This is a genomic window from Corynebacterium sp. ACRQP (assembly GCF_022345915.1).
GTDB lineage: Bacteria > Actinomycetota > Actinomycetes > Mycobacteriales > Mycobacteriaceae > Corynebacterium > Corynebacterium lehmanniae.
In genome coordinates this window covers 1-56,759 of the sequence record NZ_JAKRMZ010000015.1, presented here as the reverse complement: position 1 = coordinate 56,759, position 56,759 = coordinate 1, and the positions used below count along the sequence as shown (strand labels likewise).

52 protein-coding genes, 2 tRNA genes and 1 pseudogene (1 of these 55 running past the window's edge) are annotated in these 56,759 nt (G+C 66.9%); 27 read left to right on the top strand and 28 right to left on the bottom strand.

Annotated elements, in window-relative coordinates; translation table 11 throughout:
• Positions 1-180: the beginning of a sodium:proton antiporter gene (locus MHY23_RS07370; RefSeq protein ID WP_181890123.1), read on the bottom strand. The gene continues 282 nt to the left of window position 1, outside the view; only the first 180 of its 462 coding nucleotides appear in the window; it begins with the start codon at positions 178-180; its stop codon lies beyond the left edge, outside the window.
• Between the two features lie 3 nt (positions 181-183).
• The gene (locus MHY23_RS07365; RefSeq protein ID WP_239307019.1) at positions 184-3,093 is read right to left on the bottom strand and encodes a DUF4040 family protein; all 2,910 of its coding nucleotides are present in this window, start codon (positions 3,091-3,093) and stop codon (positions 184-186) included.
• 148 nt (positions 3,094-3,241) lie between these two features.
• Between MHY23_RS07365 and MHY23_RS07360 the strand changes: the two genes are divergently transcribed.
• Both MHY23_RS07360 and MHY23_RS07355 read left to right on the top strand, forming a co-directional pair.
• On the top strand, positions 3,242-4,627 hold the full coding sequence (locus MHY23_RS07360; protein WP_239307018.1) for a hypothetical protein: 1,386 nt from the start codon (positions 3,242-3,244) through the stop codon (positions 4,625-4,627).
• Between the two features lie 363 nt (positions 4,628-4,990).
• Positions 4,991-8,221 (top strand): alkaline phosphatase, encoded by a 3,231-nt coding sequence (locus MHY23_RS07355; RefSeq protein WP_239307017.1) that lies wholly within the window; start codon positions 4,991-4,993, stop codon positions 8,219-8,221.
• Positions 8,222-8,437: 216 nt separating this feature from the next.
• On the opposite strand, the gene MHY23_RS07350 is transcribed toward MHY23_RS07355, so the two are convergent.
• The 3 genes from MHY23_RS07350 to MHY23_RS07340 form a co-directional block, all read right to left on the bottom strand.
• On the bottom strand, positions 8,438-9,256 hold the full coding sequence (locus tag MHY23_RS07350; protein ID WP_181890119.1) for a hypothetical protein: 819 nt from the start codon (positions 9,254-9,256) through the stop codon (positions 8,438-8,440).
• A gap of 229 nt (positions 9,257-9,485) precedes the next feature.
• Positions 9,486-9,562: transfer RNA gene (locus MHY23_RS07345), tRNA-Pro, on the bottom strand.
• A gap of 84 nt (positions 9,563-9,646) precedes the next feature.
• Positions 9,647-10,588, bottom strand: coding sequence for a metallophosphoesterase (locus tag MHY23_RS07340; protein ID WP_370645831.1), 942 nt, complete (start codon positions 10,586-10,588; stop codon positions 9,647-9,649).
• Between MHY23_RS07340 and MHY23_RS07335 the strand changes: the two genes are divergently transcribed.
• Positions 10,568-11,017, top strand: a complete 450-nt coding sequence (locus MHY23_RS07335) for a GatB/YqeY domain-containing protein (protein WP_239307015.1) — start codon at positions 10,568-10,570, stop codon at positions 11,015-11,017. The genes MHY23_RS07340 and MHY23_RS07335 overlap by 21 nt on opposite strands.
• On the opposite strand, the gene MHY23_RS07330 is transcribed toward MHY23_RS07335, so the two are convergent.
• Complete coding sequence (locus tag MHY23_RS07330) at positions 11,014-13,440, bottom strand: penicillin-binding protein (RefSeq protein WP_239307014.1); 2,427 nt, start codon at positions 13,438-13,440, stop codon at positions 11,014-11,016. The genes MHY23_RS07335 and MHY23_RS07330 overlap by 4 nt on opposite strands.
• Positions 13,441-13,620: 180 nt before the next feature.
• Here MHY23_RS07330 and MHY23_RS07325 point away from each other — a divergent pair, with 180 nt between their 5' ends.
• From MHY23_RS07325 to MHY23_RS07310, 4 genes are read left to right on the top strand one after another with little or no spacing between them, the layout of a single operon-like run.
• Complete coding sequence (locus tag MHY23_RS07325; protein ID WP_239307013.1) at positions 13,621-13,980, top strand: WhiB family transcriptional regulator; 360 nt, start codon at positions 13,621-13,623, stop codon at positions 13,978-13,980.
• Between the two features lie 15 nt (positions 13,981-13,995).
• Positions 13,996-14,151, top strand: coding sequence for a DUF4177 domain-containing protein (locus MHY23_RS07320; protein ID WP_076590059.1), 156 nt, complete (start codon positions 13,996-13,998; stop codon positions 14,149-14,151).
• On the top strand, positions 14,152-14,607 hold the full coding sequence (locus MHY23_RS07315; RefSeq protein WP_181890115.1) for a RidA family protein: 456 nt from the start codon (positions 14,152-14,154) through the stop codon (positions 14,605-14,607).
• A gap of 40 nt (positions 14,608-14,647) precedes the next feature.
• Entirely contained in the window at positions 14,648-15,460 is an 813-nt protein-coding gene (locus MHY23_RS07310) for an MBL fold metallo-hydrolase (protein WP_181890114.1), read from the top strand.
• A gap of 93 nt (positions 15,461-15,553) precedes the next feature.
• Here the strand turns inward: MHY23_RS07310 and glxR are convergent, their stop codons facing one another.
• Complete coding sequence (gene glxR, locus MHY23_RS07305; RefSeq protein WP_034996942.1) at positions 15,554-16,237, bottom strand: CRP-like cAMP-activated global transcriptional regulator GlxR; 684 nt, start codon at positions 16,235-16,237, stop codon at positions 15,554-15,556.
• 264 nt (positions 16,238-16,501) lie between these two features.
• Here glxR and nth point away from each other — a divergent pair, with 264 nt between their 5' ends.
• From nth to MHY23_RS07285, 4 genes are read left to right on the top strand one after another with little or no spacing between them, the layout of a single operon-like run.
• Positions 16,502-17,275 carry an endonuclease III gene (gene nth, locus MHY23_RS07300; protein WP_181890111.1) on the top strand — a complete coding sequence of 258 codons (774 nt, stop codon included), beginning with the start codon at positions 16,502-16,504 and terminating at the stop codon, positions 17,273-17,275.
• Positions 17,272-17,805 carry a TlpA disulfide reductase family protein gene (locus MHY23_RS07295; protein WP_239307012.1) on the top strand — a complete coding sequence of 178 codons (534 nt, stop codon included), beginning with the start codon at positions 17,272-17,274 and terminating at the stop codon, positions 17,803-17,805. The genes nth and MHY23_RS07295 overlap by 4 nt, the downstream gene beginning before the upstream one ends.
• Positions 17,806-18,504, top strand: coding sequence for a CoA pyrophosphatase (locus MHY23_RS07290; protein ID WP_239307011.1), 699 nt, complete (start codon positions 17,806-17,808; stop codon positions 18,502-18,504).
• Between the two features lie 10 nt (positions 18,505-18,514).
• A complete protein-coding gene (locus tag MHY23_RS07285; RefSeq protein WP_181890108.1) occupies positions 18,515-19,699 on the top strand; it encodes a MarP family serine protease in 1,185 nt (394 codons plus the stop codon).
• Here MHY23_RS07285 and MHY23_RS07280 read toward each other — a convergent pair.
• Both MHY23_RS07280 and MHY23_RS07275 read right to left on the bottom strand, forming a co-directional pair.
• The gene (locus MHY23_RS07280; protein WP_239307010.1) at positions 19,689-20,246 is read right to left on the bottom strand and encodes a phage holin family protein; all 558 of its coding nucleotides are present in this window, start codon (positions 20,244-20,246) and stop codon (positions 19,689-19,691) included. The two genes, MHY23_RS07285 and MHY23_RS07280, sit on opposite strands and share 11 nt — an antisense overlap.
• A gap of 123 nt (positions 20,247-20,369) precedes the next feature.
• Complete coding sequence (locus MHY23_RS07275) at positions 20,370-21,185, bottom strand: HAD family phosphatase (RefSeq protein ID WP_239307009.1); 816 nt, start codon at positions 21,183-21,185, stop codon at positions 20,370-20,372.
• A 179-nt stretch (positions 21,186-21,364) separates the two neighbouring features.
• Between MHY23_RS07275 and ssd the strand changes: the two genes are divergently transcribed.
• The 7 genes from ssd to MHY23_RS07240 all read left to right on the top strand — a co-directional run bounded on the left by ssd (position 21,365) and on the right by MHY23_RS07240 (position 25,607).
• Positions 21,365-22,381: a septum site-determining protein Ssd gene (ssd, locus tag MHY23_RS07270; RefSeq protein ID WP_239307008.1), complete on the top strand. Its 1,017-nt coding sequence runs from the start codon at positions 21,365-21,367 to the stop codon at positions 22,379-22,381.
• Entirely contained in the window at positions 22,382-23,503 is a 1,122-nt protein-coding gene (locus MHY23_RS07265) for a TadA family conjugal transfer-associated ATPase (protein WP_239307007.1), read from the top strand.
• Complete coding sequence (locus tag MHY23_RS07260; protein ID WP_239307006.1) at positions 23,500-24,243, top strand: type II secretion system F family protein; 744 nt, start codon at positions 23,500-23,502, stop codon at positions 24,241-24,243. Before MHY23_RS07265 ends, MHY23_RS07260 begins: the two co-directional genes overlap by 4 nt.
• The gene (locus MHY23_RS07255) at positions 24,240-24,788 is read left to right on the top strand and encodes a type II secretion system F family protein (protein ID WP_239307005.1); all 549 of its coding nucleotides are present in this window, start codon (positions 24,240-24,242) and stop codon (positions 24,786-24,788) included. Before MHY23_RS07260 ends, MHY23_RS07255 begins: the two co-directional genes overlap by 4 nt.
• A 77-nt stretch (positions 24,789-24,865) precedes the next feature.
• The gene (locus tag MHY23_RS07250) at positions 24,866-25,024 is read left to right on the top strand and encodes a DUF4244 domain-containing protein (protein WP_228496346.1); all 159 of its coding nucleotides are present in this window, start codon (positions 24,866-24,868) and stop codon (positions 25,022-25,024) included.
• Entirely contained in the window at positions 25,024-25,293 is a 270-nt protein-coding gene (locus tag MHY23_RS07245; RefSeq protein ID WP_239307004.1) for a hypothetical protein, read from the top strand. The genes MHY23_RS07250 and MHY23_RS07245 overlap by 1 nt, the downstream gene beginning before the upstream one ends.
• Positions 25,293-25,607 carry an Rv3654c family TadE-like protein gene (locus MHY23_RS07240; RefSeq protein ID WP_239307003.1) on the top strand — a complete coding sequence of 105 codons (315 nt, stop codon included), beginning with the start codon at positions 25,293-25,295 and terminating at the stop codon, positions 25,605-25,607. Before MHY23_RS07245 ends, MHY23_RS07240 begins: the two co-directional genes overlap by 1 nt.
• A 9-nt stretch (positions 25,608-25,616) precedes the next feature.
• On the opposite strand, the gene MHY23_RS07235 is transcribed toward MHY23_RS07240, so the two are convergent.
• Positions 25,617-27,962 (bottom strand): DEAD/DEAH box helicase, encoded by a 2,346-nt coding sequence (locus tag MHY23_RS07235; RefSeq protein ID WP_239307002.1) that lies wholly within the window; start codon positions 27,960-27,962, stop codon positions 25,617-25,619.
• Positions 27,963-28,142: 180 nt separating this feature from the next.
• Here MHY23_RS07235 and MHY23_RS07230 point away from each other — a divergent pair, with 180 nt between their 5' ends.
• The gene (locus MHY23_RS07230; protein WP_034996968.1) at positions 28,143-28,346 is read left to right on the top strand and encodes a cold-shock protein; all 204 of its coding nucleotides are present in this window, start codon (positions 28,143-28,145) and stop codon (positions 28,344-28,346) included.
• 45 nt (positions 28,347-28,391) lie between these two features.
• Here MHY23_RS07230 and MHY23_RS07225 read toward each other — a convergent pair whose 3' ends face one another.
• Positions 28,392-29,018, bottom strand: a complete 627-nt coding sequence (locus tag MHY23_RS07225) for a DedA family protein (RefSeq protein ID WP_239307001.1) — start codon at positions 29,016-29,018, stop codon at positions 28,392-28,394.
• A 136-nt stretch (positions 29,019-29,154) separates the two neighbouring features.
• On the opposite strand from MHY23_RS07225, the gene topA reads away from it, so the two are divergent.
• A complete protein-coding gene (gene topA, locus MHY23_RS07220) occupies positions 29,155-32,037 on the top strand; it encodes a type I DNA topoisomerase (protein WP_239307000.1) in 2,883 nt (960 codons plus the stop codon).
• Between the two features lie 154 nt (positions 32,038-32,191).
• A complete protein-coding gene (locus MHY23_RS07215; RefSeq protein ID WP_239306999.1) occupies positions 32,192-33,229 on the top strand; it encodes an HNH endonuclease signature motif containing protein in 1,038 nt (345 codons plus the stop codon).
• A gap of 51 nt (positions 33,230-33,280) precedes the next feature.
• On the opposite strand, the pseudogene MHY23_RS07210 reads toward MHY23_RS07215, so the two are convergent.
• A pseudogene (locus MHY23_RS07210) lies at positions 33,281-34,357 on the bottom strand (adenylate/guanylate cyclase domain-containing protein); the annotation flags it as partial.
• Between the two features lie 484 nt (positions 34,358-34,841).
• Here MHY23_RS07210 and MHY23_RS07205 point away from each other — a divergent pair.
• Together MHY23_RS07205 and MHY23_RS07200 are read left to right on the top strand one after the other, a co-directional pair.
• Complete coding sequence (locus MHY23_RS07205) at positions 34,842-36,041, top strand: DNA polymerase III subunit delta' (protein WP_239306997.1); 1,200 nt, start codon at positions 34,842-34,844, stop codon at positions 36,039-36,041.
• Between the two features lie 66 nt (positions 36,042-36,107).
• Positions 36,108-36,180, top strand: a tRNA-Thr gene (locus MHY23_RS07200).
• On the opposite strand, the gene MHY23_RS07195 is transcribed toward MHY23_RS07200, so the two are convergent.
• Positions 36,136-37,806: an AMP-binding protein gene (locus MHY23_RS07195; RefSeq protein ID WP_239307024.1), complete on the bottom strand. Its 1,671-nt coding sequence runs from the start codon at positions 37,804-37,806 to the stop codon at positions 36,136-36,138. The genes MHY23_RS07200 and MHY23_RS07195 overlap by 45 nt on opposite strands.
• 53 nt (positions 37,807-37,859) lie before the next feature.
• Here MHY23_RS07195 and MHY23_RS07190 point away from each other — a divergent pair, with 53 nt between their 5' ends.
• From MHY23_RS07190 to MHY23_RS07180, 3 genes are read left to right on the top strand one after another with little or no spacing between them, the layout of a single operon-like run.
• Positions 37,860-38,684 (top strand): GDSL-type esterase/lipase family protein, encoded by an 825-nt coding sequence (locus MHY23_RS07190; RefSeq protein ID WP_239306996.1) that lies wholly within the window; start codon positions 37,860-37,862, stop codon positions 38,682-38,684.
• 11 nt (positions 38,685-38,695) lie between these two features.
• Positions 38,696-39,793 carry an S-(hydroxymethyl)mycothiol dehydrogenase gene (locus MHY23_RS07185; RefSeq protein WP_239306995.1) on the top strand — a complete coding sequence of 366 codons (1,098 nt, stop codon included), beginning with the start codon at positions 38,696-38,698 and terminating at the stop codon, positions 39,791-39,793.
• The gene (locus MHY23_RS07180; protein ID WP_239306994.1) at positions 39,793-40,413 is read left to right on the top strand and encodes an MBL fold metallo-hydrolase; all 621 of its coding nucleotides are present in this window, start codon (positions 39,793-39,795) and stop codon (positions 40,411-40,413) included. The genes MHY23_RS07185 and MHY23_RS07180 overlap by 1 nt, the downstream gene beginning before the upstream one ends.
• On the opposite strand, the gene MHY23_RS07175 is transcribed toward MHY23_RS07180, so the two are convergent.
• The 15 genes from MHY23_RS07175 to MHY23_RS07105 all read right to left on the bottom strand — a co-directional run bounded on the left by MHY23_RS07175 (position 40,410) and on the right by MHY23_RS07105 (position 55,020).
• Positions 40,410-40,760 carry a DUF2304 domain-containing protein gene (locus MHY23_RS07175; RefSeq protein ID WP_181890089.1) on the bottom strand — a complete coding sequence of 117 codons (351 nt, stop codon included), beginning with the start codon at positions 40,758-40,760 and terminating at the stop codon, positions 40,410-40,412. The genes MHY23_RS07180 and MHY23_RS07175 overlap by 4 nt on opposite strands.
• Positions 40,757-41,446, bottom strand: a complete 690-nt coding sequence (locus tag MHY23_RS07170; protein ID WP_239306993.1) for a glycosyltransferase family 2 protein — start codon at positions 41,444-41,446, stop codon at positions 40,757-40,759. The genes MHY23_RS07175 and MHY23_RS07170 overlap by 4 nt, the downstream gene beginning before the upstream one ends.
• A 13-nt stretch (positions 41,447-41,459) precedes the next feature.
• Positions 41,460-42,257: a glycosyltransferase gene (locus MHY23_RS07165; RefSeq protein WP_239306992.1), complete on the bottom strand. Its 798-nt coding sequence runs from the start codon at positions 42,255-42,257 to the stop codon at positions 41,460-41,462.
• 3 nt (positions 42,258-42,260) lie between these two features.
• Entirely contained in the window at positions 42,261-42,479 is a 219-nt protein-coding gene (locus MHY23_RS07160; RefSeq protein ID WP_181890086.1) for a hypothetical protein, read from the bottom strand.
• A gap of 25 nt (positions 42,480-42,504) precedes the next feature.
• Complete coding sequence (rfbA, locus tag MHY23_RS07155; RefSeq protein WP_239306991.1) at positions 42,505-43,368, bottom strand: glucose-1-phosphate thymidylyltransferase RfbA; 864 nt, start codon at positions 43,366-43,368, stop codon at positions 42,505-42,507.
• A gap of 43 nt (positions 43,369-43,411) precedes the next feature.
• The gene (locus MHY23_RS07150; protein WP_239306990.1) at positions 43,412-44,359 is read right to left on the bottom strand and encodes a hypothetical protein; all 948 of its coding nucleotides are present in this window, start codon (positions 44,357-44,359) and stop codon (positions 43,412-43,414) included.
• 85 nt (positions 44,360-44,444) lie between these two features.
• Complete coding sequence (locus MHY23_RS07145) at positions 44,445-45,764, bottom strand: sugar nucleotide-binding protein (RefSeq protein WP_239306989.1); 1,320 nt, start codon at positions 45,762-45,764, stop codon at positions 44,445-44,447.
• Between the two features lie 9 nt (positions 45,765-45,773).
• On the bottom strand, positions 45,774-45,938 hold the full coding sequence (locus MHY23_RS07140; RefSeq protein WP_239306988.1) for a hypothetical protein: 165 nt from the start codon (positions 45,936-45,938) through the stop codon (positions 45,774-45,776).
• A gap of 23 nt (positions 45,939-45,961) precedes the next feature.
• The gene (locus MHY23_RS07135) at positions 45,962-46,714 is read right to left on the bottom strand and encodes a hypothetical protein (RefSeq protein WP_239306987.1); all 753 of its coding nucleotides are present in this window, start codon (positions 46,712-46,714) and stop codon (positions 45,962-45,964) included.
• 33 nt (positions 46,715-46,747) lie between these two features.
• Entirely contained in the window at positions 46,748-47,731 is a 984-nt protein-coding gene (gene rfbB / locus MHY23_RS07130) for a dTDP-glucose 4,6-dehydratase (protein ID WP_239306986.1), read from the bottom strand.
• 6 nt (positions 47,732-47,737) lie between these two features.
• Positions 47,738-48,916 carry a hypothetical protein gene (locus MHY23_RS07125; protein ID WP_239306985.1) on the bottom strand — a complete coding sequence of 393 codons (1,179 nt, stop codon included), beginning with the start codon at positions 48,914-48,916 and terminating at the stop codon, positions 47,738-47,740.
• Positions 48,913-50,160, bottom strand: a complete 1,248-nt coding sequence (locus MHY23_RS07120; RefSeq protein ID WP_239306984.1) for a M1 family metallopeptidase — start codon at positions 50,158-50,160, stop codon at positions 48,913-48,915. The genes MHY23_RS07125 and MHY23_RS07120 overlap by 4 nt, the downstream gene beginning before the upstream one ends.
• Positions 50,161-50,173: 13 nt before the next feature.
• On the bottom strand, positions 50,174-52,141 hold the full coding sequence (locus MHY23_RS07115; RefSeq protein ID WP_239306983.1) for a prolyl oligopeptidase family serine peptidase: 1,968 nt from the start codon (positions 52,139-52,141) through the stop codon (positions 50,174-50,176).
• A 1-nt stretch (position 52,142) separates the two neighbouring features.
• Entirely contained in the window at positions 52,143-53,261 is a 1,119-nt protein-coding gene (locus MHY23_RS07110) for an alpha/beta hydrolase family protein (RefSeq protein WP_239306982.1), read from the bottom strand.
• Positions 53,262-53,595: 334 nt separating this feature from the next.
• Complete coding sequence (locus tag MHY23_RS07105) at positions 53,596-55,020, bottom strand: alpha/beta hydrolase family protein (RefSeq protein ID WP_239306981.1); 1,425 nt, start codon at positions 55,018-55,020, stop codon at positions 53,596-53,598.
• 80 nt (positions 55,021-55,100) lie between these two features.
• On the opposite strand from MHY23_RS07105, the gene lpdA reads away from it, so the two are divergent.
• On the top strand, positions 55,101-56,513 hold the full coding sequence (lpdA, locus tag MHY23_RS07100; protein WP_181890076.1) for a dihydrolipoyl dehydrogenase: 1,413 nt from the start codon (positions 55,101-55,103) through the stop codon (positions 56,511-56,513).
• Positions 56,514-56,759: the final 246 nt, after the last annotated feature.

Sequence of the window (56,759 nt, the reverse complement as noted above, 5' to 3'; positions counted from 1 at the left end):
GAACGGCACACGCGACGGGAAGGCTTCCCCGCGCCATGCGCCGACGCCTGTGGCGAGCAGGGTGAGGTTGGTGGCGTGGCCGAACAGGGACATGCCGAAGATCACCCGCACGAGGCCGCGCTGGAGAACCAGGTACACGGATCCCGCGACCAAGACTGCGATGGTAAGTGCCATGACCATGGGTTAGTGCTCCTTCGTGATAACCGGTTGCGGGTCGTGCGCCGGGTTGATCGGCTCCGGGTGCGCGTCCACGGGGTTTTCGGGCGCCAGCGGGGCCGGGATACTCGGCAGCGGGTTGTCTTCTTCGTCGCGCGAGTAGTCCAGGTCCGACAGGTCCATGCCGGGGCGCAGGTAGCCGCCGAGCGCGTTGATCGCGGCGGTGACCATGCCGAGCACGGCTAGGTAGATGCCGAAGTCGAAGATCAGCGAGGTGGTCATGTGCTCGCCAGCGATCTCGCCGTGGATGGCGTACATGAACCCGCCCTCGATGAAGCCGAGGAAGCCGGAGGAAATGGCGATGATGATGCCCCAGCCGGTCAGGCGGATCGGGGTGAAGTTCTTCACCACGTCCGCGTCGGCGCCGCGGGACAGGTAGTTGAGGGCGAACGCCGTGGCCATGACCAGCGCGGCGACGAAGCCACCGCCGGGGGCGGTGTGGCCGCGGAAGAAGATCAGCACGGACAGCACCACCAGCACCGGCGCGACCAGGGCCGCGGCCTTGCGCAGCGGGATGGAGTTGAGCTGGGACTGGCCGAACGGGCGCGGGCGGGTGCCGGCCTCGAACATGTGGCGCGGCATGGAGCTGACCACCGCGGCGATGACCACGGCGGCCATGCCGAGCACGGACAGCTCGCCCAGGGTATCGAAGCCACGGAATTCCACGATGATCACGGCGACGATGTTGTCGGCGCCGGTGGCCTCGCCGCCTTGGGTGAGGTACCACTCGGCGAGCTCCGAGCGGCCGCGGCGTCCGGTCAGGCCGTAGACGCCGAAGAAGGTGACCACGCCTGCGAGCAGGGCGAAGATGGAGGCAAATGCCTTGCGACGGGCCTTCGTCTCCGGGAACATCCGCGGCTGGTAGCGAAGCACCACCAGGATGACCACCACGGTCAGCGACTCGACCAGGAACTGCGTCATGGCCACGTCCGGGGCGCCCAGCAGGAACATCTGCAGGGTCATGCCCACGCCGACGGTGCCGAGCAGCACAGCGGAGGCGAGACGGGAGCGGGTGAACACCATGCCCAGCACGGACATCGCGATGATGGCGAATGGGATGAGGTCCCACCACACGTCCAGGCCTTCGGCGCGCGGGGCCGGGGTGACGCCATCGATACCATCGGTGAGCACGATCACGCACAGGCCCATCGCGGTGACGGAGGCCAGCAGGGGGAAGAGGTGGCGCGACGGGTTGAAGCCGTCGGCCAGCGAGCCGAGCTGCTTGCCAAAATCGGAAAGGCCGCGGGTGGTCCAGGCCAGCACCTCGGTGCCGTCCGCGGGCAGGAGGTCCTTGTTCTCCAGCGCGGCGAAGACGCGCTTGCGGAAGAACACCACGAACACCACGCCGGCGACCAAAACTGCCAGGGACACAAGGAATGGCGGGGTCACGCCGTGCCAGAGGGCGAGGTGGGTGGCGAAGCTGTCGTCGCCCGTCACAGCGCGTACGCCTGCGGAGACGGGGTTGTCCACCCAGAACAGCACAAACGGCAGGACCGCGGAGGTCAGACCCGGCAGCGCGGCGGGCAGCCAGAGGGCGGTGGGGGCTTCGTGGACGTCGGGGAGGTCCTTTGGTCCGTCGATAAATGCACCGAAGACGATCTTCGCCGAGTACACGAAGGTGAGGAACGCGGCGATGCCTGCCACCGTGAGCAGGAGCGCGCCGTAGGAGGATTCGTGGAAGGCATCCAGGATGGATTCCTTGGACACGAAGCCGAACAGCGGCGGTACCGCGGCCATGGATGCGGCGGCGACGACGGTGGAGGCGAACGTGAACGGCATCTTGTTGTAGATCGGGCCTAGGCGGCGTATGTCGCGCGAGCCGGCCTCGTGGTCCACCACGCCGATGAGCATGAACAGCGAGGACTTAAACAGCGCGTGCGCCAGCGTGTGAGTCAACGCCGCGGCTAGGGCGACCGGGGTGCCGATGCCGATCGCGGCGACGATCCAACCCAGGTGGGACACGGTGGAGTACGCCGTGAGGTGCTTCAAGTCCGTCTTGGTAATGGCGAACAACGCGGACATTAACGCGGTGAACAGGCCGGCGATGACCAGCAGGTAGTTCCACGCGGCGACGTCGGAGAAGATGGTGGAAAAGCGCACCAGCAGGTAGATGCCGGCCTTGACCACGGCCGCGGCGTGCAGGAACGCGGACACCGGTGTGGCGGCGGCCATGGCCTCGGGCAGCCAGAAGTGGAAGGGGAACTGCGCGGCCTTGGTGAACGCGGAAAACGCGATGAGCAGCGCGACCACGACGGTGACGCGGTTGTCTCCCCAAATGTCGGCAGCGAGGATGTCCTGCAGGCGCGTCGTGCCGGTCTGCGCGGAGGCCACGGCCAGGCCAGCCAGTAGCGTCAGGCCGCCGAAGAAGGTGAGGATCAGGGTGCGGTAGGACCCGGCCTCACCGGAGGAGCCGGAGCGTGCGATGAGCAGGAACGACGCGATGGAGACGAGCTCCCAGGCGATGAACAGCAGCACGGCATCGTCCGCAAGCACAAGCAGCAGCACCGACAGGGTAAACGCCGTCATGATGGTGTAGAAGCTGGTGTTGCCGTCGCGCTCGGGCAGGTACGCGGCGGAGTACAAAAAGACCACGCCGCCGATGACCAGCGCCAGCAGCGCGAAGAAGATGCCCAGCCCGTCTGCGCGCAGCGCGAAGTCCACGGAGGTGCCCGTGCCCATCACGTCGTGCGCCCACTCCTTGGACCATTCGAGGTCCGTTCCGCGGGAGACTTCTGTGAACTTGGAGCCGAGCACGGCCGCGGCGGCGAAGAGGATCGCCGCGAGCGGGTACCCGGCCTTCTTGTCCATGACTCGCACGAGGATCGGTGAGAGCACCACCGTCGCTGCGACGAGCCCGATGACAAGGGGAAGTGTCATGGTGAACCCATTTCATTCCATGGTTTTGGCAAGAACCCTTACGACAGTATCAAGGCTGCCGACACGGTTCTAACGGTGCGCAGTTCGGGCGATGGGCTGGCGGTGCGCCTCCCGCAGCAAGTCGGGCGCGAGTGCTAAGAACAATGCCATGAAATCGGGCAACGCGTGGCGGTTGGTGTGTGCGCTTCTGGCGCTGGTTGTCGGGGTGTTTTTGCCCATGAATCCGGCCGACACATGGGCGAACGCGGGGCGCGATGCTGAGGTTTCGGGCGCCCCGCAGGTCGGCCCCGACAACTTGGGGGATGCGCGCCGCGCGGCCGGTGAGGCCGGGCAGCAGGCGAAGGTACTCAAGGAGGGCGCGGGCCAGCTCGCCGCGGGCATCGGCGAGGCGCAGGGGCAAACTCAGCAGCTTATCGACGCCCTCGCCGCCGCCCAGTCCGGATCCCAGCAACTCGCCGACGGCATGGTCGAACTCCAGGCCGGCACCGGCCAGCTCGGTGCCGGGGCGACGCAGTTGGCAGATTCCATCGGCGAGGTAGTCGGCCAGGTGTCCGGGTTTGAGGCGGTGCGCGGCCAGGTGGTCGGCGCGATCGACCGTTCCCTGGAGGAACTCAAGGGCGCAAAGGACCCGGAGGCGGTCAAGGCGCGCGAGTCGCTGAAGGACCTGCGGGCCCAGGCAGAGACCGCCCAGCTGCCGCCGGACGTGGTGGCGAAGATGAACCAGCTTCGCGACGGCTCCCGCGACCTGGCCAACCAACTCGCCGTACCGGGCTACGGCTACCACGACGGTATATATACAGCCACGAACGGCTCCGCCGAGCTGGCCGCGGGCCTGCGTGAGCTGCAGACGCAGACCGGGCAGGCCACCGGCGGCATCGACGAGTTGGTCGCCGGCGTGGAAAAGATCAACCAGATGGCGGGCATGAACGCCGACAAGGTTGGCGCGGTGCGCGCGGCCCTGCCGGTGCCGGCAGTCGCGCCGGGTGCTGCCGGGGCTGAGCCGGTCGGCCCGACCCTTGCGCCGGTGGCGGCGATGCTGCTCGCGGCGATGGCCGTACTCGGCGGCACCGCACTGGCGGCGGCGTGGTTCGCATCCCGCGGGCGCTGGTGGATCCTGAGCGCCGGTTCCGTGGTTTTGGCCGCCGCGGGCACCATCTTGGCCGGGGTGATCGGATCCGGGTTTGGTGTGCAGGAATACGGGGTGGCGTTTATAGGCCTGCTGCTGGGCACGCTCGCCAGCGCGGGCCTGGCTTCCGTGTTAAGTCGAGCGTTCGGCGCTGGGGTTGGTCTTGGCTCAGCCGGCGTGCTTGCGCTTGTGCAGACCGGGCTCGTCGGCTGGGTGTGGCGCACCGCGACCACCGCGCAGGTCGACTCTGTGTGGGTGGCGTTGTCGCAAGCAGCGCCGATGCACTGGGTGTCCACCGCTGTTTCGGCGGGCGGCAACGGCGGCGACTACCGCGGCATCGTCTCGGCGGTGCTGCTGTCCGCCCTGCTTGCGGTGGCGGGCCTGGTTGGGGCACGGGGTCGTCGTTAAGCAAACGCTTAGGTAGACAGCAGTTTCTCCGATCCCTAAAATGTGATGTTATCTGTCACCTCTCTATTGGGACGTGGTGACACCCGCGCTAGCCCGCGCGAAAAAAGACGGCTCCCGGAGCGATCCGGGGGCCGTTTTTTGCATTGAAGGTCCGGTTGCTGGGGGAGTAGTTAAACCCCTCGTGATGAAAAAGCGCCGCTAATTGAACACCGATTTCACTTACCTACAGCACATATAGGGCCCGGGAGCTGCGATGATGCGGACGTAACCTGAAATTAACCTGAATGTAGCCTCCTGTACGCAACCTGAGAGTAGATTGCGCCGTGGTTACAAAAACCATCCCTCTTACCTCAAGGAAGTCTTATGCGTTTCTCCTCCAAGGCAGTGGCAGCTGTCGTCAGCGTCTCCGCGCTGGCACTGGCGAACCTGCCGGTTTCTCTCGCTCAGTCCGCGGAGCAGGCGTTCAACGGCAAGGACACCTGCATCACCATTGATTCCGAAGGCAACGTCGTCGCGCCGCTGCCGGGCGACTGCACCCAGTTTGGCAAGGGTGGCCAGGGCAACTCCGACGCTCAGGCCCGTAACGTCATCTTCATCCTGGGCGACGGCATGGGCCACCAGGAGATCACCGCGGCGCGCAACTACCTCAAGGGCGCGAACGGCCGCTTCGAGGGCCTCGACGAGCTCACCGCGTCCGGCGCGTACACCACCTTCGCCGTGGGCAAGGACGGCAAGCGCCAGTACGTGACCGACTCCGCCGCGTCCGCGACCGGCTGGTCCACGGGCGGAAAGACCTACAACGGCGCGCTGTCCGTGGACATTACGGGCAAGCCGCACGAGAACCTCTTGGAGATGGCCAAGAACGCCGGCATGCGCACCGGCAACGTCTCCACCGCGGAGATCCAGGATGCGACTCCGGGCGCGATGCACTCGCACATTTCCAAGCGCGGCTACTACGCACCGTCCGGCGAGGCGAAGCCGGTCAAGGGTGCTGAAGCTCGTGAAAACGGCGGTCTCGGCTCCATCTCCGAGCAGATCATCGATACCCGCGCCGACGTCACCCTGGGCGGCGGCCGCAAGTACTTCGACGCTGAGGTGCTTGAGGGCGGCGAGAACCGCAACCCGTTCCTGACCGAAAAGAACGACGGCGGCGCCGACTGGGAGGCCGGCAAGTCGGTCCGTGAGAATGCGATTGCCAAGGGCTACCAGGTTGTCGACGACAAGCAGGGCCTCGAGGGCATCACCGTCGCAAACCAGGACCAGCCGGTGCTCGGTCTGTTCCACGACAAAAACATGACCCGCAAGTTTGAGCAGACCGTGCCGGTGAAGTCCGATGGCACCACCGAGCCCGAGGTCTGCAAGGAAGCGGATCGCGGCGACGAGCCGTCCGCAGCTGAAATGACGAAGAAGGCCATCGAGCTTCTCGACGACCCGTCGGCGGACAAGGGCTTCTTCCTGCAGGTCGAATCCGCATCCATCGACAAGGCGGACCACGCGGCCGACGCCTGCGGAATGATCGGCGAGACCGATCAGATCGACGAAGTGATCAAGGAAGCCCTGGACTTTGCCAAGAAGGACAAGGACACCCTGATCGTGGTCACCGCCGACCACGCGCACACCGCCGAGATCATTCCGGACGGCCGCCCGTCTGTGTCCGCCGTGACCCGCCTGCAGTCCCCGAAGGACGGCGGTGCGGTCATGTCCGTCGGTTTCGGCACCCAGCCGTGGCTGGATGAGGAGGGCAACCCGGTCTTTGACAAGAAGGCAAACGGCGACCCGTTCGACACCCCGAACTTCTCCATGATGCACACTGGCACCCAGGTACGCATCGCCGGCTACGGCCCGGGCTCCGAGAACGTCAACGGCCAGATCGACCAGACCGACGCGTTCTACGTCATGGCCAACGCGCTCGGCCTCAACGGCGGCACCGACGGCGGCCAGAAGCCGTGGAAGATCAATAAGGACAACAAGGTCGTATCCCTGGCCAACCGGTCGAAGGCCAAGTCGGGCGACGAGCTGTGCTACCTCGTCGCCGCCGGCGAAGCTCCGAAGGTGGGCGACTGCGCCCAGTTTGGCACCGAGGGCCAGGGCATCGACAACGCCAAGGCGAAGAACGTCGTGGTCCTGATCGGCGACGGCACCGGCGACTCCGAGATCACCGCAGCCCGCAACTACCTGAAGGGCTCCGCCGGCCGCTTCGAGGGCCTGGACAACCTGGACTACACCGGGTACCTGACCACTTTCTCCCTGGATAAGGAAACCGGCCTGCCCAACTACGTGGCAGACTCCGCCGCCACCGGCACCGCGTGGAACTCCGGCGTGAAGACCTACAACGGCGCCATCGGTGTGGACAACGCCGGTAAGCCGGTCGCCACCATGGGTGAGCTGGCCAAGGCCCGCGGGATGAAGATCGGCAACGTCTCCACCGCCGAGATCCAGGACGCTACCCCGGCTGCCTTCGCCGCGCACGCGCTCGACCGCTCCTACTACGCACCGTCCGGCGACAAGAAGGTGGCCAAGGGCGAGCAGCTGCGTGAAAACGGCGGCTTGGGCTCCATCTCGGAGCAGATCGTGGACCTGCGCGCCGACGTCACCCTCGGCGGCGGCAGCAAGTACTTCGACACCGAGGTCGTTCAGGGCGGCAAGTGGAACGCCAGCGGCAATACCTGGACCGCCGGCAAGTCGGTGTTGGACAACGCGAAGGACAACGGCTACCAGGTGGTGACCAACGCGTCCGAGCTTGACGCCATCGCCGAGGCCAACTCCGACAAGCCGGTGCTGGGCCTGTTCTCCGAGGGCAACATGCCGCGCGTGCTCAACCAGTCCATCCCGACGACTGACGGCGGCGACCTGCAGCCGGCGACCTGTGTGGCGAACCCGGAGTTCACCGAGGAGACCCCGCGCCTGGGCGCGATGACCTCCAAGGCGCTCGAGCTGCTGCAGAACGACAACGGATTCCTGCTCCAGGTCGAGTCCGCGTCCCCGGACAAGGCCGACCACCAGGCGGACGCCTGCGGCCTGATCGGTGAGGTCGGTCAGCTCGACGAGGCCGTCCAGGCCGTGCAGAAGTGGGTCGAGGAGACTGGCGAGGAGACCCTCATCGTCGCCACCGCCGACCACGCCCACACCGCGCAGATCACCTACGACAATGCCAACACCGCCGGCCGCGTCACCCAGCTGACCACCGTCGAAGGCTCCACCATGGCCGTGAACTTCGCCACCTCGAAGACCAACGAGGACGAAGAAGCACTCGGCGGCCAGCAGCACACCGGTGCGCAGCTGCGCGTGGCAGCGTCCGGCCCGGGTGCCGCCAACGTCACCGGCCAGATCGACCAGACCGACCTGTTCTTCCTGGTCAACAACGCCCTCGGCATCGAGAGCATCAACCACGGCCTCACCTTCGAGAACAAGATGAAGCCGGTTGAGACAGCCCCGGCCGAGCAGCCTTCCCAGAACTCCGAGGGCTCCTCGCTCTCCAACGTCGGCCTGATCGCCGTTCTGGCAATCTCCGGCATCGTGGGCCTGCTCTCGCTGCTGGCGCTGCTCTTCCCGTTCCCGGTCGATGAGGTTCTTGGCCCGATCGCGAAGCGTTAAATATTTCTAGCCCGTCACGTCCCGTCCCCGGTTCAGCACCGAGGGCGGGGCGTTTCGCGTCTCCGGGCCGTTCTTCTTTGCTCGGTGCCGTCCGCTCGAGGTCTGGTTACGAGGGCGTAGCCAGACCTCAGCGGGAAACCAGACCTCAGTGGGACTCACGACCTGGGGTTTTGTGGTGGCCGCCTGCTTGAGGTCTGGTTGCGTGTCTAGGCGGGGCTACATGCGCGGCATGTTCATGCCAGGCACATGAATGCCCAGCATCGGCAGCGCTGCCGCGATGCCTGCCAGCGCCAGCAGGGCAGCGATCACGCCGCCGACGATGGCGGCGACGTTCGGGGAGTCCTTGCCGTCCTTGTCCTTGTCGGACGAACCCATGTCGCCCGGCTTGTCCTTGTCCATGCCTTCCTTGCCCGGCTTGTCCTTGCCCGGCTTAGTCTTATCCAGGGCGATGGGGCCGGTGGGGTAGTCCATTTCCTTCGCGTCGCCCTTGGCGCAGGAGGTGGCGGCTGAGGCGTTAGCTACGTCGATAAGCTGCTGGTTCATGGAGAGCATGCCGCTGGGGGTGGCGGACCATGCCTCGTAGAGCTCGGTGCCCGCGGTGAACGGGGCCTCGGCCATCGGCGCGGTGGACGGACCGACTGTCCACGCGTCGGTGTCCACGTCCTCGAGGGTGGTGGCGGTGGTCGGCTCGGTCTCGTCGAGGGTCCGCAGCGCCTCGGTGTAGGGCTTGACCAGGTCAGCCGGCAGGATCGTGGAGTAGTCCGGCGCCTCGCCCTTGAGGTCGGACTCGTTGGCGGCCATGACGCCCGGGTAGACCGTCTCCACAGCGGCGACGACATCGCGGGCGCGCTCGTGCTCGCCGATCTGCTTGGACTCGTCGAAGGTGTCCATGATGAACTCCTTCTCCATGTCAGTGAGGGTGACGGCGCAGTTGCCGTCCGCGTCCTTCTCGCCGACGGTGGCGGCGTGGGCCGGGGCGGCGACGGTGCCGAGAGCGATCGCGCAGGCGGCGGCGCTGGTGATGATGCGTTTCATGTAGGCCTCCTTGAGGGGTAGGTGTGTACTCGAAGCGGTACGTGCACCAGCGTGATGGGGGCCATGTTGCGAGAGCGTTAAGGGGCAGGGACCCCGACTCTTCGCGGCTGAATCTGTCAGGCGGATCCCATCGCCCCAGGTCGGAGCAAACGGCTGCCGTGATCTGTCAGGATTCTCGGAGCAAGGGCGCGGCAAATGCGAAAACCCGCCTCGAAAGGCGGGTTGTACGTGGTCGGGATAACAGGATTTGAACCTGCGACCTCTTCGTCCCGAACGAAGCGCGCTACCAAGCTGCGCCATATCCCGGTTGTATCTTCAGGCTCTCGCCCGCGGTACTGGAAACACATTACCCCCGGCCCGGCGTCACGCCAAAACGCCAGGTGGCAAGGCCTATTCTCCGCGCTCCACCACCCGGATCAGGCTCGCGGACGGCGGGCAGAACAGGCGCACCGGCGCGTACTTGGATTGGCCCAGGCCGTTGGAGACTTCCATCCACATCTTGCCGTACTTGTGCAGCCCGGAGGCGCGCTCGCGGTCGATGTCCGCGTTTGTCACAATGGCGCGCTCGCCGGGCAGGCAGATCTGCCCGCCGTGGGTGTGGCCGGCCAGCGCGAGCTGGTAGCCGTCGGCCTCGAACGCGTCCAGCACCCGGCGGTACGGCGCGTGCAGCAGGCCGATAGACAGATCGGCGTCCTCATTCGGCGCCCCGGCGATTTCGGCATACCGGTCCAGCTCGTGGTGCGGGTCGTCCACGCCCGCCAGCGCCAGGCGCACGCCGGAGGCCTTGAACTCCAGACGGGCGTGGGTGGCGTCTTGCCAGCCGCGCTCCACAAACGCGGCGCGCATCCCCTCCCACGGCAGGTCCTCATACGACGGCTCGCGCTTCGCCCCGGTCAGGTACTTCAGGGGGTTCACCGGCCGCGGCGCCCAGTAGTCGTTGGTGCCGAACACGAATGCGCCCGGGCGGTTTAACAGCGGGCCCAGCGCGTCCAGCACCCACGGCACCCCGCCGACATCCGACAAGTTGTCGCCGGTGTTGACCACCAGGTCGGGCTCGAGCGCGTCCAGGCTGGAGACGAATTCCACCTTCTGTTTCTGTCCCGGGATCATGTGCAGGTCGGACACGTGCAGCACCCTAAACTCGTCGCGACCTTTCAACACCCCCGGCTCGAGCAGGGGCAGGGTGTACTCGCGCAGCTGGAAATTGTTGCGTTGGGTGTACCCCCACGTCAGCGTGGCGGCGCCCGTCGATAGGCAAAGTGCTCCGATTCCCGTCAACTTCTTCACCCGCACCACTGTAATCTCGCAAGCATGAGTGCACTGAAAGACCAGATCCGCGCAGACCTCAAGGAAGCCATGAAGGCGAAGGAAAAGGAGCGCACCGGCACGATCCGCATGCTGCTGGCCGCGATCCAGACCGCCGAGACCGAAGGATCCAAGCACGAGGTGGACGACGCGGAGATTCAGAAGATCATCGCCCGCGAGATCAAGAAGCGCCGCGAGTCCGCGGACATCTACAAAACCAACGGCCGCGACGACCTCGCCGAGGCCGAGCTCACCGAGGCCTCGATCCTCGAGGTGTACCAGCCGAAGCAGCTGGATGACGACGAGCTTGCCAAGCTTATCGACGAAGCTATCGCCGAGACCGGCGCCGAGTCCATGGCCCAGATGGGGCAGGTCATGAAGGCCGCCACGGCGAAGGCCGAGGGCCGCGCCGACGGCAAACGCCTCTCCGAGGCCGTCAAGGCGCGCCTGAGCTAGTTGCCATTTCCGGCCCCGCCGCCGAAGACGTCGGCGATGGCGTCGCGGGCGTCGTTGAGCGATTGCTCGAGGCCCTCGATGCCCGGCGGGGGAGCGGGGCTTGGTTGTGGCGGCGCGGACGGCGAGGGGGCCGCCGCTGAGCTCGGGGGCGCGGAGGGGCTGGCGCTGGCGGCGCCGGTGCCGTCGGAGACGTTGAGCGTCACCGTCGAGTTCGGGCCGTCCTGGACCGCGGAGACCACCGTGCCGGCCGGCGCGCCGGCGCCGTTGACCGTGTTCAGTGTGACCGCGTAGCCCTGCGCCTCAAGCTGAGACTTCGCGGCGGAGGAGTACTGGCCGACCACCGCGTCCAGCGCCCCGCGCTTCGTTCCACGCATGTGCACCGGGCTCGCAGGCGGCAGCCCGCCCGCGGCCGCACCCGGCACCCCGGCCGCCGCCTGGAACCAGGTGTCGGCTGCTTCGTTGCCGCCGAACAGTGTGCCGTACTGGCACTGGCGCACCGGCTGGGTGCACAGCGGGGTGGACTGGGTGCCGTCGTTGTAGATGTACGGCGCGGCCGCCATGGTCTGGGTGAAGCCCAAAAACGCGGTGGAGTGGTGGGACTCCGTCGTGCCCGTCTTCGCGGCCGTCGGGGCGGACCAGCCGTTGTTGCGGGCGGAAGCGGACGCGGTGCCGTCGACAATGTCCTTTGACATGCCCTGGGACAGCGCGCCGGCGATGTCCGGTTCGACCGCCTGCTCGCAGGCGGGGCGGTCGATGAAGACCTGCTTGCCGTTTTCGTCCAGCACTTCCTTGATCGGGTTCGGCTCGCACCAGCGCCCGCCAGAGGCCAAGGTGGCACCCACGTTGGACAGCTCCAGCGCGTTCACGGCGAGGGGGCCCAGGGTGAACGCGCCCATGTTCTCTTCCTTCGCCGCCTGGGCGACGGAGCGGCCGTCGCCGAACGAGTTCTCGTCCGCGTACGAGCGCAGCCCCAGGCGCACCGCCAAATCGACGACGGGTGCCACGCCGGTTTTCTGGATCAACTCCACGAAGGTGGTGTTCGGCGACTGCGCCAGCGCGTCCTGCAGCGTCATGCGCGGGGCGTAGGTGCCGGCGTTTTCGACGCAGTACGCGCCCGGCGGGCAGTTGGCCGCGCCGCCGTCGCCCATGCCGTAGAGTACCGAGCGCGCCGGCGTCTCCAGCATCGTGTTCAAGCCGTAGCCCTGCTCCAGCGCCGCGGCGGCGGTGAAGATCTTGAACACCGAACCCGCACCGGCGCCAACCAGGGAGGCCGGCTGCGGCAGGATGGTCTGGCTCTGGTCCAGGTCCAGGCCGTAGAAACGCGAGGACGCCATGGCCAACACGTCGCGGGAATCCGCGCCGGGGCGGACGATGTCCATCACCTCGGCCACACCCGGGGTGTACGGGCTGACGTTGTTGCGCACCGCGTTGTTGGCCGCCTCCTGCACCGCCGGGTCCAGAGTGGTGGTGATGGTGTAGGAGCCGTTGAGGATGGTCTCCGTGTCCAGCCCCTTGTCCTCGAGGTAGCGGAGGGCGTAGTCGCACATGAAGCCCTTGTCGCCGGCGGCGATGCAGCCCTGCGGCAGCGTCTTCGGCTGCTCCAGGAGGCCCAGCGGGGTGCCGGCCAGGCGGTCCGCTTCCGCCTGGTCCAGGTAGCCCTGGGCTGCCATGTTATTCAGAACCACGTTGCGGCGCTGGGTGGCGCCTTCCGGGTTGGTGTACGGGTTGAGCGCTTCCACGGACTGCAGGATGCCCACCAGTAGCGCCGCTTGCGCCGGGTCGAGCTCGCGGGCGGGGACGTCGAAGTAGGTCAGCGCCGCCGCCTCAATGCCGAAGGCGTGGTTGCCAAAGGAGACGAGGTTGAGGTACCTGGTCAGCACCTCGTCTTTCTCCAGCGTCTTGTCTAGGTCGGAGGCCATGCGCATCTCGCGCAGCTTGCGCGGGATGGACTGTTCGGTGGCGGCGTTGGCCTCGTCCTCGTTCTCCGCGTCGATGAGCCAGAGGTAGTTCTTCACGTACTGCTGGTTGATCGTGGACGCGCCCTGCTCCACCCCGCCGGCGAGCACGTTGGTCACCATCGCGCGGGCGAAGCCCTGCATGTCCACGCCCTCGTGCTGGTAGAAGCGGCGGTCCTCCGTGGCCACCAGGGCGTCCTTGACGTGCTGGGAGATCCCGTCGCTGGCCACCTCGTAGCGGCGCTGTTTGAAGATCCAGGCCATGGGGGTGCCGTTGGCGTCGTTAATTGTGGTGACGCCGGGGACTTCGCCGTGAGTGAGGTCGGAGAGGTTCGACTGCATCGTCTCGTCGGTGCGGGCGACGGCGGCGCCGCCGAGGCCTGCGAGAGGGGCGAGGCACAGGGCAATGGCCAGCGCCGTCGCGACGAGCGCGGCAAGCAGGCTTCCTAGGGATTTCAGTGCGGACACGCCATTACCTTAAATGACTCGGCCCGCGCGCGGGAATATAAAAGACCCCCCAAAAATGTGACCCATTCGACAGAATTCTTTTTTGTGTGATTACATTTACATAGGACCGCAGATATACGGTCGGATGTATAAAACTGCGCCGGGGAGACGGCGCAGGTGAACGAGTAGAGGAGCACGGCTATGACCACGGCTTTGGGTAACACCGCGCAGCGAAACGCACAACGGACCACGTCCCGCAAGTGCGACGCATCCGGACATCTCGTTTTTGACCGAGGGGATTGGGTCACCCACGCGCAGTGCCGCGGCAAGGATCCGGACGCCCTGTTCGTCCGGGGTGCGGAGCAGCGCAAGGCCGCCGCGATCTGCCGCGCGTGCCCGGTGCTCACCGAGTGCCGCGCCGACGCACTGGACAACAAGGTCGAGTTCGGCGTCTGGGGCGGGCTCACGGAGCGTCAGCGCCGCGCGGTGCTGCGCAAGAACCCGCACGTGACGGACTGGGCGGAGTACCTCTCTGCCGGCGGCGAAGTTGTCGGCCTGTAGGTAGTCTTGGGCGCCATGACGAAATGGGAGTACGCAACGGTTCCGTTGCTCACGCACGCCACCAAGCAGATTCTGGACACCTGGGGCGAGGACGGCTGGGAGCTCGTCTCCGTTGTACCGGGCCCGACCCAGGACAACGTTGTCGCTTACATGAAGCGGGAGGTCGAATAGATGTGGACTGATCGTCTCAAGGAGCTCGGTATCGAGCTGCCCGCCGTCGCTGCACCCGTTGCTGCCTACGTGCCCGCCGTCGAGGCCGGAAACCAGGTGTGGACGTCCGGCCAGCTGCCGTTTATCGACGGCAAACTGCCCGCCACCGGCAAAGTCGGCGCGGAGGTTACCGAGGAGGCCGCTTACGGCTACGCTCGCCAGGCCGCGCTCAACGCGATCGCCGCGGTGGATGACTTGGTCGGCATCGACAACGTCGCCCGCGTGCTCAAGATCGTCGGCTTCGTCGCCTCCGACCCGGCGTTTACCGGCCAGCCCGCCGTGATCAACGGCGCCTCCGAGCTCATGCAGGAGGTCTTCGGCGAGGCCGGCGCGCACGCCCGCTCTGCAGTGGGCGTGGCGTCGCTGCCGATGGACACGCCGGTCGAGGTCGAACTCGTCGTCGAGCTGAAGAGCTAGAACTCCAATACACGGCTGTTAAGCGGGTACGCTGGGGCATATGCAACATCCCGCTTACAGCCAACTGCGCCCTGTGACCGCCAACGCCGCGGTGGTCCTGGCGCCGAACCCCAGCTACGCGGCGCTCGAGGGGACCAACTCCTGGGTGATCAGGGGTGAGGGGGATCAGCGGAGCATTGTCGTTGATCCGGGCCCGGAGGATGAGGGCCACCTCAACGTCCTCCGCTCCAAGGCGGGGGAGGTGGCGCTCATTTTGCTCACGCACCGCCACCACGACCACGCTGACGGCGCGGAGCGTTTCCGCCAGCTCACCGGTGCTCCTGTTCGCTCGCTGGATCCGCAGTACAGCTCGGGGGCGGACCCGCTTGTCGACGGCGAAGTGGTCGCCGTCGACGGCATCACCCCACGCCTGAAGGTCGTGGCCACCCCCGGCCACACCAGCGATTCCGTGTGCTTCTTTGTCTACCCGGGCGACCCGGAGACCACCGAGCTGGAGGGCATCATCACCGGCGACACCATTGCCGGCCGACACACCACCATGATCTCCGAGACCGACGGTGACCTGGGCAAGTACCTGGATTCCCTGGAGCTTCTGGAGGAGCAGGGCAAGGACATCCCGCTGCTGCCGGGCCACGGCCCAGAGGGCGCGGACCTGTCGGCCTATGCCCGCAAGTACATCGACCGCCGCAACCAGCGCCTGGAGCAGATCCGCGAGGCGCTGAAGACTCACGGCGAGAACGCCGACATCAACACCCTGGTCGACGCGATCTACGACGATGTGGACCCGGTGCTGCGCGGCGCCGCCGAGCAGTCCACCCGCGTGGCCCTGCGCTACCTGAAGGCCGCGCCCTAGGGGTTTTGTACGAATCGACAAAACGCCAACGCTCCGGCTTCTCCCACCTGGGGAAATGCCGGAGCGTTGTCGATTTGTGCAAACGGGGGCGCGCTAGCGGGCGCGGCGGGCGAGGTGCTCGGTGTCGACGATGAGCACGCTCTTGCCCTCGAGGCGGATCCAGCCGCGGTGGGCGAAGGTGGCCAGCGCCTTGTTCACCGTCTCGCGGGAGGCGCCGACGAGCTGGGCGATCTCTTCCTGCGTCAGGTCGTGGTTGACGCGCAGGGCGCCGCCTTCGTGGGTGCCGAAGCGGTTGGCCAGCTGCAGCAGCGTCTTGGCCACGCGGCCGGGCACGTCGGTGAAGATGAGGTCCGCAAGCGACGCGTTTGTGCGGCGCAGGCGGCGGGCCAGTACGCGGAGGAGCTGCTGGGAGATCTCCGGGTGGGTGTCGATCCAGGTGCGCAGCATGGTGGAGTCCATGGTGGCGCAGGTGACTTCGGTGACGCACACTGCGGAGGAGGTGCGTGGACCCGGGTCGAAGATAGACAGCTCGCCGAACATGTCCGACGGGCCCATCACGGACAGCAGGTTCTCGCGGCCGTCCGGGGCGTGGCGGGCGAGCTTAATTTTGCCGTCGACGATGATGTAGAGGCGGTCGCCGGGTTCGCCTTCGTCGAAGATGGTGGTGCCTTTGGGGAAGGTCACCGTGTCCATCTCGTTGATTAGCGCGGCTACTGCTTCCGGGTCCACGCCCTGGAAAATGCCGGCGCGGGCGAGTGTGTCCTGTACGCCTTCCATGAATCCTCCTCGGTTGGGACGGCCAGGGGGCAGTGGTTGCAGTCACTTTCGCGTAACTTTTTGGCAGCCGTCACAGTGCGTTTTGCACTTTACCACCCATGCGCGGTCTTGGTCAGGTGGTTGGCCAAGTTGGTGTTAATCCACCACGCGCGCCTCGAGCCGCTCCATCGCCAGCGGGAACGCTCCGAGCACTACCGGGATCAGCAGCACGAGAATCACATTCATAGGTGTCATTTTACGCCACGCATAACTAGCATGTCGGTCATGTCCTCCACCACGCCGAAAAAACACCGCCGCCCCGGATCCCATCCGGCGGCGAAGGGGGCGGAGACGGACATCGGCCGCACGAGGAGGGCCCGCCGGATCAACCGCACGCTGGCGGAGACGTTCCCGGACGCGCACGCTGAGCTGGACTTTTCCAACCCGCTGGAGCTGCTAGTGGCGACGGTGCTTTCGGCGCAGACCACGGACGTGCGCGTCAACATGGTCACCCCGGCGTTGTTTGCCAAGTACCCCACCGCCCACGCGTACGCGGAAGCCGATCAAACCGAGGTGGAGGAGCTTATCCGTTCCACCGGTTTCTACCGCTCGAAGGCGAAAAACCTCATCGGTTTAGGCCAGAAGCTGGTGGCGGATTTCGGCGGGGAAGTGCCCACCAAACTCGAGGATCTGGTGACGCTTCCGGGCGTGGGCCGCAAGACGGCGCACGTGGTGCGCGGCAACGCGTTCGGCATGCCGGGGCTGACGGTGGACACGCACTTTCAGCGGCTGGTCAAGCGCCTCATGCTCACCGAGGAAACGGATCCGGTGAAGATCGAGCACGCCATCGCCGGGCTCATCGAGCGCCGCGAGTGGACCATGTTCTCCCACCGCATCATCTTCCACGGCCGCCGTATCTGCCACGCCCGCAAACCGGCGTGCGGCGTGTGCCCGATCGCGTTCGACTGCCCGAGCTTCGGCGCCGGCCCCACCGATCCGGAGGCGGCCTCGGACCTGGTCACGGGCCCGGAGCGCGACCACATCCTGGGGCTTGCATGAAGCGCGCGATCTGGGTGAGTGTTGCGGTCATCGTCGCGGTGACCCTGCTCGTGGTGGCGGGCGCGCGCAGTTTGCTTGTCGACGATCAACCAACGGGGGACCCTGTGGCCGTCGAGAAGCAGGTGCCTCAACGGCCGGACTGCCCGGCTGGGCTGGACCTGCCGTGCCTGGGCGGGGACGTGGCCGGCGAGGCCAAGGAGATCACCGTGGTCAACGTGTGGGCCTGGTGGTGCCAGCCGTGCCGCGCGGAGCTGCCGGCAGTGGAGGAGTTCGCGCGCACGCACCCGGAATACACGGTGGTGGGCGTGCACGCGGACCAAAACGCGGGCAATGGCGCGGCACTGCTGGAGGATATCGGGGTGGGCCTGCCCAGCTACCAGGACGACTCGGGCGCCTTCGCCGCCGAGCAGGGGCTGCCGCCGGTGGTGCCGGTGACGGTGGTGCTGCGCGGCGGCGATCAGGTGGCGGTGTTTGCCAGGGAATTCACCTCGGCTGAAGAGCTCGCCGCAGCTGTCGAGGGGGCGTTGTAGATGGATGCCCCGCTGCGCCCGGACCGTGCGCCGCTGTGGCTCAAACCCCTGCTAGAGGCCATCGCGGATGGCGGGGCAGAGATCCCACGCAGGCTCCTGTCGCCCCGCGTGCTGCAACAAGACGGCGCGGATCAAGCCGCGGTGCTAATCCTGTTCGCCGGCGACCCGCGCGCCACCGAGCTGCCAGAAGACGCACGGGTGCTGATTACCCACCGCACCCCGCGCATGCGCAGCCACTCCGGGCAGATGGCCTTTCCCGGCGGCCACATTGACCCCGATGACGGCGGCCCGGTGAACGCCGCGCTGCGCGAGGCGTGGGAGGAAACCGGCCTGGACCCGGACCGGGTGATCCCGCTGGCCATGCTGGCCGCGGCGACCACCGGCGGAAGCAACCGGCGCGTGCGCCCCGTGGTGGCGTTCACCCCGGAGCCGGGGGAGGTCTACCCGGCCAGCAAGGAGGAGACGGACGCGGTGTTTTTCGTGCCGGTGCGCGAGCTGGTGGATCCGCGAAACCGGGCGATGCTGGGCATCAAGGAATGGTCGGGGCCGGCGTTTTGGGCAGGCGAGTTTCTGGTGTGGGGCTTTACCGGGGTGCTGCTCGCCGTGGTGCTGAAGCTGGGCGGCTGGGTGCGGCCCTGGGACGAAAAGCCCGGCGACTTGCGGGCTGCGCTGGCGCGTTCTGCCAACCGTGAGCGGTAACATCACCGGAATGCACCTGGTTATCGACGTCCTGCTCGCGCTCGCCGTCGTCGCCGCCTTCATTAGCGGCTGGCGCCAGGGGGCGCTCTCGGCGGTGCTGTCCGCCGTCGGCGTGGTGGCGGGCCTGGTCATCGGGCTTGCGTTGGCGCCGTTCGCGCTGGACCTGGCGGAATCGCAGACGGTGCGCATCGTGCTGCTCATCGCCCTGGTCGTGCTGTTTGTGGGGCTGGGCAACCTGGTCGGCGTCACCGTCGGCGGGAACCTGCGCGGGCGCGTGCGCTCCCGGGGCCGCCGCGTGCTGGATTCCGTGCTCGGCGCGACGTTCCAGTCGGTGGCGGTGGCCGCGGTGCTGTGGTTCATCTCCATCCCGCTGGCGGCCTCGGTGCCGGGCGAGATCGGCGACGGCATCCGCTCCTCCCGCGTCTTCGGCGCCATCGACGCCGCCGCCCCCGAGGCGGCCTCCAAACTGCCGGTGAGGTTCGCCGCGCTTCTCGACGAATCCGGGCTGCCGCCGTTGGTTTCCCCCTTCTCGCCGGGCGGGGCGCAGGTAGCGGCGCCGGATGGGTCGGCGGTGGAGCCGGAGGTCGTAGAGAAGCTGCGCCCCAGCGTGGTGCACGTGATGGGCGACGCGGAAACCTGCCGGCGGCGCCTCATGGGCACCGGCTTTGTCATCGAGGACGGCTACGTGCTCACCAACGCGCACGTGGTGGCCGGCACCGAGCGGGTGGCCCTGGACACCGTGGTGGGGGTCAAACCCGCGCAGGTGGTGCTGTTCGACCCGGACACCGACATCGCGGTGCTGCGCGCCGATGAACTGGGGCTGCCGGAGCTGCGCTGGGCCGAAGACGAGCTGGCGGTCAGCGACAGCGCCGTGGTGATGGGCTACCCCAAGTCCGGCCCGTTCGAGGCGGCGCCGGTGCGCATCCGCGGCAAGCTGGAAATCGCGGGCCCGGACATCTACACCACCGGGCGCGTGGAGCGCGAGGCGTACACCATCCGCGGCAACATCCGCCAGGGCAACTCCGGCGGGCCGCTGCTCACCCCGGGAGGCGAAGTCGCGGGAATGATCTTCGGGGCGTCCCTGGACACCTCAGAAACGGGATACGCGCTGACTGCACACCAGGTGCAGCAGCGCGTAGGGGATGTGCGGAGCTTAACGCGCCCCGCGGATACGCAAGCGTGCGTTAGCGGTTAACGGCGGTGGAGCCGGTGCGCGGCAGCGAGGAGCCCGTGCCGGAGGAGGTGTAGAGGCCAGCCTCGTCCTTGGCCAGGTTCTTCTGCGCCTGGCCCGGCTTGAGGTTCTTCAGCTCGTTGACGGACTCGATGGTCTTCTCCGGCGCCTTGATCTTCTTGATCTTCTTGAAGCCGATGAAGGCGAGCAGGCCAGCCAGCGCCAGCATGACCAGGAAGACAATCAGGAACGCCCAGCCGCGGTGCATCCAGGACGCGAGCATCTCCGCGATGGCGAAGAAGAGGAAGAAGGAGGAGTACAGCGCGATCACGCCGGCCACGGCGAACAGGCCGCCGCCCATGGCGCCCTTCTTCACCTCGCCGACGACCTCGGCCTTGGCCAGCTCGATCTCGCCGCGGACCAGGGTGGAGACCTGCTGGGACGCGTTGGAGATCAGGGTGCCGATGGAGTCGTTGCCCGGCTGGGTGGCGTAGGTGTCGCGCAGCGGGATGGAGTCCACCTTGGCGTTCACGGCGGTGGAGCCGCTGGTGTAGAGGCCTTCGTTGCTCACTTGTAGTTCACCTTCCTGGGTGGCTTTTATACGGCACCCGGGAAGGTGCCTGGAAATTCTTCACACGATGTTAGCGATGTATGGAGGTATTTGCCCGAATCGGGGTAGAAAAGTCACGCGGTTTTACGCCGAGCGCTTGTCGTCCTTGCCGCCGCCCATGGCGCGGGCGATGAGGACACCGGCGACTGCCAGGGCGGTCACGCCAGCGATCACGCCCGCGCCGATGCCCACTTCGCGCGCGTTAGGCATCTGGAACAGCGGCTCCGGGTTTTTGAAGGTGCGGGCCTGCCAGCCGTTGGCCAGCGCGTGCTTCTTCAGCGCCCGGTCCGGGTTCACGGCCACCGGGTTGCCCACCAGCTCCAGCATGGGGATGTCGGTGGCCGAGTCGGAGTAGGCGTAGCTGTGGTCCAGGTCGAAGTCGTGCTCGGCGGCGAACTGTCGCACCGCCTCGGCCTTCGCGTCGCCTTTGAGGTAGCGGGTGATTTCGCCGGTGAGCTTGCCGTTTTCCACGGCCATCTCGGTGGCGACTACGGTGTCCACCCCGAGTTCCTCGGCGATCGGCTCCACCAGGATTTTCGCGGAGGCGGAGATGATGATGACGTGGTGGCCGGCGGCGACGTGGTCGTCGATAAGCTCGCGCGCCTCGGCGTAAATGGCGGGGGCGACCACCTCGCGCAGGGTGTCGCGGGTGATGCGCTGGATGTCCTCCACATCCCAGCCGGCGACCATCTGCGCCAGCGCGTCTCGGGTGGAGTCCATCTTCTCGCTGGACTGCCCAACCAGCATGTACTGGGCTTTGGTGAGGTAGAGCTCCCAGGCTTCCTGGCGGGTGATCATCCCGTTGTTTAGGAATTCTTTGCCGAAGGCGAACGCGGACGACGTCGCAATGATCGTCTTGTCCAGGTCGAAGAAGGCCGCCACCGGCTTGCTAGCAGACATACTCCTGCAGTGTAGACCCCAATCCCTACGGCTGCGTAGCTAATACCTGAGAAACCAATGTGACGTGTGGTGCGACTTATCCACAGGGAAATTGTTGAAGCGTCCGCAAGTGGGGCGGGTTATCCACAGAAAAAATTTTGCCCATTGTTTCTGGGTTGTCGCAGTTGCACGCTACCGCCATGACACACACGAACACAGGCCCCATCGTCGTCGCGGTCGCGGACCCGGCGCTGCACTCCGAAGCCATCCACATCGCCGCCGCCACAGGCCGCAAGGTCGTCGACGCCGCCGACGACACCCAGCTCGCCCGCCACGTACCCAAGGCGCATGCCTTGCTTATCGACGACCTCCGGGCCCCCTCGCTCAGCACCCAACCACGGGGACCGAACGTGTTCACCGTGGTAGCGGACACCGCCCCGGCCGCGACGCGCGAGGACGTCTTCGCCCTGCCCGCGCAGGCCGCGGACGTGCTGCGCAGCATCGGCGCGCTCGCGCTGGCCCCGGACGTGGCAGCGGCGAGCGGGAAGGTCGTCGCCGTGCTCGGCGCGTGCGGCGGGGCGGGCGCGTCGGTGCTTTCCGCAGCGCTGTGCCGGGCGGCGGGTAACGCCACGCTGGTGGACGCCCACCAGCTCTCCGGCGGCCTGGACCTGCTGCTGGGCCTGGAGGCCACGCCCGGCGCGCGCTGGGGCGAAATCGACTTCGCCGCCGGCGGGGCGGTCTCGCGCGCGGAGTTGCGCGGCGCGCTGCCCACCGGCGAGGACGGCACCGCGCTGCTGACGTTCCCGCGCACATCCGTGGCGGACCCGTTCCGGCTGACGTTGGAGGAGCTCAACGCGGTGGTGCACGCCGCCGGCACGGAGGGGCTGACGGTGGTGGACGCCCCGCTTGCGCTGCTGCCGGACCGGTGCGACCTCGCCGTGGTGGTGCTGCGTCCGGAGCTTCGCGCCGCCGCTGCCGCCGCCCGGATCGTCGCCGAGTGCAACGCCGCCGGGGTGGCCAGCGCGCTGGTGCTGCGGCAAAGCGAGTGGGCGTCGCTGGAGCCCGCGCAGGTGGAGGACACCGCGAAAGCGCCCGTGATCGTGCAGGTGCAGCAGGTCCGGGGGCTGACCAAGCAGCTGGACCAGGCCGGCCTGCCGGCGAAGCTGCCGCGCACACTGAACCGCGCCGCCGAGGCTGTGCTGGGGGAGGTGGCCTAAATGGACGACGTGCTCGCCCGCGTGAAGCGCCGCCTGGCCGACGAGCCAGCCCAGCCCGACCCGGCGCGCGTCGCCGCGATCATCCGCGAGGAAGCGGTGGTGATCAGCGACATCGGGGTGCTAGACATCATGCGCAAGCTTCGCGACGACACCACGGGCGCCGGGCCGTTGGAGGCAATCCTGGCGGACCCGGCCGTGACCGACATCTGCGTCAACGCCCCGGACGAGGTGTACGTGGACACCGGCCAGGGGTTGGAGCGCTCGGAGCTGACGTTCGATTCGGAAGCTTCCGTGAGGCGGCTCGCCACCCGCCTGGCCGTCAGCTGCGGGCGCAGGTTGGACGACGCGCAGCCGTTCTGCGACGGACACGTCACCCGCGACGACGGCACCCTACTGCGCTTCCACGCCGTACTCGCCCCGACCGCCCAGGCAGGCACCTGCATCTCCCTGCGCGTGCTGCGCACCGCCTCGGCCACGCTCGACGATCTTGTGGCGCGCGGCGCGCTTGACGAGGAGAGGGCGGCGCTGGTGCGGGGGATCGTCGCCAAGCGAAAGGCGTTTGTGGTCGTCGGAGGCACCGGCTCCGGCAAGACCACGTTGCTGTCCGCGCTGCTCGCGGAGGTGGACCCGGCCGAGCGCATCGTGGCCATCGAGGACACCCTCGAGCTGACCCCGGACCACCCGCACGTGGTGAACCTGACCAGCCGCGGCGCCAACGCCGAGGGTGCCGGCGCGATCACCATCGCGGACCTGGTGCGCCAATCGCTGCGCATGCGCCCGGACCGCATCGTCGTCGGCGAGATCCGCGGCGGGGAAGTGGTCGACCTGCTCGCCGCGCTCAACACCGGCCACGACGGCGGCGCCGGCACCCTGCACGCCAACTCCATCGAGGAGGTGCCCGCCCGCTTCGAGGCGCTCGCCGCACTCGGCGGGATGGACCGCGCCGGGCTGCACGCCCAGCTCGCCGCTGCCATCGACGTGGTGCTGGTGGTCAAACGACGCACCGACGGCACCCGCTACCTGCAGCAGATCGGCGTGCTCGAGGGCGAGCCGGTGCGCGCGAGAGTGGTCTGGGACGCCGAGCGCGGCGAGCTGGACGGCTACGAGGAGCTCGCCCGATGATCACCGTGATTCTGCTCGCCTGCGCTGTCGCCGTCGCCGCGCCGTCGCCCGCGTACCGGGTGGTCGAGCGCACCCTAAGCCCCGCGCCCAGGCTTATCCCGGCCACCGTGGCGGTTGCGGGCATCGGCGCGGTGGTGTTCGGCCGCGTCAGCCTCGTGGTCGCCGCGGCCATGGCCGGCGCGACGCTGGTGCACGTGCTGCGCGCCCGCCGCGACGACAGGGCCGCCCGGCGGCGCAGCGCGGCGGCCGCGACGTACCTCGGGGCAGTGTCCACCAACCTGCAGGCAGGCGCCGCCATGCCGGACGCGCTGGCGCGTGCCGCCGAGCAGGCGCCAGCCCCGCTGCACACGGAAGCCGCCCGCCTGACGCAGCTCGCCCGCTCCGGCGCGCCGCTGGAGACACACGTGCCGGAGCTTGAACGCCTCGGCACGCTCTGGGCGCTGTCGGCCTCGCGCGGGGTGCCGCTGGCGAAGCTGGTCGCCGCACTCCGCGACGACATCGACCACACCAACCGACACCGCGACGCCACCCGCGCCGCCTTGGCCGGCCCGCAAACCACCGCCGCAGTCCTCGCGCTGCTGCCGGTAGCGGGTGTGCTCATGGGCACCGCGATGGGCGCGAACCCGCTGGCGTTTCTCACCGGCGGCGGGCTCGGCGGGGCGCTTTTGGTGGTGGGCACCGCGTTGGTGTGTGCGGGTGTCGCGGTCTCGCGCCGCATCATCGAGGGGGCCAGCGCATGATCGGCCTTGTTCCAGCACTCCTCGTCGCCGCGGCGCTGTTTGTCGCTCCGGCTGGCCCGGGCGGCCGCGTCACCGCAGCCACCCCGAAGGCGCCCCGCGACGGCCCCGAGAAGGCCGACCCGGAGCGCTGCGCCAGCGACATCGAACTGTTCGCTGCATGCGTCTCAGCGGGCCTGCCCGCCGCCACCGCGGCGGCTGCGGTCGCCGACACCCACGGGACACGCAGCCCGTGGCACACCGTGGCCTCGCTGACGGCGCTGGGGGTCGAACCCCAGCGCGCCTGGGCCGAGATCCGCCACCTGCCGGGCGGCGAGGATCTCGCCGGGCTTGTTGCCCTATCCGCCACCTCCGGAACCTCGCTGGCCGCGGGCTGCGGGCGCATCGCCGCCCAGCTGCGCGCGGGCGCGGGGGACCGGGCCAAAGCCAAAGCGGAACGCGCGGGCGTGCTCATCGCCATCCCGCTCACCGCGTTTTTCCTGCCGGCGTTTTTCGTCCTCGGGCTCGCGCCCGCGGTGATCAGCCTCGGCACCTCACTGATCAACTAGAAGGAGTTTTTCCCATGCGCTACCTCAATTCCGCACTCACTGCTACCTACCTGTACGCTGCCTCCAGGGCCCAGAAAATGCGCTCTGACCAGGGGATGTCCACCATCGAATACGCCTTTGGAAGTCTGGCGGCCGCGGCGCTTGCCGGTGTGCTCTACCTCGTGGTCAACGGCGACGCCGTCACCAACGCCATCGAAAGCGTCATCACCGACGCGCTGAGCAACACGCCGGGCTGATGAGCACCATCGAAACCGCGCTGTCGCTGTCGGCCCTCGTGGTGGTCACAGCCGCGATCGTGGGCGGGATCGCCACCGTCGCCGCCTACATCACGGCCGTGGACATCGCGGGTGCCGCCGCCCGCGCCCACGCGTTGGGGGTGGAGTACGCCGCGCCCCGCGGCGAGGTCTCCGTCACCGAAAACGCGGGCCTGGCCACCGCGGCCGCCTCGGTCCCGGCGCCGATCGGCACCATGCGCGCAACAGCCGTGTTCCCCGTGGAGTTCTGATGCGTCTGCTTTCCGACGAAGGCTCCGCCACCATCACCGCCACCGGCATCATCACGTCAGTAGTTTCGCTGGCACTGGCGGTGGTGGCGCTCGGGGTGCACACCTCCGACACGCACCGGGCCCGGGTCGCCGCGGACCTAGCCGCCGTGGCCGGCGCGACCGCGATGTACCAGGGCGCCGACGCCTGTGCCACAGCGGACCGCACCGCGGAGCTCAACGGCGCGCGCGTGGTCTCCTGCGAGATCACAGCGGGCGACGTCGTGGTGGCAGCCACCCGCCGCCGGGCGGAGGCCGCCGCCCGCGCCGGGCCCTAAGCGCTAGCCCTAACACGGTGCTTCACTAGCCGTCATGGTCACTAGCGCGCCGAGCAGCTTCAGCGCGGCGCGCTTGTCCAGCGGTTGGTTGCCGTTGCCGCACTTCGGCGACTGCACGCACGACGGGCAGCCGTCCTCGCAGCCGCAGGAATGCACGGTCTCCCAGGTCGCCTCGATCCACTCGTGGAAGCGGGCGAAGCCCTCGTCGGCGAAGCCCGCGCCGCCCGGGTGGCCGTCGTAGACGAACACCGTCGGCAGCATCGTGTCCGGGTGCAGTGCGGTGGACACCCCGCCGATGTCCCAGCGGTCGCACGTGGCCAGAAGCGGCAGCAGCCCGATCGCGGCGTGCTCGGCGGCGTGCAGGGCACCGGGGATCTCGCCGGCGGTGATCCCCAGCTCGTCCAGCACCAGCGGGTCGATCGTGTACGCCACCGCGCGGGTGACCAGTCGCTGCTCGGGCAGGTCGAGGGGGATGTGTTCGCTGACGGTGCCGTCGGAAAGCCGCACCACATACCCGGTGACGCGGTCGATGACCTCCACGTCCACGCTGGCCACCCACAGCCCCGGCGAGGGGTTGACCAGCTGGTGGGCCTCGCCCAGGATCGTGATGTCCGTCGTCGAGCGCGCCTGCGTCGAGTAATCGGGCCGCTCCGGCGCCACCAACGCGACGTAGTCGTCCAGATCCAGCGCCTGGACCACGAAGTACTCGCCTTGGTGGATGTAGACCGCCCCGTCGTGCACCTGGCTCATCGCGCGCGCCGCGTCCACGGTGCCGAGCAGCCGACCGTCGGTGACGTCCACGATCATCACCTGCTCGCCCACACCGCCGCGCAGCGACACCGAGGCGTGCGCCGACTCCGGCGTGATCTCGCCGTCTAACTGCGGCACCGCGAACCACCCGGCCGGCCGGCGGCGCAGAAGGCCCGCGGCGGTCAGGTCGTCCACCACGTCGCGCGCGCCGAAGGCCTCGACGTCCGCCTCGCTCAACGGCCGTTCCACCGCGGCGCAGTACACGTGCCCGCGCAAAATGAACGGGTTAGTCGGGTCGAACACCGAATTCTCCACCGGTGTACCCAGAAGCGCTTCCGGGTGGTGGACCAGGTAGGTGTCCATCGGCTCGTCGCGCGCCACCAGCACCGCCACCGAGCTCTGCCCGCGACGGCCCGCGCGCCCCGCCTGCTGGCGAAACGACGCCACCGTGCCCGGAAACCCCGCCATCACCACCGCGTCCAGTCCGCCGACGTCGATGCCCAGCTCCAGCGCGTTCGTGGACGCCACCCCCAGCAGCTCACCGTTGTCCAGGCGGCGCTCCAGCTCGCGGCGGTCCTCCGCCAAATACCCCGCCCGGTACGGCGCGACGCGCTCGGCCATATCCGCGCGGCCCGCCGTCGACAGGTGCTCCTGGGTGCGCATCGCCACCGTCTCCGCGGCGCGCCGGGACCGCACGAACGTCAGCGTCCGCGCGCCCTGCAGCAACAGCTCCGCGGACACTGAAGCGGCCTCCGCGGTGGCGGGGTAGCGCACCGGCGCGCCGCCCTCGCCCTCGGCGCCCTCGATGAAGCCGGGCTCCCACAGCACGATGGTGCGCTCGCCGGAAGGGGCGGCGTCCTCGGTCACGGCCACAGCCTCGCGCCCGCTCAGCCGGCGGGCCTGCCCCGCCGGGTCCGCCGCGGTGGCCGACGCGTAGATCAGCGTCGGGGAAGACCCGTACGCGGCGGCGATGCGCAGCAGCCGCCGCAGCACTAAAGCCACGTTCGCGCCGAACACGCCCCGGTAGGTGTGGCACTCGTCCACCACCACGTACTTCAAGTGCCGCAAGACCCGCGCCCACCGCGCGTGCGAGCCCAACACAGAGGCGTGCAGCATGTCCGGGTTGGTGAACACGTAGCGCGTGTGCTCCCGAATGCCCGCGCGCGACTCTGTCGGCGTGTCCCCGTCGTAAGGCGCCGGGTGGATGCCCTCCAAGCCCGCGCCCTTAACCATCCGCAGCGTGGCCTGCAGCTGGTCCGAGCCCAGCGCTTTCGTCGGCGTCAGATACACCGCGCACGCCGTCGGATCCTGCGCCAGCGCGGTCAGCACCGGCAGCTGGTAGCCCAACGACTTGCCGGAGGACGTCCCCGTCGCCACCACCACGTCCTCGCCGCGCCACGCGTGCTCTGCGCACAGGGCTTGGTGGAGGTAGGGGGAAGCGAGGCCTTCGTCGATAAGCAATTGCTTCAACCGCGGCTCCACCCACCCAGGCCACTCGCTATAGCGGGCCTGACGTGCGGGGACATGCTCGACATGCGTAATCGTCGCCGCGGGGTGGCGGCGTTTCAGCGCGCCGAGCAGCTCGGTACCGAACGGGGAAACCATAATCACAGGGAAGTATGCCAGTTCCCAGTGCTAAGGCTCGCACTTCATGGCACACTGGGTGGCGGTCACAGATTTTGTGTGCGCCCGAAGCGGTGCTCGCGAGGATTGTGCACGCGGGCACCAGGACCCGTTAGGCCCTGGTGGACGACATCTCTACGCAAATTTTTGAAAGGTTTCACCATGGCAACCGGTACCGTGAAGTGGTTCAACGCCGAAAAGGGCTTCGGCTTCATCGCCCCGGACGACGGCTCCTCCGACGTCTTCGTTCACTACTCCGAAATCCAGGGCTCCGGCTTCCGCACCCTGGAAGAAAACCAGCAGGTCGAATTCGAGGTCGGCGAGGGCGCCAAGGGCCCGCAGGCGCAGCAGGTGCGCGCGCTCTAAGCACACTTTGCTTATCGACGGGGCTTCCGCTCGGAGCCCCGTTTTTTATACGTTGCTCACGCCCTGGCGCACATCACGCCACTCGGCGAACTTGTTCTGGCCCTTTTGAATGAGGTAGCCGACAGACGAGCCGAGCACCACGCCCAACAGCATCGCCAGCAGCGGGTAGTCCTGCAGGATGCGCCCGCCCAAGTAACCGACGCCGACGCTCAAGAACGCCCACAAGATCACGCCGACGGTGTCGAAGAAGACGAACTTGAACCAGTTGTAGCGCACCGACGCCAGCACAATCGTGGCCACCCAGCGCGCCCAGGGGATGAAACGCGCGACGATAATCGTTGCGCCGGCGCCGCGGTTCATGTTCCGGCGCACCCAGCGGATCGCCTGGCCCGCCTTCGACTCCGGGTCCAAGGCCTCCACCCGGTGAATGAGCTTGCCGCCGAGCGCGAAGCAGATGTTGTCGCCGATGATCCCGCCGATGGACGCCGCAACGATCACGCCCCACACACTCGGCACCCCGCGCGATGCCGAAAACGCGCCCGCCAAGTTCAGCACCGTCTCCGACGGCACCACGGGCGCCAGCGCATCCGCGACAATAAGAACAGTCACCAGCGGGTAAAACACCGGCATCGCCATGAGCGTGTGCAGGAAATCGATGAGGGAATCGACCACGAAGACGCATCCTTTCCGCCCCCGGGGTTCACGGCTCCGGGGCACCCGAGCAGTGTAGTCCTATTACCCGGGTGCACAATCGTGTGCTAGTTGTCTGTTAGGCAATAACTCTGTGCAAAGCGAGGTGTCAGTCAACGTGGCTGAAGGCGGCAAGACCCTAGTCATTGTGGAGTCCGCGACGAAGGCGAAGAAGATCCAGAAGTATCTGGGCGACGACTTTATTGTGGAAGCCTCCGTCGGCCACATCCGCGACCTGCCCGGCCGAGCCGCCGACATCCCCGCCAAGTACAAGAAGGAACCGTGGGCCAAACTCGGCGTCAACCCCGAGGACGGCTTCACGCCGATCTACGTCGTCGACGCGGACAAGAAAAAGAAGGTCACCGACCTCAAATCCAAGCTCAAGCAGGCCGACAAGCTCCTGCTCGCGACTGACCCGGACCGCGAAGGCGAAGCGATTGCCTGGCACCTTCTGGAAACGCTGAAGCCGAAAGTGCCGGTGGAGCGCATGGTGTTCAACGAGATCACCGAATCCGCCATCCGCGACGCCGCCGAAAACACCCGCGAGCTGGACATGGCGCTCGTCGACGCCCAGGAGACACGCCGCATCCTCGACCGCCTCTACGGCTACGAAGTCTCGCCGGTGTTGTGGAAGAAGGTCATGCCGCGCCTGTCCGCCGGCCGCGTCCAGTCCGTGGCCACCCGCGTCATCGTCGAGCGCGAGCGCGAACGCATGGCCTTCATCTCTGCCGAATATTGGGATCTGGTGGCGGAGCTGCACAAGGACGAGACGTTCGACGCGAAGCTCGTCGCGCTCGACGGCAAGCGCATCGCCCAGGGCCGCGATTTCGATGACCGGGGGCGGCTGAAGGGCGAGGCGGTGGTCGTCGATAAGCAAAAGGCGCACTCGCTTGCCGACGCGCTGGGCACCGCTCCCATGCACGTCACCGCAGTGGAAGAGAAGCCGTACTCGCGCAAACCCTACGCGCCGTTCATGACCTCCACGCTGCAGCAGGAAGCCGGGCGCAAGCTGCACTTCACCTCCGCGCGCACCATGCGCATCGCGCAACGTTTGTACGAAAACGGCCACATCACCTACATGCGTACAGACTCCACCTCGCTGTCCAAGCAGGGCCTCGACGCCGCACGCTCCGCCGCCCGCGAGCTGTACGGCGCCAATTACGTCACCGACGCGCCGCGCACCTACGACCGCAAGGTGAAAAACTCGCAGGAAGCCCACGAAGCCATCCGCCCCGCAGGCGAACGCTTCGCCACCCCCGGGCAGCTGGCGGGCTCGCTGGACGCCGAGGAGTTCAAACTCTACGAGTTGATCTGGGCGCGCACCGTCGCCTCCCAGATGCAAGACGCTCGCGGCACCTCGATGAAGGTCACCCTGCAAGGCGATGCCGCCGGCGAGGTGTGCGAGTTCGCCGCCACCGGCCGCACCGTCACCTTCCCCGGCTGGCTGCGCGCATACTCCGACCGCCAAGCCAACGAAACCCGCCTGCCGCAGCTGACCAAGGGCGACGAGCTGGCCACCAATAAGGTCACGGCAGACGGCCACTCCACCAACCCGCCGGCGCGCTACACCGAAGCCTCGCTGGTGAAGAAGATGGAAGACCTCGGCATCGGGCGTCCGTCCACCTACGCGTCGATCATCAAGACCATCCAGGACCGCGGCTACGTCGTCGCCCGCGGCAACGCCCTGGTGCCGTCGTGGGTCGCGTTCTCCGTGGTGGGCCTTTTGGAGAACAACTTCGACGCGCTCGTGGACTACGACTTCACCTCGTCCATGGAAGACGAGCTCGACGAAATCGCCCACGGCAACCAGGACCGCACCAAGTGGCTGTCCGGCTTCTACTTCGGCGACGCCGACGCGCGCGAATCCATGGCGCAGGCACTCGCGCGCCGCGGCGGGCTGAAGCACATGATCGAGGACAACCTCGAGTCCATCGACGCGCGCGCCGCGAACTCGTTGAAGCTTTTCGACGATGCCGAAGGCCGCCCCGTCATCGTCCGCGTCGGACGCTACGGGCCCTACATCGAGCGCGTGATCGGCGAGAAGGACGGCGAGCCCGAGTACCAGCGCGCCAACCTGCCCGAATCCGCCACCCCGGACGAGATCACCCTGGAGATGGCGGAGAAGCTCTTCGCCACCCCGCAGTCCGGCCGCGAACTCGGCGTCAACCCCGCCAACGGCCGCACGGTGGTGGCGAAGGAGGGCCGTTTCGGCCCGTACGTCACGGAGCTCGTGCGTGACGACGAGCGCGCCACCGCCGAAGCCCGCGCTGAGGAAGTCATCGCCGCGGAGCGCGCCGAGGAGGATAAGCAGCGCGCCGAGGAAGGCAAGCGGGCGAAGAACTGGGAGACCAAGACCGCGGCGGCGCAGAAGGAAAAGCGCATGGCGCAGCTTGTCGACGAGCAGCTCAAGCCCGCCACCGCGTCCCTGTTCTCCTCAATGGAGCCGTCGAGCGTCACCTTCGACGAGGCGATGCAGCTGCTGTCCCTGCCACGTGAAGTCGGCGAGGACCCGGCGGACGGCGAGATGATCACCGCCCAGAACGGCCGCTACGGCCCGTACCTGAAGAAGGGCTCCGATTCGCGCTCGTTGGCTTCGGAGGACCAGATCTTCTCCATCACCCTGGAGGAGGCCCGCCGCATCTACGCCGAGCCGAAGCGCCGCGGCCGCGCCGCCGCGAAGCCGCCGCTGAAGATGCTCGGTGACAACGACGTCTCCGGCAAGCCCATGACCATCAAGGACGGCCGCTTCGGCCCGTACGTCACCGACGGCGAGACGAACGCGTCCCTGCAGCGCGGCGACACCCCGGAAACCATGACGGACCAGCGCGCCAACGAGCTGCTGTCCGCCCGCCGCGCCCGCGAGGCTGAGGGCGGAGGCAAGAAGGCCACGAAGAAGAAGGCCACCAAAAAGGCCAGCAAGAAGGCCGCCAAAAAAGCTGCGAAGAAGGTTGCTCGCCCGAAGCAGACCACCAAGCGCGTCGTGAAGGCCCGCAAGCGCTAAAACTTCGCAGCGTATGACGCGGTGGCGTGCGTGCGCCACCGCGTTTTGCGTTCCTGTGGACAACTGTGTTGCGGCGTCAACAATCGGCGGGGGTTATCCACAGATTTATTTTTGGGCCTTGTCGGGGTTGCGGTGCCGCCATAGCTTCTGGGCCATGAACTTCACTGACTTTGTTTCCGCAGGCGTGGCCGTGCTCGCCGACTTCGACCGCGACGTAGCCATGGCCGCCGGCCTGTCCACCGGCCGGGTGCGCGACCTGGCGCGGGTGCACCACACCTACTTCGGGCCGACCCAGTTCACCCGCAAACAACGTGACGCCCTCGCCGCCGCCGAGGGTTTACCTATCGACCAGCTCGTGCACATCGAGAAGAAACTGCTCGCTGTCGAGGGAGCTGCGGAGCGCTGGCGCATCCGCCTCGACCTGGTGCGCCACCGCGGCTCATATAGGGCCTTAACCAAGCGCATCAAACGGTTAATCAAACAACCCGTCAAACCAGCCCCACCCTCGTGCAGGTTTTCCCGCTCCAAGGCGGGCATGCGCACCATGATCCTCACCTACAACGAGCGCGACCTGGCCGATCTTGAGCACCTGCTGCGCAAACTCATCGACGCAGACGACCCGGCCGCCGCCCAAATGGCCCACACACTCATCAGCATCCTGCGCGACGGCAAAGGCGTGCCGAAGGCGAACTTCCGGCCGATCATTCTGGTGCCGATCGCCGACTGGGCCCGCATCCAATCAGGCCACGCAGACGAAGTCACCCTGATCTGCACCGACGGCACCACCATGACCGGGGCCGAGTACATGGAGCACGAATTCGGCGACATACTCGAAGTCGCCGCGTTCCACCCCCAGGAAGGACCAGTCAACCTCTACTACGGTCAGCGCTGCGCCAACGCGAAGCAGAAGGTCATGTCGAAGCTACTCTGCCCGCGATGTGCGTTTCCCGACTGCAAACACTCCGCAGAGACCACCCAAACCCACCACATCAACGCGTGGCGCTACGGGGGAATGACCAACATGGACAACCTCGCCGAACTCTGCCCCTTCCACAACGGGGTCAACGCCGACAACCGCAACGGCCCGTTCGGCTACATCGACAACCCGAACGCCCGCATCCACTGGGTCGCGCCCAACGGCACACGCGTCCCCATGACCACCCCAGGCGCCATGGAGCTGCTCTTCGACTAACCACACACCGAAAACCCGCCCCACCGGGCGGGCACATCGGCATGCCCGAAACTAGGCGCGGTCGGCCATGGTGGAGCGCACCGGGCGTGCCAGTTGCGTCATCTTGCCGCGGCCGCGCAGCTCCACGGACTTCATCAGCGTCCAGCGCTGCTGCTCCACCTCGTTCGCCGCGCGCAGGGTTCCGGCGTTGGTCAGCACCAGGCCCGGGGTGTCCTTCGCCATGTCGGTCAGGCGCGCCGCGGCGTTGACGGCGTCGCCGATCACGGTGTACTCGAAGCGGTCCGAGCCGCCGATGTGGCCCGCCACTACATGCCCGGACGCCACACCGATGCCGGCGCGAAGCTCTTGGCCGGCCAAATCCCGCTGGAGTTCGCGGGCGGCTTGGAGGGCGTGCGAAGCGGCGTCGTGAAGCGAAACGGGTGCCCCGAACACCGCCAAGGCCGCATCGCCCTGGAACTTGTTAATCACGCCCTTGTTGCGGTGCACCACCTCGACAACGACGTCGAAGAAGTCGTTCAGCGCAGCGACAACCTCCTCCGGTGTGTGGTCCACGGCGTAGGTGGTGGAGCCGACGACGTCGATGAACAGCACCGCCACCTTGCGCTCCTCGCCGCCGAGCTCCGGGATCTCCTCCAGCGCCTTCTGCGCCACCTCCGCGCCGACGTACTGGCCGAAGATGTCGCGCACGCGCTGGCGGTCGCGCAGCCCCTTCATCATCTCGTTGAACCCGGCCTGCAACACGCCGATCTCGGAGCCGTCGTAAATGTCCACCTGCGTGTTCTGCTCGCCGCGGCGCACGCGGTTGATCGCGCCCTGCAGCTCCTTGATCGGGTCGGCCACACTCATGATCACCAGCGCGGTGCCCACGAAACCGGTGACCATGCCGGCGGTGATCAGCGCGACGATCGCGGAGGTGAGTTCGCCGACGTTGCCGGAGAAGTAGCCGTAGCGCTGCGCCACCGTCAGCAGCAAAACGCCCACCATCGGCACGGCGGAGGTGGTGAACCACGTCAGGTAGAGCTGCCACTTGATCGGCGGCTGCAGCGTGGAGTCCTCGAAGCGGCGCGCCAGCGCGGACGCGGCGATGGGGCGCACGAGGCGCTCGGCCTGCAGGTAGGTCAGCACGGCGGTGACGAAGGTGGTCAGCGCGGCGGTGGCGAGGACGACGGTGGCCAGGCGGACGTCGACACGCCAAGCCCCCACAGTGACGATCGCGGTGCCGATACCCCACACGGCCACCACAATGATGGTTTGCAGCACCGGCAGCCGCATGACCAGGTGGCGCACCATGTTCGGGTCGTGCCCGTCGGGGTGGCGCTGCCATTCCAGCACGGGCCGGAACAGGTACAGCGTGACCACCACACCCAGCACCACGGCGACGGCCGCGTAGATCACGCCGATGGCGCCGAGTTGTCCGCCGAGGCCGAGTTCGCGCACTTCCGGCATGGGGATGAGGTAGCGCACGAACAGCATGCAGCCGATCGCGGCGATGACGTTGGTTCCCAGCACGGTCGCGGCGTACAGGGGCCATGACGTGCCCCAGAGCCACCGCAGCTCGCGCCAGAATCGTTTCATGGTGTATCACCTTAGCGCGCGGGTACTGTGATCATCCGTGACTACCCGTAGCGTCAGTGAGCGGCTTGCCGGAACTCCGGCGGTGCGCGAGACAATCATGTCTGCAGCAAAGGCTGCAAGGCTTGGCGACGGCTACGCCATGACCCACGCCTGGCTTTTCACCGGCCCTCCGGGGGCGGGCCGCTCGCAGGCCGCGTTGGCGTTCGCGGCAGCGTTGATGTGCACGGACCCGGTGGAGATCGGGTGCGGGCGTTGCGAGGCGTGCCGGTTAGCGCTGGCGGGCTCGCACACGGATTTGCTGCACGTGGTGCCGCAGCGGGTGAACATCCCGGTGGATTACGTGCGCCGCACGATCGTGCCGCAAGCGGCCCGCCTGCCGACGGTCGCCGCCTGGCGCGTCATCGTCATCGAAAACGCCGACCGGTTGAACACGGACGCCGCCGACGCGCTGCTGAAGACCGTGGAGGAGCCGCCGGAGCACACCGTGATCATCATGTGCGCCCCGTCGGCGGACCCGCAGGACTTCTCGCAGACGCTGCGGTCGCGCTGCCGCCACCTGTACGTGCCGGCGCCAACGGAGGACGAGGTTGTGCGCATCCTGGTCGAGGAGGAGGGCGCGACCGAGCACGACGCGCGGCTTGCCGCGGCGGCGACGATGCGGCACGTGGGCCGGGCGCGGCTGCTGGTGCGCTCGGACCAGGTGCAAAAGCGCCGCTCCATGGCGATCAACCTGGCGGAGCTGGTGTTCCACGGCGCGCAGGCGTTCCAGGCCGTCGGCGCGCTGGTCACGGCGGCGGAGAAAGAGGCCGTGGAGGCCCACAAGGCCGAGGACGAAGCCGAGCGCGCGAAGCTGGAAAACGCGCTCGGCATGGGCGCGAAGGGCAAAGGTGCGGGCAAGGCGTTGGGGGGCGTTGCGTCGTCGATAAAAGCGCTCGAAGAGGAGCAGAAGAAGCGCGGCACCCGCCGCAAGCGCGACATGTTCGACCTGGTCCTGGTGGATTTGGCGGGGGTGTACCGCGACGCCATGATCGTCCAGTCCGGCGCGGTCCTGGACCTGATCCACCCGGACTACGAGGGTCTGGCGTGCGAGATCGCGGAGCGCACCACGCCCGAGGGCTTGGTGGAATGCCAGGAGGCGATCGCGCAGTGCCGCGAGCGGCTGGCGCAGCAGGTGCAGCCGGCGGTGGCGTTTAACGGCATGCTGGGCCGGATCCGGCTCGCCTGCAAAGTGTCCTGAGCTGCCGGTTTCTTAGTTTTCCCCGGCTGCACTACACTTTCGCGATGGTGCATCTTTGTATGCCCGGCCACCTTAGCTCAGTCGGTAGAGCATCTCACTCGTAATGAGAAGGTCGCGAGTTCGATTCTCGCAGGTGGCTCAATTTTTTTTGCCCTAAACCGGGCAAAAACCGCGGCACAACCTTGCCGACGGCGTTGCGCGGCAGCTCGTCGACGAAGTGCACGTCGCGGGGGATGGAGTGGTCGGCCAGGTGGGCGCGCACCCAGTCGCGCACCGCGTCGGCGGTGATGTCGGCGCTGCGAACCACCCACACGGCGATGCGCTTGAACATCTGCTCGTCGTCGACGCCGTGCGCGTACACCTCGCCGACACCCGGCATGTCCTCGAGCACTTCCACCACGGACTGCGGGTGGACGTTTTCGCCGCCGACGATGATCATGTCGTCGTTGCGGGACTGCACGTGCAGGTACCCGTCGTCGTCGAGGTAGCCCAGGTCGCCCATCTCCACCAACCCGTCGATCTCCACCATCTCGGTCGCGGGGTTGGTGTAGCCGCGCAGCGCGGTTTCGTTGTACAGGAAGATGCGTCCGGTTTCGCCGGGCCGGACTTCTTTCCCTTGGTCGTCGTAAAGCTTGAGCACCGTGCCGGGCGGGACTTTGCCCACGGTGGTGGGGTCGGCCTGCATCTGCTCGGGCGAGGCTGCCGCGGCGAGGGCGAGTTCGGTGGAGCCGTAGATGTTGGCCAGGATCGGGCCGAAGCGCTCGGTGGTGCGGCGCAGCAGCGACGGGGTGACGGCGTTGCCGGCGGAGGCGAGGTAGCGCAGAGAGGACGTGTCGTAGTGTTCCTGAAGGTCCAGCATCTGTTTGAAGAAGATGGGCGAGGAGATCAGCCCGTCGCAGCGGTAGCGCTGGATGTCGCGGAAGCAGGCCTCCGGGTCGAAGATGCGGCGGGTGACGATGGTCGAGCGCGTCGCCAGCGCGACCTGCAGCGCGGACCAGCCCCAGGTGTGGAAGATCGACGCGGTCAGTTGCACGGTGTCGCCCGCGCGCCACGGGATGGCTTCGAGGTAGCCGGCGACCACGAACGGCATGCGCGGTTCGGGCCGCACGATGCCTTTGGGGATGCCGGTGGTGCCGGAGCTCATCAGGACGAGGTTGCCGTGTTTCGGCCAGCGGGGCAGTTGCCTATCGACGTCCATCCGGACCACCTGCCCAACCGAAAGCCCCTCGCCGCCGTCTTCGTGGGCGCGGACGATCGTGATGCCGTCAGTGTTGGCGGGGAGGCGGTCGGCGAATTCGTCGTCGATGAATAGGACGTTGATGTCGTTTTCGGCGAAGATGCCGGCGAGCTGCTCCGGCGAGGAGCCGATGTTGAGCAGGAAGATATGCGCACCTGCGTAGCCTTTGGCGGCCAGCGGCAGGATGATGCCGCGGCCGTTGCGTGCCATCACGCCGATGCGAAGCTCGTCCAGGCCGCGTTCGTCTTGCAGCGCGAGGAGCCATTTGGCCAGCGAGCGTGAGTCGTCGCGGAGTTGGCGGTAGGTGAGGACACCGGTGTCGTCGATAAGTGCGATGCGGTCCGGTGCGGCGGCGGCACCTTGTTCGACCTCGCGGGCGGTGGTGAACCAGTAGCGCGCGAGGTTGGGTGCGAGCGCGAGGGCCGCGCGGGGGCCGCCTTCGGCGCTGACGAAGCCAGCGCGTGTAACGGCGGGCACGAAGCGGGCGAAAGACTTGAGTAAGAACAGCGGACGGTGGGTGGGTCGCATGTGGATAATGTAGCCTACTGTTACGCAAGTTCCCCCTGTGAAAGGATTTCGCCGTGTCATTTTCCCGCCGCATCGCCGCCGCCTTCGTTGCGGCGGCCACGCTTCTCGCCCCGCTCGCCCCGGCGGCGCAAGCGCAGGACCGCAACATGGTCATCTTCGGCGACTCTGTCATTTCCGACCCGAACATGGGCCAGTGGGCCGCAGGCAAGCTGGGGCTCGACCCGCGCGGGCGCTCCGACAACGGCACCTGGTGCCCGACCTCGCCGACGAACTGGGGCAAGCGTTCCGCCGCCAAGCTCGGCCTGGCCGCCCGCGACTACTCCTGCACCGGCGTGGTCACGATTTCGAAGGGCCCGGGCCTGTTCCAGCAGGTGGACCGCGCGATCGCGGACCGCGGGCTGTCCCCGGCGACCGCGCGCGTGATCATCTCCGTCGGCTTCAACGACACGTACAACAACACCTCGCGCCCGGACGCCGACATCCGCCGCGACTTCACCCGCTACATGGTCCCGCAGATCAACCGCATCCGCGCCGCCGCGCCGAACGCGCGCATCCAGATCGTGGGCTACCCGAAGATCACCTCCGGCGACCGCGTGTGCCTGTTCCACATCGCCCCGAACGTCTCCGATTGGACCCGCTTTAAAGACGTGCAGCGCTGGGAGAACCTCGCGCAGTGGATGCAGGTGGATACCGCCCGCGCCGCCGGCGTGGAGTTTTTGGACCTGAAACCCTCCACGTGGAACAACAACATGTGCGCGCCCGACAACACGCGCATGTGGGCCGGCCTGGTGGACTTCTACGGTGGCCCGGGCAACCTGCCCATCCACGTTAACCAGCGCGGACACGAGCACGTGGCAAACGTCATCGCCCGCTCGTAGTGTTGGGGGACATGACACAGACTGTTCAAGGCGTAATCGCCCGCGAAAAGGGCGCCCCGGTCGAGGTCGTGGACATTGTGATCCCCGAACCCGGCCCCAACGACGTCGTGGTCAAGGTCCAGGCCACCGGCGTGTGCCACACGGACCTGGCCTACCGCGACGGCGACATCGAGGACGCGTTCCCGTTCCTGCTCGGCCATGAGACGGCCGGCGTCGTGGAAACGATCGGCGAGGACGTCACCCACGTCCAAGAAGGCGACTTCGTGGTGCTGAACTGGCGCGCGGTGTGCGGCGAGTGCCGCGCCTGCCGCAAGGGCGACACGAAGAACTGCTTCAACACCCACAACGCCTCGCAGAGCATGACGCTTGACGACGGCACTCCGCTCACCCCCGCCCTCGGCATCGGCTCGTTTGCAGAGAAGACTCTCGTGCACGAAAAGCAGTGCACGAAGGTCGACCCGGAGGCCGACCCGGCAGCGGCGGGCTTACTCGGCTGCGGCATCATGGCCGGCCTCGGCGCCGCCGTGAACACCGGTGACGTGCAGCGCGGCGAGTCCGTGGTCGTCTTCGGCCTCGGCGGTGTGGGACTTGCGGCTGTGGCCGGTGCGGCGTTGGCGGGGGCGACGACGGTGGTGGCTGTAGACGTCGATAAGCGAAAGTGCGACGTTGCCACCGAGAAGTTCGGCGCCACCCACGCCATCTGCGCCAAGGACATGAGCGAGGACGAGGTGATCGAGGCCGTGCGCGAGCTCACCGGCGGCTTCGGCGCCGACGTCGCCATCGACGCGGTGGGTATCCAGCCCACCTGGCGCCAGGCGTTCTACTCCCGCGATCTCGCCGGCCGCATGGTCATGGTCGGCGTGCCCAACCAGACGGACCACGTGGACATCCCCGCGATCGACCTGTACGCCCGCGGCGGCTCCATCAAGCCGGCCTGGTACGGCGACTGCCTGCCGGAGCGCGACTTCCCCACGTACGTGGAGCTGTACAAGCAGGGCCGCTTCCCGCTGGGCGAGTTCGTCTCCGAGCGCATCGGCGTAGGCGACATCGAGGAATCCTTCGCCAAGATGAAGCGCGGCGACGTGCTGCGAAGCGTGGTGGAGTTCTAATGCGCATCGACAACGTCGTCACCTCCGGCCTGTTCAAGCTCGACGGCGGCGAGTGGGAGGTGGACAACAACGTCTGGATCGTCGGCGACGACTCCGAGGTCTACATCATCGACGCCGCCCACAACGCCGAAGCCATCGCCGAGGCAGTGGGCAATCGCCGCGTGAAGGGCATCCTGGCCACCCACGGCCACTCCGACCACATCGACGCCGCGCCCGAGCTGTCGCGGCTTGTGGACGCCCCGGTGTACCTGCACCCCACCGACGGCTTTTTGTGGCAGCGCCAGAACCCGGGCGCGCACTACCGCCAGCTTCTCGACGGCGCCACGTTCACCGTCGCCGGCACCGACCTGCGCGTCATGTCCACCCCGGGCCACTCGCCGGGCTCTGTGGTGATCTACGCCGAGGAGGCCGGCGAACTGTTCTCCGGCGACACCCTGTTCCAGGGCGGGCCGGGCGCGACCGGACGGTCGTTCTCCTCGTTCGACACCATCATCCGCTCCCTGCAGAAATCCGTTTTGGACCTGCCGGCGGAGACGGTGGTGCGCACCGGCCACGGCGACCACACCACCATCGGCGCGGAAGCCCCGCACCTGGAGGAGTGGATCCGCCGCGGCTTCTAGCGCTCCGCGTCCGCGTCCTGCTCCGGCGCCTGCGCGTTCTGCAGCGCGACGGCGCGGGCCAGGCGGGCGTAGCGCAACTCCTGCTCGCGGAAACGCGTCCACGTGGAGACGGTGACGAAGAAGAACGCCACCACCAGCACGTACAGCATCAGGTCGGTGCCGCGGGCCACGCCCAGCCAGTTCGCCACGACGGTCACATCGTCGGGGCGGGCAATCGCCCACACGGCCGCCACCATCATGAGGGCGAAGCCGATTTTTACCCAGGCTTTGGCGTTAGCTTTGCGTCGATTAGCAAAGAAGTACCAGGCCAATGCGACAACCGCGAGCAGCAACAACGCCTGAATCATGGCAACCTCCTTGCAACGAGCCCGTCGGCGAGAATGTTCACGCCGTTGATCAGCGACTGGCCCTTCGACATCGAGTACTCCGTGTAAAGGATGTCCACCGGTTCCTCGTCCACGCGCCAACCGTGCTTGTCAATCATGGAGACGATCTCCGAGGCGTGCGACATCCCGTTCATGCGGATGTTCATCTCCTCGGCCACCTTTCGGTTGAACGCGCGCAGCCCGTTGTGCGCGTCCGTCAGCCCCAGCTTCTTCGTGCGCGGCGAGAGCATCACCACCGTCTTCAGCACCGCGCGTTTGATCCACGGCACCTGCGAATTGTCCTGGCCGGCGAAACGCGTGCCGACGATGATGTCCAGCGGCTCAGTGCGCAGCCGCTCAATCATGCGCACGACGTCTTTTTCCTGGTGCTGGCCGTCCGCGTCGAAGGTGACAAAGTACTGCGCGCCCGGCTGTTTGCGGGCGTACTCCACGCCGGTCTGGATCGCCGCGCCCTGGCCCAGGTTGACCGGGTGATCCACCAAATGGGCGCCGGCGGCGCGAATCTGCTCCGCGGAGTTGTCGACGGAGCCGTCGTTGACGCCCACGATGTTGGGGAACGTCTCGCGCGCGTGCGTGAGCACGTCGAAGATGACCGTGCCCTCGTTGTAGCAAGGCACGATCAGCCAAGTGTCTGAAAATCCGCTCATGTCGGAAGTTAGGTTACCTCCCGCGGTGGAACAAAGCGGCGTACACGCGCCGGAGCAAACCTGTGGGTAGCGCGCGGTACGCGGTGCGCGCCGCCAGGTTGAACGCGGCCCGCGGGCGCGAAATCAGCCCGTAGGAGACCAGGTTGCGCTGCATTTTTGCCTCCGCGGCGAGCATCTCGCGGCCGGTGCGGCGGGCGAACTGCGCGTCGGTGACCTGGAAGTCCGTCAGCGACTCGGGCAGGTTGCGCACCTGCCAGCCGCCGGCGATCAGGCGCGCGTAGAGGTCGTAGTCCTCCATGAAGTGCACGTCCTTGTACCCGCCGACCTCCTTGACCGCTCGCGTGCGCAGCATCACCGAGGGGTTGTTCACCGGCGAGTTCATCTTCGCGTAGGCGTGCGGGTTCTCCGGCAGCGCGCGCACCTTGCCGGTATCTCCCGGGGTGTGCGCGAACTCTTCGACGGCGCTGCCCAGCGCGGCCACCTCCGGGTGCGCCTCCATATACTCCAGCTGCCGGGCGAAACGCTCGGGTTTCGCGGCGTCGTCGGAGTCCAATCGCGCTGTGTATTCGGAATCGATCGTCGCCAGCCCTGCTTGCGACGCTGGGCCCGCGCCCACATTCTCCGGCAGCCAAATCACTCGGGCATCTTGCTTCTCGACGACCTCCCGCACCCCCTCGCCCACCGGCCCATCTGCCACAATGACCAGCTCATCCGCCGGCCGCGTCTGCGCCCGCAGAGAGTCGAGGGCGCGCTCAAGGTCGTGCGCGTCGGTGCCGTGGTAGACGGTCACCAGTGCCGTAATCCTCGCCATTGTCTACGCGGCGCTGTTGTCGAGGTACTGCGACAGCGCCGCTTCAATGACCGACAAGTCGCTGGTTCCTTCTTTGCGCGCCCGCGCCTGCACCCGCTCGGCGAGCGCCGGCGGCAGCATGTCCACCAGGCCGGGGCCCCAGGACACTTCGGCGCTGCGAATGCGCTCGTCCGACCAGCCCCGCTCGAAATCCTCAGCGGTGCGCATTTCTTCAGGGGTCATTGCGCTCACATTCCTTCCCATAGTTTTAGTCCCTTGCTGCGTCGATGAGGTAGCGGCCGTAGCCGGATTTCAACACCTGCTCGCCTAGGGCCTCCAGCTGCGCGGCGTCGATGAAGCCCTCGCGGTAGGCCGCCACCTCCGGCGAACCGATGACGGTGCCGGTGCGCTTCTGCAGCACCTCGACGTAGGCGCTGGCCTCGCTCATGGAGTCGATGGTGCCGGTGTCCAGCCACACGTCCCCGCGGTGCAGGCGGTGTACCTTCAGGTCGCCGCGGCGCAGGTACGCCTCGTTGACGGAGGTGATCTCCAGCTCCCCGCGCGCCGACGGTGCGATGGATTTGGCGATCTCTACGACGTCGTTGTCGTAGAAGTACAGCCCCACCACAGCGAAGTTGGACTTCGGCGCGTCCGGTTTTTCCTCGATGGACAGCGCCGTGCCGGCGGCGTCGAACTCGACCACGCCGTAGCGCTGCGGGTCCGAGACCTCGTAGGCGAAGATCGCCCCGCCGTCGATGTCGCGCACCCGCCCGAGCGCCTCCGAGATGCCGTTGCCGTCGAAGATGTTGTCGCCGAGCACGAGCGCCACCGAGTCGTCGCCGATGAACTCCTCGCCGATCAAAAACGCCTGCGCCAGCCCCTCGGGGCGGGGTTGTTCGGCGTAGTGGAGCATGATGCCGAGACGTGAGCCGTCGCCAAGCAATCGGCCGAAGCTCGGCCGATCCTCCGGCGTGGTGATGATCAAAATCTCGCGAATACCCGCGCTGATCAGGGTGGACAGCGGGTAGTAGATCATCGGCTTGTCGTAGATGGGCATGAGCTGCTTTGAGATGCCCTGGGTGATCGGGTACAGGCGCGTGCCCGAGCCGCCAGCGAGGATGATGCCCTTCATGACAGGGAAGTCTAGTTGGGCATCGGGTGTTGCTGCGGGAAGGTTAACCCAGGCCTGGGATCTGGATACCCAGCTGCGGGGCTGCGATCGCTGCGATGCCGATGACCGCGAGCACAGCTGCGATGACACCGATGACGATGCCGGCGGTGGAGGAGCCCTTCTCGTCCTTGGCCTGACCGGCGTTGTTGTCGGCGTTCTGGTCGGACGACTTGGAGTCCTGCTTCGGCTTGCTCGGTGTCGGCTTAGGCGTCGGCTTCGGCGTAGCAGCACCGGTGGGGTACTTCACAGTGCTGTTACCGCCGCCAAGGCAGGCGTTTGACGCAGCATTCTCAGCGCGGAGGTATGGATTCAGTGCAGTGAAGTGACGGCCGGTCTGGGTCTTATCAAAGGAGTTGTAGAACTTCGCCCCTTGGTTCTCATCTTGAATAACGCCACCGAGTCCAAGGAAAATAAACAGGATTACGGCACCGATGTTTCCGTCTTCGAAGTCTTCGCTGAGTTTTGCGTCAACGTAGTGGTCCGAGTAGTTACTCGGCACAACTTCATCCGGACTTACGCGCATGTCGTTGAAGTACTCGGCGCGAGCGCGAGTATCCAAATACGTTTCTGCTCCGGTGTCATTCAGACCGGCGTAGCTCAAGCGGCTGAGGTATGGCTGAAGATCGATCTCGTCAAATGCGTCCTCAAATGCGCTCTCGACACGGTGGTTAGTCAATTGGTGTTGGTAGGCGGCAACGAAATCGTCGCCTACGCTGCGAATTCCCGGAAACGTATTCTCGAGGGCGAGGTTGAAGTCGCGGTAGAACGTTTCACCGACTTTCGCACTGATCTCCCTGTCGAGATTTTCCAGATAGGCCTTCTCCGCCGCGGTGAAAGTCACCTTGCAACGGTTTTGCTCCAGCGGACCGACCTGCGCGGCCTGGGCGGGAACGACGGGGGACAGGGCGACTGCAGAGGCGGTCGCAAGAGCGACGAAGCGCGACTTCTTCATGGGAATCTCCTGGGAGTGTGTTGGGGACTCCCTAAGTTTAAGCCGTGAGCTGCGTCCCGTCCGGGTTTAATTCGGGGCGGTCTAGCTACCGCAGGGCCACGTAGAGCGCCAGCGCGGCGCGCCAGTTCGTCGGCGCGAAACCCGCGGCCTTGATCTTGTCCAGCGCGAGGGTGGATTCTCGCGGGCGCGGCGCTTCCACGCCGAATTCGGCGCCGTACTGCTCGGTGGTCACGGGGTGGACGTCCGCGGGGTCGCCGCCGACGGCCACAAACACGGCCATGGCGATCTCGTCGCGCGTGACTGTGTCGCCGTCGGAGGTGATGTTGTACACGCCGTACTCCGCACCCGTGTCGAGCAGGTGCGCGATGCCTTTCGCCAGGTCTTCGGCCCAGGTGGGGCGCCCGCGCTGGTCGCACACGACCTTCGGCGCGACGCCCTTGTCCGCGAGGTCGGCCATCACGGACATGAAGTTGCGGCCGTCGCCGAACACCCAGCTCGTGCGCACCACGTAATGCTTCCGCGCCACCTGCGCCGCTGTGTCGCCCGCGGCCTTCGACGCGCCGTACGCGCTCAGCGGTGACGGCACCTCCGCCTCGTCGTGCACCTCGACGCTGCCGTCGAAGATGTAGTCGCTGGAAACATGGACCAACGTCAGGTCGTGTGCATTGCTTATCGACGCAAGCTCCGCCGGCGCCGCCGCATTCACCGCCCATGCCCCGGCCCGGTCGTCCTCCGCGCCGTTGACGTCGTTGTAGGCGGCGCAGTTCACGATGGCCCAGTAATCGGCCCAGTCGATGCTGGGCGGGTTCGTTATATCGAACTCGTCGTGGCCCACGAAGTGGGCCTGCTCTTCCGACCAGATCTGGCGCAGCGCGCGCCCTAACTGGCCGTTGGCGCCGGTGACGAGGATGCGGCGTGGGGGGAGCGGAGTGGCGTCGATAAGCATGGGGTGCTCGAGGTCCTTGGCGGACAGCTCGGTGGGCTCGAGCGGCCAGGCGATTTCCTTGTAGGAGCAGAACGCGCCGCCGGGGGAGTAGCGCTGGTTGACCAGGTAGATGTAGGTGGTGTTGTCCTCGAGCGCCTGGAAGCCGTTGGCCACGCCGCGCGGGACGTATACGGCGGTGTCCGGCCCGATCTCGCAGGTGAACTTCTCCCCAAACGTGGCGGAGCCTTCGCGCATGTCCACCCACGCGCCGAACACGCGGCCGGTGGCCACGGAGACCCACTTGTCCCACGGCTCGGCGTGCATGCCGCGGGTCGCACCCCGCCGGGCGTTGAAGCTGACGTTGTGCTGCTTCGGGGTGAGTTTTTGGCCGGACCAGTTCTCTTTGAACCAGCCGCGGTTGTCTTCGTGGACGGTGAGCCGGTGGACCTCGAGGCCGTCGATGGTGGTGGTTTTAGGCACTGCGACGGGTCACCCGAGCTTGAAAGTGCGCTGTGTGAGAGGCTTCTCGGATGCTGCTGCAATCCGTTTTGCAAACTCGGCGTTGGCCTGGCGCTTAGCCTGGCGGTTCACACGCCGAGCCTCCACCACGTCTTGTTCTAGCCGCAATCCTTTGGGGAAGTAGTTGGTTGTCATTTTGAGCTCCTCTGATACGTGCGTCAGTGCCGCTCGGCGGCACCGCGAAACGCTGCTAGCAAGCTTGCGACAAGCAGCAAGCTTTCTTCATCCTGCGAGGTGAATTCTGCATCAGTCCGTGTATCCACGGTGAGTAATCCATACGCAACGTTACCATCGCCACCGGACACCGAAGCCGACACAAAACTGCGGTAAAGCCGATCGGAGAGGTTATTTATCGCAACCGTTTCTTTCGGCGATTTCACGAGCACCATCATTTCGGTGAATCTCGTTTGTCCTCCTTTGTGCGTCTTCGGCGGGTCTAACTGGCAGCCAAAATGCGCCCGGGGTGTAAGCATCTCGGTTCCTTGTGCGTCGAGGCCGTACTCGAAATAGATCACTCTTGGTTTCAGCGGACCGAAAACTTCCTCTCCGAGCGCTCGCACAAGATCTTCCAAAACGGCGTTGTACCGTTCGAAGCGTTCCTCTTGAGAAAGTACGTCCGATACTGGAACCGACGGGATGTATGAGGCGGCAAGCTGTGTAGCAGCAAGTGCTCGCCTGCTTCGAAGTTCATCGTCCTCGGTGCGGAGCCGCTGCAGCAAGCTGCGGATGGTCAGTGGCACGGTGCCAACTAGAACGAGTGCTACCCCAAGCCAGAAAGTTCCCACCGTGAGTAGCCCCGGCATCGGGTGTGTAGCCGCGGCAGCGGACAGGAATATTCCTCCTACCAGCGGAAAAATCCACGGACCGACGGTGACAAAAAACTCCCAGATGAGTATGCGTGCACGTCGCATATGATCCCCTCCCCATTTCTGGGGAACAGGGTATCACTGCCCCCGCTGCGCGTACCCGCGTTCAATGCCTGCCTTATCGTTTTCCCACCACCAGCGGTTGTCGGTGTACCAGGCGATGGTCTGCTCCAGCCCGCTGCGCAGGTCCGTGTGCTGCGGAGCCCAGCCGAGCTCGCGGCGCAGCTTGGTGGCGTCCATGGTGTAGCGCTGGTCGTGGCCGGGGCGGTCCGCGACGTGGACGTATTCGCCGCCCATCAGTTCGCAGATGGTCTCGATGACCTGCTTGTTCGTGACGTGCGCGGAACCGGGAGAGCTCGCGCCGATGTTGTAGGTCTCGCCGATGCGCCCGCGCTCCAGAATCGCGAGGACGGCGTCGTTGTGGTCGTCCACGTGGATCCAGTCGCGCACCTGCGCGCCGGTGCCGTAGAGCTTGGCGGGCTGGCCGGTGAGGATGTTGGTGATCTGGCGGGGGATGAACTTCTCTATGTGCTGGTAGGGGCCGTAGTTGTTGGAGCAGTTCGAGATCGTCGCGCGCACCCCGAACGATCGCACCCAGGCGCGCACGAGGTGGTCGGAGCCGGCCTTCGTCGCTGAGTAGGGCGAGGAGGGGTTGTACGGCGTGGTCTCGGTGAATGCGTCGGTGCCGCCGAGCTCGAGGTCGCCGAACACTTCGTCGGTGGAGATGTGGTGCAGGCGCTTATCACTCTTGCGCACCGCCTCCAGCAGTGCAAACGTGCCGACAAGGTTGCTGTGCACGAACGCGGACGGGTCACGCAGCGAGTTGTCGTTGTGCGATTCGGCGGCGAAGTGGATGACGGTGTCGTTGGCGGCCACGAGCTCGTCGATAAGCGATTGCTCGCAGATGTCCCCCTCGACGAACTCGATGCCCTCGGGCAGGTTCGCGCGGTTGCCTGCGTAGGTGAGCTTGTCCACGACGGTGACGCGGAAGCTTTGCGACGCCTGCCGGACAAAATTCGCCCCAATGAACCCCGCACCGCCAGTGACCAGCAAACGTTCCATAGCCAGCTACCTTACAAGGCCCGCCAGGTGCACGAGCGCGCCGACGATCGGCCCGGCGAACAGCGCCACAACCACGGTTGTGGCAACGCCCCACGGCGCGAGGAAGAGCACGGCGAACGCGGTGGCGGTGGCGGCGAGCCAGCCGGCGACGTAGAACGCGTGGCGCTCTAGGGCGAGCACGGCCACGCCAGTGATCATGAGCATGCCCATGAACGCGGAGGCGAAGGTGAGCAGGCCGAGCGTGAGACCGTCGACAAACAGCTCCGGCTTGTACGCCACCCGCAGGATCCACGGGCCGATCAGCCAGGCCGCCGCGAAGCCGATGAGGCCGACGCCCAAGATCGCGCCGACGGGCGCGGCGAGCGCCCTGTAGATGCTGCCGCGGCGCTCGACGAAGCGCACCACCAGCGCCGATTGGAAGCGCTGCAGCGGCACCAGCACCGGGGCGCGGGTGAGCATGACGGCGTTGTTGACCGCGGCGACCGTCGCGCCCGCGGTTGCAGCGGGGAAGGCGGCGGAGGCGGCGGTGGGAAAGCCAGTGATCAGCGCGGCCGACGCCCCGGAGGCCACCATGGCGGAGCCGACGCGGCGCAGAAACGCCCCGCGGTCCACGTCCAGGTGCACCCGCACCGGCGCGAAGGCGAGGATCACGGCCCAGCTCAGCGCGCCAATGACGGTGATGGCCAAAAATTCCACCAGCCCGCCGCCGAGCGCCCACACCACCACGGCCAGCACGAGGCGCACGCCGGAGTCCAGGGCGACCAGCGCGGCGTAGCGGTTCCACAGCCCGGAGCCGCTCAAGACGCCGGACAGCACCGCCTGGAAGGCGTAGCTGATCAGGCCCAACGCCAACAAGCCCGTGGCCGTGCCGGGGTGGGTGGGCACGATGCGGCCCATGGCGAAAAGCCCCGCCAGCAGCACCACCGCCGCGACAACCGCGCCGACCGCAGCGCCGAGCTTCCACGGGTTGGCGCTGCCGCGCACGTCCGTTTCGCGGGAGGCTGCCACGGCGCGGGTGGTCTCCTGCGTGATGCCGTCGATGAGCCCGGTGCAGGCGAAGAACAGGCCCCAGTAGGCCAAAAAGGAGTTGTAGCCGTGCTCGGCGTCCAGCGCCCAGCTGGCGATCCACATGACCACAAAGCCGCTGGCCGCGGCGAAGATGGTGGCCAGGGAGAGGTTTCTCACGGGCACTCCGGAAGCTCGGGGTGGTTGATCCACGCGTCGATCACGTCGCCGACAGCGACGCCCTGGCGCGCGAACGCGTTGACCAGGTCGAAGGGCTCCACCACACCGTGGGCGCCGCGGGCCACGTAGTCCCGGACCGCAGCGAAAAACGCCGGGTCGCCGGCTTTGCGGCGCAGCGCGTGCAGCGTGATGGCGCCGCGCTTGTACACGCGGTCGTCGAACATGTCGCGCGCGCCAGGGTCGGCGAGGGTAAACCGCATGGGCGTGATTTTGTCGTAGTGGGTGCGCACGGAGGCGTCGATAGGCATGTGCCCCGTAAAATCCGCCCACAGCCACTCGGCGTAGCAGGCGAAACCCTCGTTGAGCCAGATATCCTCCCACTGCGCGATGCCCAACGAGTTGCCAAACCACTGGTGCGCCAGCTCGTGCGCGATGAGGCGCTCGTTGCCCCGCAGGTGGTTCACGCCGAAGATGGACAGCCCCTGGGCCTCGAGCGGGATCTCCAGCTCTTCTTCGTGCACAACCACCTGGTAGTTCTCAAACGGGTAGGGCCCGAAGACGGTTTCGAAGTAGTCCAGCATGGCCTGCTGCTTGTCCAAATCGCCCACCTGAGTCGCCGCCGGCAGCCACGCCACCGTGTTGCGCCCTAAATCAACGCGGTGGAACTGGCCCACCTGCACCGTGGCCAGGTAGGTCGCCATCGGGCGGGCGGTGGTGTTGGTCACCGCGACGTACCCGCGGTCCGCGCGCACGTTGAAAGTGTAGGTGGCTTTCTCGTCCGGGGTGTCGTCGCAGGGGAACCAGGACGGCGCGCCGTTGGGCTGGTTGGCGGTCAGTGCGCCGTTGTCCAGCTCCTCCCAGCCCAGCATGCCCCAGGCGGTGCGGCGCGGGCGCGGGGAGCCGGCGTAGCGGATGGTCAGCTGCAGCTCAGTGTCCACCGGGATGAACTGGTCGAAGGTGATGCGCAGCTTGCCGCCGTGGTGGCGGTAGCGCTTGACGCCGAAGCCGTTAGACGCCTCCACGCGGCGCACCGACAGGCCCTGGGTGAGGTCGAGGGTGAGGTGGTTCAGCTCGCGCCACGTGTTCAGCGTCAGGGTCGCAGTTGCTTCGAGACGGTTCGGGGCCACCTTGTAGTCGAAATCCAGGTCATAGTGCGTGACGTGGAAGCCCAGGTTGAACTCCACGCCGGTGTAGCGGTCGCGGGTGCCGGGGATGGGGGTGGAGCGAAGCCTCAGGTTACTCATATCGCCGGGAAGTCTACGCCAGCGGTTGGCCGATCTTGTCGTCGATCCACTGGTAGATCAACGCCTCCACCCGCGACACCTGTGCATTATCCGCGGCGCCGGCGTGCCCGCCTGCGGTGTTCTCGAAATAGTCCACCGGCTGGCCCGCCCGCCACAGGGCGAGCGCGAAGGTGCGGGCGTGGGCGGGGTGGACGCGGTCGTCGCGGGTGGAGGTGGTCACCAGCGCCGGGGGATACGCCACGTCCTCGCGCGGGCGGACGTTGTGCAGCGGCGACCAGGTTGCAATCGCTGCGCGCTCATCGACGTTGTCCGGGTCGCCGTACTCCGCCATCCACGACGCGCCGGCGGACAGGGTGTGGTAGCGCAGCATGTCCGTCAGCGGCACCTGGATCACGGCCGCGCCGAAGCACTCCGGGTACTGCACCAGCGAGCCGGAGGTGAGCAGCCCGCCGTTGGAGCCGCCGCGGATGGCAATCTGCGCAGGTTCGGCGTAGCCGCGGGCGACGACGTCCTCGAGCACCGCCTTGTGGTCCTCCCACACCTTGTGGCGGTTGGTTTTGACCACCTGCGAGTGCCACTCGGGCCCGAACTCGCCGCCGCCGCGCAGGTTGGGCTGGACGTAGAAGTTGCCCTGTTCCAACCATGCGATGCCGCGCACGTTGGAAAACGCGGGCATGAGCGAGACCTCGAAGCCGCCGTAGCCGCCCACCAGCGTGGGACGTGCACCAAGGGAGAAGTCGCCGGTGATGAAGTACGGCAGCCGGGTGCCATCGGCGGAGGTCACCCAGTGCTGGCGGGTTTCCAGCCCTGCCGTGTCGAAGTGGGCAGGCGCGCGCTTGGCCTCGGTGAGTGCGCCGGAGGCGTCGCCGCGCAGAAGCGTTGTCGGCGTGGTGAAGGAGGACGCGGCGACCCAGAACTCGTCGCCGGCCAGCGGGCTGGAGGCAACGACGTGCGCGCTCGCGGCCTCCGGCAGCGCGAGCTCGGTGCGCTCCCAGGTGCCCAGCGCGATGCGGGAGATGCTGGTGGCCACGTCCACCAGGCAGGTCAAAAGCAGCGCGTTTTCAGTGAACGCGATCGCTTCCACGGTCGCGTCCTGCTCCAGCACCGCGAACTCTCGGCCGCCCTGCTGGAACGCTTCGAGCTCGATCACGCCGAGCGCGCCCGCGGGCACGCCCGCGAACTCGGTGCGCGGCTGGATGAACAGCCACTTGCGGTGGGGGATGGCGTCGCAATCGTCGGGCACGTCCACAAACTCGCCGTCGACCCACGTTCGCGAGGTGTAGAAATCGAGCGCCCGCGTGACGACGGTCCTCCGGTCCACCACGTCGTAGCCCGACCATACGCCGACGTCGTTAGGCTCGCCGGTGAAGATGACGGTCTTGCCGCCGTCGCGGGTCCAGCGCGCCACCTGCATGGGGTAGCCGGAGTTGGTCACCGTGCCCGGGCCTTCGTCGGTGCCCACCAGGATGGTGTCGCGGTCCACCCAGTCGACGGAGGTTTTAGCCTCGTCGATGGTGAAACCGCCGTCGGCCGCGTCGACGAAAGCGCGCGAGGTGAGGTCGAATTCGCGTACCACCACCGCGTCCGCCCCGCCTCGCGACAGGCGGATCAGCGCCCGGTCCCAGCTCACCGGCAAAACGGTCGCGCCTTTATACACCCAGTCCTCGTCCTCTTCTTCGGCGAGCGTGTCGACGTCGAGGAGGACCTCCCAGTCGGGTTGCTCCTCCCCGAGGAACGAGGGGAGGGTCGTGCGGCGCCAGAGTCCGCGCTGGTGCTCGCCGTCGCGCCAGAAGTTGTACAGGTACTCGCCGCGCCGGGTGACAAACGGGATCCGGTCGTCCGAATCCAACGCGGCGCGGATCCGCTCGCGCAGCGCGGACGAATCGAGCCGCGCTTCTGTCTCGTCGGACCACTCCCGGGCCCATTCGAGGGCGGGGGCGGCCGTCAGGTCGTCGAGAAGCTTGGGCTCGATGTCGCGCACGCTAGACCCCCAGAGCAGGCTTGATGGTGGTGTGCCAGGCGCGGTCCATGTCCTCGGTCCAGTACGGCCAGGAGTGGGTGCCCACGTTGCGCAGCTCGAAGTGCGCCGGGATGCCCAGGCCGTCCAGCTTGGCCTTCAGGTCGTGGGTGCACTTGTTCACCGCGGCCTCAATCACGCCGCCTTCGACCTGCAGCACGGCTGCACCGGCTTGCGCCGCCGGCATCGGTGCGCCCTTGCCCAGCAGGTAGCTGACCTGGTCCGGGTGCCCCGCAAGGCCCGAGCCGGAGGAGATGTACAGGCGGGTGCCGCGCAACTTCTCCGCGCTCAGAAGCGCGTCGTTGTAGCGGTTGTACGGCCCGTTCATCGGACCCCACATCATCTCCGGGGTGACCGTCTGGAAGTTCGGGGTGCCCGCGCGGTTGACGGTCAAGCGCGCGAAGTTGTAGCCGTGCGGCGAGGACGTGGACGCGCAGCCGGAAAACGCCGCCGCGGCCTGGTACATCCCCGGGTTGTGCTGCGCGAACAGCAGGGCAGAGGTGGCGGACATGGACACACCCGTCACGGCGCGGCGGCCGTTGGCGCCCACCACGCGCTCGATCGGGCCGGGCAGCTCCTTGGTCAAAAACGTCTCCCACTTCTGTGGGCCGTTGACGTAGTCGGAGGCGACGTCGTCTTTCACCCAGTCCGTGTAGTAGGAAAACGCGCCAGCCTGCGGCACCACCACGTTCACACCCTTGCCGGCGAAGTAGTCCTTCACCGGGTAGAGCTTCAGCCAGTCCTGGTTCTGCTCCGCGCCGCCGGCGCCGTTGAGCAGGTACAACGTCGGCGCGTTGCGCACGCGGTTGCCTGCGGCGTCGGTGGCCGGGACGACCGCGACCGGGATGTCGCGGCGCATGGAGGGGGAATACACGTTGTAGGACAGCACCGTTTTGTGGTCCACCTGACTGACCCACTCCTGCGCCTTGCCGGTGCGGGTGATGAGCGGCGGGTTCGTTCGCGCGTCCCACGCCTTTACAATGCCCTCCTGGCCGGCCGGCTGGGCGGACACCGCCGGAGCGCCGGTGCATGCGAGGGAGACTGCGGTGAGGGCGGCAAGCGCCGCCGCCTTGATCTTCTTCATCTGTGTATCCAGTCCTGGGGGAGGGGGTTAAACTGACAGGCAATTATTGCGCCATTCTATGGGACATTCGTTACTGTAGTGGCCAGCGTTACGCGTGTGGCGTGTTGCGCCCCCGCCCTGAAACCCCGAAAGGACCCCAACATGAACCCCATCGAAACTTTCCAGGTGCAGATCAACCAGATTCTCGGCGAGCTCGTGCACGCAGGCTCGTCCATGTCCTCCACCATCGCCTACGGCATGGGCATGTTCTAAAACGCGCTATCGCGCGCAAACCGAAACGGCGCCTCCCGGCTCGAAAGCGGGGAGGCGCCGTTAGGCGTCGTAAAGCAAGTGCCTACTGCTCCAGACCGAGCGCCTTCTTGAACACCTTCTCGTAGGACAGCCCCAGGTCATCGCGCCAGGACGCCCAGCTGTGGGTGCCCACATTGCGCAGCTCAGCGTGGGTGACCTCCACGTCGTTGGCGCGCATCTTCACCATCAGATCGTGGGTGCAGGCGTTCATCGCCGCCTCGATCACGCCGCCTTCAACCTGCAGCGTCATCGCGTTCGACAACGCGCGGGCCGAAGCCGCATCCGGGTCCACGCCGTACTGATTGATCAAGCGGTCCTTCAGGTAGCCCGGCGTGTCGCTCTCGCCCGCCAGGCCAGTGCCTGTGGACAGGTACACCGCGGTGCCCTTGAGATCCGCCGCGTTGACCAGCGCGTCGTAGTGACGGTTGTAGTCCGAGCCGCGCTCGCCGAAGATATACTCCGGTGTCATCACATTCGGCGCGCCGCGGCTGACGGTCAGATCCTGGTACATCCACGGAAGCGGCGTCGAGGTCGCCGCGCAACCGGAGAAGGAACCGATGGCGTCGTAGAAGCCCGGGTTGTGCTCCGCCAGCAGCAGCACGGAGGTCGCGGCCATGGACAGGCCGGCGGCCGCGCGGTGCTCCTCGTCGGCGTTCATGTACGGCTCCACCGCCTGCGGCAGCTCGTGCGCCAGGAAGGTCGACCACATCTGCTTGCCGTGGAAGAACGGGTTCGTGTCCGTGTCCACCGGCGGCTCGGCGGCCCAGTCCACGTAGTAGGAGAACGCGCCTTCCATCGGGATGACAACGTTCGCGCCGGAGTCCTTGTACGTCTTCTCCAGCTCGTCGTAGGCCTGCGCGACCCAGTCGGTGTCCTGCTCGGAGCCGCCGGCGCCGTTGAGCAGGTAGACCGTCGGGGCGTTTTCCTTGCGCTTGCCTTGCTCGTCGGTGGCGTAGAAGATCGCCACCGGGATGTCGCGCTCCATGGACTCGGAGTGCACGCGGATTGCCTCGTTGTCCCAGTTCTTGCGGTTGCCTGCGAGGATGCGCACCCACCTCTGGTCCTTGCCGTTGTAGGTCTTCGGGGCCTCACCCAGCGGGCTAATGTTCGGGTGCTCGTCCGTCGGCTCCGCCTCTGCGGTGGTGGCCGCGGTCGAGCTCAAGCTTGTCGACGGCGTCTCCGGCACCACCGTCGTCTCCACAACCTTCGGCTTCTCCTGGGGCGACGTCGGCGTGCTCGTGGCCGGACTCGTGGTCGCGCTGGTTGTCGTGGTCGGGCTCGTGGTCGAGCTCGCGGTGGTGCTGGAAGTCGGGGTCTCAAGCGAGGTCTGCACCGTCGTCGCCGCCGGGGACAGGGTGGTGACCGGCTTCTCGGCGCCGCCCTCCGCGAAGTGCTGGACGGCGGGCACGGAGCCTGCGGCGATAAGGGCGGCGGCGCCCAGGGCTACCGCCGTGCGAGTGAACTTCACAGTGAATCGCTCACTTTCATTCAAAAAACAAACAAGATGCTTCGCAACATTTTGCCAGACGGGCACGTACGATATGCAGCGTGAGTAAAGAACATTTTGACGTTGTTGTCCTCGGCGCTGGCCCCGGTGGCTACGTCGCCGCCATCCGTGCAGCTCAGCTGGGTAAAAAAGTAGCTGTTATTGAGAAGCAGTACTGGGGCGGTGTCTGCCTCAACGTGGGCTGCATCCCCTCCAAGGCCCTGATCAAGAACGCTGAAGTGGCTGAGATCTTCAACCACGATGCGAAAACCTTCGGCATCAAGGGCGACGTGGAGTTCGACTACACCGACGCCCAAAAGCGCTCCCGCAAGGTCTCCGAGAAGATCGTCGGCGGCGTGCACTACCTGATGAAGAAGAACAAGATCCAGGAGATCAACGGCCTGGGCTCGTTCAAGGACGCGAACACCATCGAGATCACCGACGGCGACGACAAGGGTATGACCGTCACCTTCGATGACTGCATCATCGCCACCGGCGCTGTGGTGCGTACCCTGCCGGGCATCGAGCTGTCCGAGAACGTGGTCTCCTACGAGGAGCAGATCCTCAACCCGGAGGCTCCGGAAAAGATGGTCATCGTCGGTGCAGGCGCGATCGGCATGGAGTTCGCCTACGTGCTGTCCAACTACGGCGTGGATGTCACCGTCATCGAGTACCAGGACCGCGTCTTGCCCAACGAGGACAAGGACGTGTCCAAGGAGATCGCGAAGGCCTACAAGAAGCTCGGCGTGAAGCTGCTGACCGGCCACGCCACCACCGAGGTGCGCGACAACGGCGATTCCGTCGAGGTGGACGTGAAGAAGAACGGCTCCGACGACGTGGAGACGCTCACCGCGGACCGCGTGATGATCTCCGTCGGCTTCGCCCCGCGCACCGAGGGCTACGGCCTGGAGAACACGGGCGTCGAGCTCACCGAGCGTGGCGCGATTGCTATCGACGAGCGCATGCGCACCAACGTCGACAACATCTACGCCATCGGCGACGTCACCGCGAAGCTGCAGCTCGCCCACGTCGCTGAGGCGCAGGGCATCATCGCTGCCGAGACCATCGCGGACGCGGAGACCCTCGAGATCGAGGACTACATGATGACCCCGCGCGCCACCTTCTGTAACCCGCAAGTCGCCTCCATGGGCTACACCGAGGAGCAGGCGAAGGAGAAGTGGCCGGACCGCGACATCAAGGTTGCCACCTTCCCGTTCTCCGCAAACGGCAAGGCAGTGGGCTTGGCGGAGACCGCTGGCTTTGGCAAGCTCGTCGCGGACGCCGAGTTCGGCGAGATCTTGGGCTGCCACCTCGTCGGCGCAAACGTCTCCGAGCTCATACCGGAGGTCGTCCTCGCGCAGCGCTTCGACCTCACCGCAGGCGAGATCGCGCGCTCCATCCACATCCACCCGACTCTGCCGGAGGTGATCAAGGAGATCGCGCACGGCATCGAAGGCCACATGATCAACCTGTAAGCCTTCGCTTTACGACGCACCAAAGGCGGGCCCCGCTTTCTGGCAGGGCCCGCCTTTTTGCGTGCCGTGGCAGCCGCCCGCGCGAATCCGTGGATCGTCTAGCGGCGCGCGCGACCCTGCTAGACGTGTCATGTCTTGACACTTTTTGGACATGGAGTCTGGTGAGTTTTTGGACGCGGAGTCTGGTCACTTATTGGACATCATGTCTGATGACTTGTTGGACACTGCGGTGGAATAGCCGGATGG

Coding starts and splice junctions, on each gene's coding strand:
- MHY23_RS07230 (WP_034996968.1), top strand. CDS start 28,143: ATGGCAACCGGTACCGTGAAGTGGTTCAACGCCGAAAAGGGCTTCGGC.
- nth (WP_181890111.1), top strand. CDS start 16,502: ATGTCCTCCACCACGCCGAAAAAACACCGCCGCCCCGGATCCCATCCG.
- MHY23_RS07110 (WP_239306982.1), bottom strand. CDS start 53,261: ATGAAGAAGATCAAGGCGGCGGCGCTTGCCGCCCTCACCGCAGTCTCC.
- MHY23_RS07175 (WP_181890089.1), bottom strand. CDS start 40,760: ATGATTCAGGCGTTGTTGCTGCTCGCGGTTGTCGCATTGGCCTGGTAC.
- MHY23_RS07215 (WP_239306999.1), top strand. CDS start 32,192: ATGAACTTCACTGACTTTGTTTCCGCAGGCGTGGCCGTGCTCGCCGAC.
- MHY23_RS07295 (WP_239307012.1), top strand. CDS start 17,272: ATGAAGCGCGCGATCTGGGTGAGTGTTGCGGTCATCGTCGCGGTGACC.
- MHY23_RS07350 (WP_181890119.1), bottom strand. CDS start 9,256: ATGAAACGCATCATCACCAGCGCCGCCGCCTGCGCGATCGCTCTCGGC.
- glxR (WP_034996942.1), bottom strand. CDS start 16,237: ATGGAAGGCGTACAGGACACACTCGCCCGCGCCGGCATTTTCCAGGGC.
- MHY23_RS07255 (WP_239307005.1), top strand. CDS start 24,240: ATGATCGGCCTTGTTCCAGCACTCCTCGTCGCCGCGGCGCTGTTTGTC.
- MHY23_RS07360 (WP_239307018.1), top strand. CDS start 3,242: ATGAAATCGGGCAACGCGTGGCGGTTGGTGTGTGCGCTTCTGGCGCTG.
- MHY23_RS07150 (WP_239306990.1), bottom strand. CDS start 44,359: ATGAAGAAGTCGCGCTTCGTCGCTCTTGCGACCGCCTCTGCAGTCGCC.
- MHY23_RS07185 (WP_239306995.1), top strand. CDS start 38,696: ATGACACAGACTGTTCAAGGCGTAATCGCCCGCGAAAAGGGCGCCCCG.
- MHY23_RS07120 (WP_239306984.1), bottom strand. CDS start 50,160: ATGAGTAACCTGAGGCTTCGCTCCACCCCCATCCCCGGCACCCGCGAC.
- MHY23_RS07140 (WP_239306988.1), bottom strand. CDS start 45,938: ATGACAACCAACTACTTCCCCAAAGGATTGCGGCTAGAACAAGACGTG.
- MHY23_RS07250 (WP_228496346.1), top strand. CDS start 24,866: ATGCGCTCTGACCAGGGGATGTCCACCATCGAATACGCCTTTGGAAGT.
- rfbB (WP_239306986.1), bottom strand. CDS start 47,731: ATGGAACGTTTGCTGGTCACTGGCGGTGCGGGGTTCATTGGGGCGAAT.
- MHY23_RS07260 (WP_239307006.1), top strand. CDS start 23,500: ATGATCACCGTGATTCTGCTCGCCTGCGCTGTCGCCGTCGCCGCGCCG.
- MHY23_RS07315 (WP_181890115.1), top strand. CDS start 14,152: ATGTGGACTGATCGTCTCAAGGAGCTCGGTATCGAGCTGCCCGCCGTC.
- MHY23_RS07275 (WP_239307009.1), bottom strand. CDS start 21,185: ATGTCTGCTAGCAAGCCGGTGGCGGCCTTCTTCGACCTGGACAAGACG.
- MHY23_RS07365 (WP_239307019.1), bottom strand. CDS start 3,093: ATGACACTTCCCCTTGTCATCGGGCTCGTCGCAGCGACGGTGGTGCTC.
- MHY23_RS07355 (WP_239307017.1), top strand. CDS start 4,991: ATGCGTTTCTCCTCCAAGGCAGTGGCAGCTGTCGTCAGCGTCTCCGCG.
- MHY23_RS07160 (WP_181890086.1), bottom strand. CDS start 42,479: ATGACCCCTGAAGAAATGCGCACCGCTGAGGATTTCGAGCGGGGCTGG.
- MHY23_RS07310 (WP_181890114.1), top strand. CDS start 14,648: ATGCAACATCCCGCTTACAGCCAACTGCGCCCTGTGACCGCCAACGCC.
- MHY23_RS07135 (WP_239306987.1), bottom strand. CDS start 46,714: ATGCGACGTGCACGCATACTCATCTGGGAGTTTTTTGTCACCGTCGGT.
- ssd (WP_239307008.1), top strand. CDS start 21,365: ATGACACACACGAACACAGGCCCCATCGTCGTCGCGGTCGCGGACCCG.
- MHY23_RS07195 (WP_239307024.1), bottom strand. CDS start 37,806: ATGCGACCCACCCACCGTCCGCTGTTCTTACTCAAGTCTTTCGCCCGC.
- MHY23_RS07170 (WP_239306993.1), bottom strand. CDS start 41,446: ATGAGCGGATTTTCAGACACTTGGCTGATCGTGCCTTGCTACAACGAG.
- MHY23_RS07325 (WP_239307013.1), top strand. CDS start 13,621: ATGACCACGGCTTTGGGTAACACCGCGCAGCGAAACGCACAACGGACC.
- MHY23_RS07240 (WP_239307003.1), top strand. CDS start 25,293: ATGCGTCTGCTTTCCGACGAAGGCTCCGCCACCATCACCGCCACCGGC.
- MHY23_RS07165 (WP_239306992.1), bottom strand. CDS start 42,257: ATGGCGAGGATTACGGCACTGGTGACCGTCTACCACGGCACCGACGCG.
- MHY23_RS07235 (WP_239307002.1), bottom strand. CDS start 27,962: ATGGTTTCCCCGTTCGGTACCGAGCTGCTCGGCGCGCTGAAACGCCGC.
- MHY23_RS07265 (WP_239307007.1), top strand. CDS start 22,382: ATGGACGACGTGCTCGCCCGCGTGAAGCGCCGCCTGGCCGACGAGCCA.
- MHY23_RS07290 (WP_239307011.1), top strand. CDS start 17,806: ATGGATGCCCCGCTGCGCCCGGACCGTGCGCCGCTGTGGCTCAAACCC.
- rfbA (WP_239306991.1), bottom strand. CDS start 43,368: ATGAAGGGCATCATCCTCGCTGGCGGCTCGGGCACGCGCCTGTACCCG.
- MHY23_RS07245 (WP_239307004.1), top strand. CDS start 25,024: ATGAGCACCATCGAAACCGCGCTGTCGCTGTCGGCCCTCGTGGTGGTC.
- MHY23_RS07320 (WP_076590059.1), top strand. CDS start 13,996: ATGACGAAATGGGAGTACGCAACGGTTCCGTTGCTCACGCACGCCACC.
- MHY23_RS07180 (WP_239306994.1), top strand. CDS start 39,793: ATGCGCATCGACAACGTCGTCACCTCCGGCCTGTTCAAGCTCGACGGC.
- MHY23_RS07335 (WP_239307015.1), top strand. CDS start 10,568: ATGAGTGCACTGAAAGACCAGATCCGCGCAGACCTCAAGGAAGCCATG.
- MHY23_RS07285 (WP_181890108.1), top strand. CDS start 18,515: ATGCACCTGGTTATCGACGTCCTGCTCGCGCTCGCCGTCGTCGCCGCC.